This is a genomic window from Bradyrhizobium sp. WBAH42 (genome assembly GCF_024585265.1).
Classification (GTDB): domain Bacteria; phylum Pseudomonadota; class Alphaproteobacteria; order Rhizobiales; family Xanthobacteraceae; genus Bradyrhizobium.
In genome coordinates this window covers 8,042,347-8,100,017 of record NZ_CP036533.1, presented here as the reverse complement: position 1 = coordinate 8,100,017, position 57,671 = coordinate 8,042,347, and the positions used below count along the sequence as shown (strand labels likewise).

34 protein-coding genes, 12 pseudogenes and 3 riboswitches (1 of these 49 running past the window's edge) are annotated in these 57,671 nt (G+C 58.2%); of the genes and pseudogenes, 17 read left to right on the top strand and 29 right to left on the bottom strand.

The genetic code is table 11. The features are described 5' to 3' along the window. The 7 genes and pseudogenes from trbB to DCG74_RS37855 form a co-directional block, all read right to left on the bottom strand. Positions 1-491: pseudogene (trbB, locus tag DCG74_RS37885) on the bottom strand (P-type conjugative transfer ATPase TrbB) (it extends 425 nt beyond the left edge of the window). Between the two features lie 397 nt (positions 492-888). Then, positions 889-2,055, bottom strand: a pseudogene (locus tag DCG74_RS37880) (DUF932 domain-containing protein). A gap of 376 nt (positions 2,056-2,431) precedes the next feature. After that, a pseudogene (locus DCG74_RS37875) lies at positions 2,432-2,741 on the bottom strand (DUF736 domain-containing protein). 770 nt (positions 2,742-3,511) lie between these two features. Beyond that, positions 3,512-4,012, bottom strand: a complete 501-nt coding sequence (locus DCG74_RS37870) for a hypothetical protein (protein WP_172789586.1) — start codon at positions 4,010-4,012, stop codon at positions 3,512-3,514. A gap of 171 nt (positions 4,013-4,183) precedes the next feature. Then, entirely contained in the window at positions 4,184-5,353 is a 1,170-nt protein-coding gene (locus tag DCG74_RS37865; protein ID WP_172789587.1) for a M20 aminoacylase family protein, read from the bottom strand. A gap of 118 nt (positions 5,354-5,471) precedes the next feature. Further along, positions 5,472-6,128 (bottom strand): AraC family transcriptional regulator, encoded by a 657-nt coding sequence (locus DCG74_RS37860; RefSeq protein ID WP_210268589.1) that lies wholly within the window; start codon positions 6,126-6,128, stop codon positions 5,472-5,474. 250 nt (positions 6,129-6,378) lie between these two features. Then, a complete protein-coding gene (locus tag DCG74_RS37855) occupies positions 6,379-7,896 on the bottom strand; it encodes a DUF3100 domain-containing protein (RefSeq protein WP_246709115.1) in 1,518 nt (505 codons plus the stop codon). Positions 7,897-7,959: 63 nt separating this feature from the next. Here DCG74_RS37855 and DCG74_RS37850 point away from each other — a divergent pair, with 63 nt between their 5' ends. Continuing rightward, positions 7,960-8,460 carry a cupin domain-containing protein gene (locus DCG74_RS37850; protein WP_172789589.1) on the top strand — a complete coding sequence of 167 codons (501 nt, stop codon included), beginning with the start codon at positions 7,960-7,962 and terminating at the stop codon, positions 8,458-8,460. Positions 8,461-8,561: 101 nt separating this feature from the next. On the opposite strand, the gene DCG74_RS37845 is transcribed toward DCG74_RS37850, so the two are convergent. From DCG74_RS37845 to DCG74_RS37835, 3 genes are read right to left on the bottom strand one after another with little or no spacing between them, the layout of a single operon-like run. Then, complete coding sequence (locus DCG74_RS37845; RefSeq protein ID WP_172789590.1) at positions 8,562-9,692, bottom strand: aminotransferase class I/II-fold pyridoxal phosphate-dependent enzyme; 1,131 nt, start codon at positions 9,690-9,692, stop codon at positions 8,562-8,564. Then, positions 9,689-10,453 carry a M20/M25/M40 family metallo-hydrolase gene (locus tag DCG74_RS37840; RefSeq protein ID WP_257187519.1) on the bottom strand — a complete coding sequence of 255 codons (765 nt, stop codon included), beginning with the start codon at positions 10,451-10,453 and terminating at the stop codon, positions 9,689-9,691. Before DCG74_RS37840 ends, DCG74_RS37845 begins: the two co-directional genes overlap by 4 nt. Beyond that, positions 10,444-10,878, bottom strand: a complete 435-nt coding sequence (locus DCG74_RS37835; protein ID WP_257187518.1) for a M20/M25/M40 family metallo-hydrolase — start codon at positions 10,876-10,878, stop codon at positions 10,444-10,446. The genes DCG74_RS37840 and DCG74_RS37835 overlap by 10 nt, the downstream gene beginning before the upstream one ends. A 67-nt stretch (positions 10,879-10,945) precedes the next feature. On the opposite strand from DCG74_RS37835, the gene DCG74_RS37830 reads away from it, so the two are divergent. Continuing rightward, on the top strand, positions 10,946-11,794 hold the full coding sequence (locus DCG74_RS37830; RefSeq protein ID WP_246709116.1) for an AraC family transcriptional regulator: 849 nt from the start codon (positions 10,946-10,948) through the stop codon (positions 11,792-11,794). 241 nt (positions 11,795-12,035) lie between these two features. On the opposite strand, the gene DCG74_RS37825 is transcribed toward DCG74_RS37830, so the two are convergent. From DCG74_RS37825 to DCG74_RS37800, 6 genes and pseudogenes are all read right to left on the bottom strand, one after another. Further along, positions 12,036-13,337 (bottom strand): D-amino acid dehydrogenase, encoded by a 1,302-nt coding sequence (locus DCG74_RS37825; RefSeq protein ID WP_172789591.1) that lies wholly within the window; start codon positions 13,335-13,337, stop codon positions 12,036-12,038. Between the two features lie 68 nt (positions 13,338-13,405). After that, positions 13,406-13,521: riboswitch (glycine riboswitch) on the bottom strand. 3 nt (positions 13,522-13,524) lie between these two features. Beyond that, a riboswitch (glycine riboswitch) is annotated at positions 13,525-13,631 on the bottom strand. Between the two features lie 92 nt (positions 13,632-13,723). After that, positions 13,724-13,876, bottom strand: a pseudogene (locus tag DCG74_RS37820) (M20/M25/M40 family metallo-hydrolase); the annotation flags it as partial. Between the two features lie 190 nt (positions 13,877-14,066). Beyond that, positions 14,067-16,032 (bottom strand): annotated as a pseudogene (locus tag DCG74_RS37815) (ParB/RepB/Spo0J family partition protein). A gap of 715 nt (positions 16,033-16,747) precedes the next feature. Then, a protein-coding gene (locus DCG74_RS37810) for an IS3 family transposase (protein ID WP_257187517.1) occupies positions 16,748-17,937 on the bottom strand; the annotation gives its coding sequence in 2 pieces (ribosomal slippage) (positions 16,748-17,688 and positions 17,688-17,937; 1,191 coding nt in all). A 66-nt stretch (positions 17,938-18,003) separates the two neighbouring features. Further along, a pseudogene (locus DCG74_RS37805) lies at positions 18,004-18,498 on the bottom strand (transposase); the annotation flags it as partial. Positions 18,499-18,572: 74 nt separating this feature from the next. Beyond that, a complete protein-coding gene (locus tag DCG74_RS37800) occupies positions 18,573-18,767 on the bottom strand; it encodes an acetoacetate decarboxylase family protein (protein ID WP_246709124.1) in 195 nt (64 codons plus the stop codon). A gap of 894 nt (positions 18,768-19,661) precedes the next feature. Between DCG74_RS37800 and DCG74_RS37795 the strand changes: the two genes are divergently transcribed. Further along, positions 19,662-20,030: a hypothetical protein gene (locus tag DCG74_RS37795; RefSeq protein WP_172789664.1), complete on the top strand. Its 369-nt coding sequence runs from the start codon at positions 19,662-19,664 to the stop codon at positions 20,028-20,030. 377 nt (positions 20,031-20,407) lie between these two features. Here DCG74_RS37795 and DCG74_RS37790 read toward each other — a convergent pair. Continuing rightward, positions 20,408-20,582: pseudogene (locus DCG74_RS37790) on the bottom strand (PLP-dependent transferase); the annotation flags it as partial. 1,143 nt (positions 20,583-21,725) lie between these two features. Between DCG74_RS37790 and DCG74_RS39165 the strand changes: the two are divergent. The 3 genes from DCG74_RS39165 to DCG74_RS37785 are packed head-to-tail and all read left to right on the top strand — an operon-like array spanning position 21,726 to position 22,801. After that, positions 21,726-21,911: a hypothetical protein gene (locus tag DCG74_RS39165; RefSeq protein WP_172789665.1), complete on the top strand. Its 186-nt coding sequence runs from the start codon at positions 21,726-21,728 to the stop codon at positions 21,909-21,911. After that, the gene (locus tag DCG74_RS39160; RefSeq protein WP_373569506.1) at positions 21,844-22,497 is read left to right on the top strand and encodes a deaminase; all 654 of its coding nucleotides are present in this window, start codon (positions 21,844-21,846) and stop codon (positions 22,495-22,497) included. Before DCG74_RS39165 ends, DCG74_RS39160 begins: the two co-directional genes overlap by 68 nt. Next, complete coding sequence (locus DCG74_RS37785; RefSeq protein ID WP_172789667.1) at positions 22,445-22,801, top strand: SDR family NAD(P)-dependent oxidoreductase; 357 nt, start codon at positions 22,445-22,447, stop codon at positions 22,799-22,801. The genes DCG74_RS39160 and DCG74_RS37785 overlap by 53 nt, the downstream gene beginning before the upstream one ends. 685 nt (positions 22,802-23,486) lie before the next feature. Here the strand turns inward: DCG74_RS37785 and DCG74_RS37780 are convergent. Next, positions 23,487-23,752: pseudogene (locus DCG74_RS37780) on the bottom strand (transposase); the annotation flags it as partial. A gap of 1,126 nt (positions 23,753-24,878) precedes the next feature. On the opposite strand from DCG74_RS37780, the pseudogene DCG74_RS37775 reads away from it, so the two are divergent. Together DCG74_RS37775 and DCG74_RS37765 are read left to right on the top strand one after the other, a co-directional pair. Then, positions 24,879-25,941: pseudogene (locus DCG74_RS37775) on the top strand (IS3 family transposase). 1,087 nt (positions 25,942-27,028) lie between these two features. Continuing rightward, positions 27,029-27,758: pseudogene (locus DCG74_RS37765) on the top strand (DDE-type integrase/transposase/recombinase); the annotation flags it as partial. A gap of 220 nt (positions 27,759-27,978) precedes the next feature. Here DCG74_RS37765 and DCG74_RS37760 read toward each other — a convergent pair. Further along, the gene (locus DCG74_RS37760) at positions 27,979-28,302 is read right to left on the bottom strand and encodes an IS110 family transposase (RefSeq protein ID WP_246709126.1); all 324 of its coding nucleotides are present in this window, start codon (positions 28,300-28,302) and stop codon (positions 27,979-27,981) included. 150 nt (positions 28,303-28,452) lie between these two features. Here DCG74_RS37760 and DCG74_RS37755 point away from each other — a divergent pair, with 150 nt between their 5' ends. Beyond that, positions 28,453-28,839, top strand: a complete 387-nt coding sequence (locus tag DCG74_RS37755; protein WP_172789668.1) for a hypothetical protein — start codon at positions 28,453-28,455, stop codon at positions 28,837-28,839. 113 nt (positions 28,840-28,952) lie between these two features. Here DCG74_RS37755 and DCG74_RS37750 read toward each other — a convergent pair. From DCG74_RS37750 to DCG74_RS37715, 8 genes and pseudogenes are all read right to left on the bottom strand, one after another. After that, a pseudogene (locus DCG74_RS37750) lies at positions 28,953-29,212 on the bottom strand (IS66 family transposase); the annotation flags it as partial. Between the two features lie 71 nt (positions 29,213-29,283). Continuing rightward, positions 29,284-29,616 carry an IS66 family insertion sequence element accessory protein TnpB gene (gene tnpB, locus DCG74_RS37745; RefSeq protein ID WP_172789669.1) on the bottom strand — a complete coding sequence of 111 codons (333 nt, stop codon included), beginning with the start codon at positions 29,614-29,616 and terminating at the stop codon, positions 29,284-29,286. A gap of 971 nt (positions 29,617-30,587) precedes the next feature. Next, positions 30,588-30,893 carry a hypothetical protein gene (locus DCG74_RS37740; RefSeq protein WP_257187516.1) on the bottom strand — a complete coding sequence of 102 codons (306 nt, stop codon included), beginning with the start codon at positions 30,891-30,893 and terminating at the stop codon, positions 30,588-30,590. A gap of 1,105 nt (positions 30,894-31,998) precedes the next feature. After that, the gene (gene cysN, locus DCG74_RS37735; RefSeq protein WP_172789403.1) at positions 31,999-33,882 is read right to left on the bottom strand and encodes a sulfate adenylyltransferase subunit CysN; all 1,884 of its coding nucleotides are present in this window, start codon (positions 33,880-33,882) and stop codon (positions 31,999-32,001) included. Then, positions 33,882-34,880, bottom strand: a complete 999-nt coding sequence (cysD, locus tag DCG74_RS37730) for a sulfate adenylyltransferase subunit CysD (RefSeq protein WP_373569505.1) — start codon at positions 34,878-34,880, stop codon at positions 33,882-33,884. Before cysD ends, cysN begins: the two co-directional genes overlap by 1 nt. Before the next feature lie 174 nt (positions 34,881-35,054). Further along, the gene (locus tag DCG74_RS37725; protein WP_274069628.1) at positions 35,055-36,158 is read right to left on the bottom strand and encodes a sulfotransferase; all 1,104 of its coding nucleotides are present in this window, start codon (positions 36,156-36,158) and stop codon (positions 35,055-35,057) included. Between the two features lie 799 nt (positions 36,159-36,957). After that, positions 36,958-37,143 (bottom strand): hypothetical protein, encoded by a 186-nt coding sequence (locus DCG74_RS37720; protein ID WP_172789405.1) that lies wholly within the window; start codon positions 37,141-37,143, stop codon positions 36,958-36,960. Between the two features lie 2,525 nt (positions 37,144-39,668). Further along, on the bottom strand, positions 39,669-39,950 hold the full coding sequence (locus DCG74_RS37715) for a hypothetical protein (protein ID WP_246709089.1): 282 nt from the start codon (positions 39,948-39,950) through the stop codon (positions 39,669-39,671). 1,378 nt (positions 39,951-41,328) lie between these two features. Here DCG74_RS37715 and DCG74_RS37710 point away from each other — a divergent pair. Continuing rightward, a complete protein-coding gene (locus DCG74_RS37710; protein WP_246709090.1) occupies positions 41,329-41,490 on the top strand; it encodes a hypothetical protein in 162 nt (53 codons plus the stop codon). Between the two features lie 510 nt (positions 41,491-42,000). On the opposite strand, the gene metE is transcribed toward DCG74_RS37710, so the two are convergent. Then, entirely contained in the window at positions 42,001-44,346 is a 2,346-nt protein-coding gene (metE, locus tag DCG74_RS37705; RefSeq protein WP_172789414.1) for a 5-methyltetrahydropteroyltriglutamate--homocysteine S-methyltransferase, read from the bottom strand. A gap of 100 nt (positions 44,347-44,446) precedes the next feature. After that, positions 44,447-44,650, bottom strand: a riboswitch (cobalamin riboswitch). A gap of 683 nt (positions 44,651-45,333) precedes the next feature. On the opposite strand from metE, the gene DCG74_RS37700 reads away from it, so the two are divergent. From DCG74_RS37700 to DCG74_RS37685, 4 genes and pseudogenes are all read left to right on the top strand, one after another. Next, positions 45,334-46,056 (top strand): nodulate formation efficiency C protein, encoded by a 723-nt coding sequence (locus DCG74_RS37700; protein ID WP_246709091.1) that lies wholly within the window; start codon positions 45,334-45,336, stop codon positions 46,054-46,056. A 1,810-nt stretch (positions 46,057-47,866) separates the two neighbouring features. After that, positions 47,867-48,553 (top strand): thermonuclease family protein, encoded by a 687-nt coding sequence (locus DCG74_RS37695; protein WP_373569542.1) that lies wholly within the window; start codon positions 47,867-47,869, stop codon positions 48,551-48,553. An 8-nt stretch (positions 48,554-48,561) separates the two neighbouring features. Further along, positions 48,562-49,304 (top strand): annotated as a pseudogene (locus DCG74_RS37690) (carbonic anhydrase). A 1,567-nt stretch (positions 49,305-50,871) separates the two neighbouring features. Further along, positions 50,872-52,038, top strand: coding sequence for an acyl-CoA dehydrogenase family protein (locus tag DCG74_RS37685; protein WP_172789408.1), 1,167 nt, complete (start codon positions 50,872-50,874; stop codon positions 52,036-52,038). 651 nt (positions 52,039-52,689) lie between these two features. Here DCG74_RS37685 and DCG74_RS37680 read toward each other — a convergent pair. Beyond that, on the bottom strand, positions 52,690-53,337 hold the full coding sequence (locus DCG74_RS37680; RefSeq protein WP_172789416.1) for an FkbM family methyltransferase: 648 nt from the start codon (positions 53,335-53,337) through the stop codon (positions 52,690-52,692). Between the two features lie 1,016 nt (positions 53,338-54,353). Between DCG74_RS37680 and DCG74_RS37675 the strand changes: the two genes are divergently transcribed. The 3 genes from DCG74_RS37675 to DCG74_RS39155 all read left to right on the top strand — a co-directional run bounded on the left by DCG74_RS37675 (position 54,354) and on the right by DCG74_RS39155 (position 57,399). Further along, positions 54,354-54,668, top strand: coding sequence for a co-chaperone GroES (locus tag DCG74_RS37675; RefSeq protein WP_172789409.1), 315 nt, complete (start codon positions 54,354-54,356; stop codon positions 54,666-54,668). Between the two features lie 85 nt (positions 54,669-54,753). Continuing rightward, on the top strand, positions 54,754-56,394 hold the full coding sequence (gene groL, locus DCG74_RS37670) for a chaperonin GroEL (RefSeq protein ID WP_172789410.1): 1,641 nt from the start codon (positions 54,754-54,756) through the stop codon (positions 56,392-56,394). Between the two features lie 705 nt (positions 56,395-57,099). After that, positions 57,100-57,399: an acyl-CoA dehydrogenase family protein gene (locus tag DCG74_RS39155; protein ID WP_373569504.1), complete on the top strand. Its 300-nt coding sequence runs from the start codon at positions 57,100-57,102 to the stop codon at positions 57,397-57,399. The last annotated feature ends 272 nt before the right edge of the window (positions 57,400-57,671 follow it).

Genomic DNA, 57,671 nt, shown 5'->3' with positions numbered 1-57,671 from the left:
ACCCGATCGGAGGTCTTCGCCACCTCGGCCAAAAGCGCATTCGTCAACGTGGTCTTGCCCGTCGATGTCCCGCCAGCGACAAGGATGTTCTTCCGCGCGGCAACCGCGTTCTGCAGGATCCTGGCCTGCTCTGAGGTCATGATCTTCTTGGCGGTGTAGTCGTCGAGCGTAAACACGGCGACGGCGGGCTTGCGGATAGCAAAGGCCGGTGCTGCAACGACCAGAGGCAAGAGACCTTCGAAACGCTCGCCGGTCGAAGGCAATTCGGCCGAGACCCGTGGCGAACCGGCATGCACCTCGGCACCGACGTGATGCGCGACCAGGCGAACAATGCGCTCGCCATCGGCAGCGGACAGAGTTTCGCCTGTGTCCATGAGGCCATTCGACAGCCGGTCGATCCATAGCCTCCCATCCGGATTAAGCATCACCTCGATGATCGCTTCGTCTTCGAGGTAGCCTGCAATCGCGGAGCCGAGCGCGCTACGCAGCATTCGCGCACCACGCGAACTCGCTTCCGATTGAATGGAATGGATTGCCACCGTTCGCCCCACCGAATGAGGACGCTCAAAGAGCTCCCTCAGATGGGGATCACTAGAAAAGGCACTAATGCACTTGGCGCAACAAGCGCTTTCGCTGATCGTAGGCTGGCGTAGAAAAAGAAAGACTGAGAATCGATATTTGACGGCTAGCTCGTATCCGTTCGCCGCGAGTTACTGCTCACCACTCCGCGTCGTCATCCCCGGGCAGGAGGACGACCGAATCCTCATACACCCAACTGACTCGACAGCGCAGGAAACATCCGCCTGCTTGAAGACGAGGATTGAACTCGTCCACGAAGCAATGGATCGGCGCCGGGGCAGCGCGAACCACCAACGTCGCGATCTGCAGTCAGCGCTTTGCTTTTCCTTCCAGTTCAAGACGCGTATCTTGGTGAGCCTTCCACGAGCAAACGCGGTGATGCCCTGCACGAAATCAAAGATGCTTTCCGGCTTGCGGTTTTCCTCGCCCAGAACGGTCTCGATGATCTTGGACGCCTCGGATTTGGAAAACCCGCCTTTGCGGAGGAAGGTCTCCCGGTCCTCGTCCGTCCGTGCAACGATCCGCTGTCGCGCCGCCTTGACGCCGGCGACGAATAGCGCGGGCGAGGAATTGGCGAAGCTGGTCAATGTGGGGGCCGCTTCATGCGCAAAGCGTTGCGCCGCAAATTTTGAATGGCGAATGGTGATCTCTTCGAAATTCTCCACACCCCAAAGGTTACGGTTCATACACACGGCGCGGAGGTAGAAGCTGGCAATGCCCAGCGTCTTGCGCCGACTTCACTATTCCAGCAGTAAAATCCCCGGAAATACAAATCCGGCGAACCGCCCGGCAAACGCCCCGCCTCGATCGGATTGATATCGTCGACGAGAAACAGGAATACGTCCCGATCGCTGGCGCAGAAGTCGTGGTATCCTTCGTCACTTCCACGAAGGGATTGTGCGTCATGGTTGACCAATCCAAGACGCCCGGCACCTTCCAACGCGTGTCGCCGGTACCGTTACCCGCGATCTTCATGACCGCGGCGATCAGTTCATGATCCCAAATGCGGCCGTAGTCTGGCCCGGTGACGGCGCGAAGCTCAACGCGACCGTCATTGGTCTCCAGCATCTTCACGAGCTCGGCGCGATGTGACAGCAAGCCGTGTTGCAGGTTGATGGCCGATAGGGCCGCGGGAAGCTGCCGCCTAGGAAATCGGCGCGCCGACAAGCGTACACAACTGGCTAAAGCTCCAATGGCTCGGGGCCACCGGCTCGTCACGTCCCGGCACCGCCAGCGCCAACCGCTCGGAGTTTGCCGGCTCGCCTCCACTTGGATCGCCCGGCTTTCCACCGTTCGCGCTTGCGCGCGGTCCGCCCGTCCTCGCACTGCTTCATAAAGGTCCGGCAAGTTCAGAAACCGCTCGTCATCGGGTCGCGCAAACCACTCAGACGACACGCGGCCAATCCGCTGACCGCGCGATACCTCCACGCGAAAACCGCCGGAAGCAGGCTGTTGGCCTTGAGACAAAGTCATCATGTTCATGGTCATTTTCCTATTCTTATGGGCTGAGGTTGAAGCGGAGCGCTGCGCTGCAACCCTGCCCGTCGGCGAGACCTGGGGTAGCAAGGGCAAGGGCCGCCGGGGCGGAGGGGGGTCACCCGCCTGGCACGGGCGCGCTAACAGCGCGCGTCTGCACGCGCCTGACGACGACGTCATCATGAAAATCCTTTGCGCGGAAGACCGGGGATACCGCCCCGGCCGGCACGGCGAGCCGTGCTTCGCCCTTGCGTGCGCGAGGGCGGAGCCCTTAGCAATCTCATCAAAAGAAAAAATCTCTTCCGTTCCTTCGAAGCGGCGCAAGAAACGAAAACGGCCCCGCCTCCGAGGAGGCGGGGCCGTTAATCGCATGGGATCAATCGCTGCGGCGCGACCAGATCAGGGTGAAGCCCTCGTCACCTTCGACCTTGACTAGCGAGGCGTAGATCGGGGCCGGGAAGCTCGGATCGTCGAGCTTGACCGAGAGGTATTCGCGATCGCTCTCGCGGGCGGTCTTCTTCCAGGCTGCGCCGAACTCGGTCGTGCCGGCGAAGAGTGCGGAAGTCAGGCGCCTTGTCGTGATCCTTCTCGGATGCCGCGAACCTTGCCTTGATGTTCAGGGTCAGGGTCTTGATCGAGCCGGTGTAGCCGTTCTCCGACGCGGTGAAGGTGCCAATGATAGCCATGGTGGGTCTCCGTCTGTTGCTCGGGCCGCGTCCATCGCAGCCTCGATGGCGATTCTTGGCCCGGGGAGCGATCAGCCCGCAGCCTTCAGCCCGCAGCGCAGCGGAGAACGGCGAAAAGCCTGCTTTTTTGCCTTCCGCGAGGAATGCCGCCTCTTCGCGGCAGGGAAAAAAGTAGGCGCAGCCGTTGCGGGAAGGCGATCGAGGCCTCTTGCCGGCCCTCGGGCCTGATCAGCCCATTCGAGGTTGGGTTGGACGTGCGTCGTGAACGAACTGACAGAGAGAAGCATGCCGGCTGCAGCACCGCGGTACAAGAACGCAGCGGGATCGATCTGACGCATGCTGACGCCTTCGCATCAACGGCAAGAAAGACGCAGCTTCGACAGATTTAGCGGACCCAATCGTACTCTCGTGCGCCTGATGGAAACCACGGTCGGGCCGGATCATTTGGCGGACGATTGGAAGGCAAGCAATGGTGCCCATCCCCATTTCTTAACGTGAGCGACAGGGCAATCCCTTGGCCGCATAAGAAACTTTGACGGAGGGCTCGCGCCTTTGTCGGCGCACGCGCTTCGTGGAATTAAGAACTTATGTACCAGCCTTGGTCTGCTCTTGATTAAGGCGTGTACACACACACTCACAACTCGGAAACACAGCGGATCGACGTCCATTCTATATTTTATTAGCCCGTGACAGACGAAAGCGGACATCGCCGGACGTCTGTGCTTGGCAAGCCGACGACACTGCACCGGCCACCTCCGGGAAGTATCGGCTCAACGATCAAGAGGGCCATGGTTCCGTAGGGCCCTTTTCATGGGCGCCTGAAGTCGAACGACGATTTCTCCTGCTCGCTTACTGTCCTCAGCGATCATATTGAGGGTTCGCCGGACTTCCTCCAGATCTGGCCGTTGAGCGCTCAGCCAGGTTAAGCCGGCCTCTGCATTGATGATCGTCGCTGTGAGCGCGTTCACGATTGCACCATAGGTACTCACAAATTCCGCTGAGGCCAGCAATGGCGCTTCGTCCTTTCCGTCGCCCAGACCTGCTCCTAATTCGAAACAGGAGCGATGCAATGCCTTAGACGTTTGCCGGACGGCGTTTGTGGCCTTGCCATCGAGCACAACGTCGGCTTGTGACCCCATGGGCACGTGGCGGCCGACAGCCTTAAAGACAGCAGCGAACACGCGTTTTCCCACAACGAGCTGAAGCCCCGCTTGGATGGTACGGTGCTCGATGGCGCAGATGTACCAACTCGGCGTCCACTTCCACAACATAGCTCACTCCTCTGGTGGGCTGCGAGAAGGATGCGGATCGGCCGGAGGAACGCTCTAAACGTCGATGTGGCGCACTTTTCCGGCCTGTTCTTATGAGTTCTGAGGCTTCCATATTGGGCGAATTTAGACATCCGCGTCTTTTACGAGTACACGCCCCAATGGATGTGGTGTTCAATGTGCAGCTAGTTCTTCCTTGATTACTGCCACGTAATATGCTGCGCCGATGCCGAGGATTTGGTCATTGAAGTCGAAAGCCGACTGATGGAGGCCAGAGCCTGTCAGCAAAGGGCCTGCACCGATCCAGGCGTAGGCCCCCGGCCGATGTTGCAGCATAACGGAGAAATCTTCCGCACCCATCGACGGCCGAAAATCCGTGTCCACCGCGTCAGACCCGAGTACATTGCGTGCCGCTCGTTGCGCAACCAAGGCCTCGCGGTGTGAGTTCACCGTACTCGGCATCCGGCGCATATAGTTCAAAGCGATACTTACATCGAACGCTTGGCCGAGACCCGACGCGATTGCCTGCAATCGACTTTCGATACGATCTTGAACTTCATCCTTGAAAGTTCGAACGGTCCCACCGATCTTGATCTCGTCCGGGACAACATTGTGAACCTCGCCACCCTTAACAAACGTAATGGACGCGACTCCCTGCTCGAAGGGATCGATATTTCGCGCAACCACAGTCTGAATAGCCGAAATGAGTTTCCCCGTAACTACGGCTGGATCTCTCAAATAGTGGGGGAGCGCCGCATGCCCCCCTTGCCCCCTCACCAAAAAGTCGAATGTATCGAAGCGAGCCATCATCGGTCCTGGCTGCACTGCAATGCGTCCCTGATCCAAACCGGGCCAATTGTGTAGTGCATAGATTGATTGGACAGGGAATCGTTCGAAAAGTCCTTCTTCGACCATTCGGCGACCGCCGCCCTCGTTCTCCTCTGCTGGCTGAAACACAAACACGACCTTTCCCGCGAATTCACGGTTCTGCGCCAGATGTTTTGCCGCGCCTAGCAGCATTGCCATATGGCCATCGTGGCCGCAGGCGTGCATCATGCCTTGGTGCTTCGATGCATACTTGATGTTCGAGGTCTCCGTAATGGGCAACGCGTCGAGCTCAGCACGAAGGCCGATCGCTTGATCGGATTGGATGCTACCTTCCAACACTCCAACGACGCCGGTGCCCGCGAGGCCTCGCTCGACCCGCAAGCCAAACTTGTTAAGGCATGCAGCAACAAAGTCTGCTGTCTTCGTCTCGCGATAAGCAATCTCCGGCATCTGATGAAGCGCATGTCGCCATTCGCGCATACGTTGAACCGTCTCTTCTGATACGTGAAAATTCATGACTTTCTTTTGTCCGTCTGTCCTGTCACACAGCGAGCGAGAATTGAGACAAGCTCAACAACCATCGCACGAGGGTGGAGGCAGAAGACAAATAAGTCTTGGATGGATGAGACCTACGCTAAGCTGCAGCGCGCCAAGCAGACCGAAAGGTGCCAGGAGTCATACCAAATGTGCGCACGAATTCGCGTGTCAGGTGCGCTTGATCGTAAAATCCGGCGTCTAATGCGGCTTCTACTAGCGACGCTTGGCCCCGCAGCAGCGTTTTGGCACGATGGATTGCCAAGAGAGAATGAAAATTGTGGACGCTCGTACCGACCTCCTTGCGGAACCGCCGCGACAAATAGCGTGGCGAGATGGAGCAAGCGGCCGCAATCTCATCTAGATCGGATTGGAGCGTTTTTCGACGCGCGAGAATCGACGCAGCTTGCGCTGCAAGCGAGGAGCGGTCGTCTGGGAGATAGCCTAACCTTGGTGAAGGTGATTGCACTGCAAATTCCGATATGAACGACCAGCCCTCCTCATCGACTGGCGCAAATCGATGAACAAATCCGGCCGGAACCACAACGGTGTCGCCAGCTGACACTTCATAGAATTTGTCTCGCAGATACAGCCGCGCTCGTCCTGCTAGGAGATGCACGATCTCGTCGCCGGCATGGAAATGCGGCCGAAATCGCCAGCAATGCTGACCTCCTTTGATAAATTCAATGCGACCGACTTTCGACGGCAGTACGGACAGCGTCGTTCGCGGTTCTGATGCGGACTTGGGCGCTACCACGGTCGTGCTCCGAATTTGGATCCAAATCGATTGTCGTAGGAACTCCCCAGTCAAGAATTTTAGCATACCGCCACAAGAGTCCAAGAGACTAACTACGCGAGCCTCGATGCTCGCTCCGGAACGGTACCAACAAGTTGGTCCCATTCATCCAAGACAGCGTGAATCGTCGTCGAACACGAAAGTACCTCGTTGGTTGTCGCGCCTTCCCGCCGCTTGCAACGAGGGACAATGTTAGCGTGAGGCAACCTTTCTAGGGGTGGCCTCCCATGAAGATCTGCGCGACGAAGGCGCCGCCAACAAACGTGCCAGCGTTCGCCGCCAGCGAGACGACCACGATACGCCAGCCGAGCTTGCGGAATGCTGGAAGATCCTTTGAAATCGACAGGCCGGCGAGCGCGATAACGGGTGTCGCCAGTGCCAGAAAATTGATGCGATTGGTGACAGCGGCGACGTCGGCGGCGTAAGGCGTCGTCGGAAACGTCAATACCATTGCTAGGAGAGACACCGAGAGTACGGCAGGGAACACTCCCCCCGCGGCCCTGTACATTACGTATCCGACTGCGACACAGCTGAGAATAACCGCAAGACCTGCCACGGTGGAATAGTCGGGCAATGTCCTGAAAGCGAGGTAGTTCGCTGCAAGGGCGATCAAGCCAACTCCGACCCAAACCAGCACTATTTGAGCATTCGAAAGCTTTTGTTCGTCCTGCAAACGACCGACAGCGTCCGAGAGCCCATCCGAATAGGTTTCCACTACTGGCTTGCAAGCGCCGCGCCGGAAGATCGGCTCCAAGACCGCATAGGCCCAAACCGTGAAAGGAAGGGAAAGGAAGAGTGTGAAATAGGTCCCGATCGTGGTCGTGATTAGATTGCTGGCTGCCGCGAAGGCAGCCACTTCCTTGGCTATTTCGGGACTCTGCTGAGCCGAGATTGCGCTTGCTGCTGCTGCCATCAAGCTACCCGACCCCATACCGGCGCCCATTGCCAGAGCGCGAGGGTGAAAGATGCCTAAGCTAGTTACGAGCGAGGCAAATAGAGAGATGAAGATCGTTCCAAATACAGTGCCTGTGATATACTCGGCCAGCACTCCGCGGCCTTCGGGGCTGTCCATCCCGTAACGTTCGCCGATAATGGCTAAGCTCGGCTCGCGCCCGACCGAAAACGTTGCACCAATCGCTTCGCGTTTGATACCAAGCAGCAGCGCGATCGGCAGCCCGACCATTGCCGTACCGAAGAAATGGCCAAACTCCTGGAACATCAGCGCCCATCCTGCATCAAGGATTCTCGGCAATGAGCCACCGACTAGCAAACCGAGCTTCGCAATGAATAGCAATAGAGCAAGCTGAAGCCCGAGGCTCGCAAGCCGCTGCAAATTCATATCTAATCTCAGGGCACCCGGAAGTCGCGGCGATGCGATGCCCCAGACCACTCCGATCAGCATCGCCCACAGGAACGGCAACAATGTAATCCGGTACGCGCCGCCGAGCGGAATCGTCACCGGCCCCGCCAATTCAGCCATCGCGACGCAAATTGCTGCAAACACTAAGAGCTTGACCAGATCCAGCGATTGCGCAACACGCGGCAAAGCCGCGAGCTTCATCTCCATCACTCCCTCCTGTAGTTGGTGAGTGATTGCCTCCAGGCCAATCACCACAGTCGGGAAATAACTAGAGAAGTGGATCGCACCGTCTTGGATCGAACGGGCCTTTTTTGACGTCCGGCACAAAGTTGCAGATGGCGATTTGCCGTGCTGGTCCCAATCATCCAAGACGGCTCGGTAATAACGCTGCAAGCCTCCGGGAGGCTGCAAGGAACACTAGGATTTTCAACAATGAGCGATCACACGCCGCCGTTTACTCTCGTTAACTCGCATCAACGCCGGACGTTTTGGATCGGTGGCCAGCGGCAATCAATAATCGCGGGTGAGGCCGAAACCAACGGCCGCTACACATTGTCTCATTCCCTCATTGAAAAGGGAGCGGGTGCCTCCGAGCATGCTCATGGCGCTGAGGCGGAGGCCTTCTATATCCTCCGTGGCGAGTTGGAGTTCACGATAGCGGGACAGAAGAAGCAATTGCGCCGCGGCGATTTTCTGCATGTCGAGCCTGGGCTTGCCTATAGCTTTGATCCTGTAGGCGCTGAAAGTGCCGAAGTCTTGGTGATCTATGCGCCAGCCGGACTGGAACGTTTCATCGCGGAGGTTGGAATCGCTGATTCCAACGATGTATTGGCTTCCCGCGAGGCTGCTCTCCGTTCGGTTCAGGACGTGACCAGCATGAAGGAAGCCGCAACTTCGTACGGCCTTCGCTATCCGCCGAGGGCGGGCTCGTAGCCAATTGACAGCCATAGAGCATGCATCGACACTTCTGTCGTCGACTTGTCGAGTCTGTGTGACATTTGCACTTCGCCGCGCTGAATGAACTAAACAAGACGCTAGGCTGAACCGTTCAGCAGGTCGGCAATCAGAAGGGCGGCGTGATCAAGATCTGCTACAGCATGGGCGGCGCTCACCTGAATTCGAAGGCGAGCTCGACCTTCCGCGACTACGGGATATGTCATCGCCGGCGCATAGACGCCTTTGCCACTAAGTGTAGAGGAAATCCGCCGAGCTCGATCCTCGCCCCCGATCATTAAAGCGGTGATTGCGCTGTCGCTGTCCAGAAACGGCAGGTCATGAGAGTGGAAGCTGGCCCGCAGATAAGCGAGGTTGGCCGACAGGCGATCTAGGAGCGCGGGATCAGATTGGCAGATTTTGAGTGCGGCGAGTGCTGCTGCAGCATTTGCTGTCGTCATGCCCATGGTGAAGATAAAGCTTCGGCTATGAGCCCTGAGCCGAGAAACGACATCGTTCGAGCCGGCGACGAAGCCTCCGCTGGCGCCGCCCAGCGCCTTTGAGAATGAACCGGTCAACACGAGCCCCATAGAACCGTTGGGTAGGCCACGGAAGGGCGCCGTCCCCCGGCCATTCGGCCCGACAACACCTAGCGCATGTGCCTCGTCGACCATCAGTTGAGCATCGTATCGCAACGCGAGCGCATAGATCTCTTGCAGCGGAGCGGCGCCTCCTTCCATACTGAAAACGCCATCCGTGACGATAAGCCGGCGGCGCGCCTTGGTAGTCTTCCGCAACACGACCTCGAGGTCGTTAATGTCTCGATTCTTGTAGGGAAGCACGTCGGCGCGGCTGAGTCGGCACCCATCGATAATACTAGCGTGGTTCAATCGGTCGGAGATAATGACGTCGCCCGCTTCGGCGAGCGTGGTCAGGACGCCGGCGTTGGCGCAGCCGCCTGACGAAAATAGGAGAACATCTTCCACTTGGAGGAAGGACGCGAGAGTTTGGCGCAACTCCTCATGAAGGACCGTCGTCGCAAAAGCGGGATAGACTCCAGTCCCGGTCCCATAAAGCTTAATCGCCTCGCTCGTCGCAGCGAGGACTCGCTCATCAAGGGAAAGACCGAGATAGTCATTGGAACCGAGCATGACCGTGTCGGCGCCATTGACGATGATCCTACCGCCGCGACGTTCGCTGATGATCTTTCTGCCTGCTGCATCGATCATCATGAAAGGGCCTCATCTAGGGTACGAGGCAGCGCCCGAGCAACAAGTTCAGTCCAGTACCGCAATACGATCGGCACGATGCCGTCATTGAAGACGTATCGATCGCCATGAAGCCCTTCGCCGGGGCCAACCTCGCCCGAGCCGATCCACGCATAGGAGCCGCCGACCGCCCTAATCATGAAAGCGAAATTCTCGCAGCCGAGGCTGGGGCTGAAATCAATTAAGGTATTTTCTTGACCCACGACCCGAGCGGCGGTCGCTGTCGCTAGCGCTACGGCCTCTGCCGTGTTCACCACGGGAGGATAGCCCCTCCTATAGTCGAGCTTTCCATGGACGCCGTACGAAGCGGCGATGCCTAGAGCAATCTGATCCAACAACTTCTCGCAATGCGCCGAAAGGGTCGGGTCGAAGAAGCGGCATTTCCCTTGGAGCCTCATCTCGTTGGGAATGATGTTGCCGACATTCCCGCCGTGGACTTGGGTAAGGCTGACAACGAGGGGCATTTGCGGGTCGACCGAACGGCTGACAATGCGTTGCACCGCGTTGATAAATGCCCCGGCCGCAAGAATAGGATCATCGCCCAAATGCGGCATGGCCGCATCGGCGCCGAACCCCGAGAAAACCAAACCGAAATTGTCGACTGCCGCCATCTGGGGCCCGACGCGAGTGGCGATCGTGCCGAATTTTTGGCCTGGCCAGTTGTGTACGGCATACATGGCTTCGACTGGGAACCTTTCAAAGACGCCATCCTCGATCATACGCATGCTCCCGCCGTCGTTCTCTTCCGCAGGTTGGAAGACGAAGTAGACAGTGCCATCAAAAAATTGGGATTCTCACTCAGAAGCTTAGCGGAACCAAGTAGCATCGCCGTGTGGCCATCATGTCCACAGGCATGCATCAAACCCTGACGTTTGGAGGCGTAGGGGAGACCGGTTCGCTCGACGATGGGCAGCGCGTCCAGCTCGGCCCGCAGGCCGATGGCCCGCTTGCCACTCCCGTTCTTCAGCACGCCAACAACGCCGGTGCCGGCGATCCGTTCATGCACCTCAAGGCCAAAGCTTCGCAATTGATCAGCTACGAAGCGCGCCGTCTCATTCTCCTGGAAGCCAAGTTCTGGATTGGCATGGATCTGATGCCGCCAGGCGATCACCTCTGGTGATATCACCGCGATCGGGTCATTATGCAGCATTGGCTTGCTCCTGGTGTGCGATCATCTCAAATCTCAAGGAATGAGATGGCTTCGCGCCGCAGGAGTCTTGAACGAGATTGACCAGCCGATGAGCAAGGACTTGCAAGAAGAGCAAGAGTTCTGGCGCCACCCGCGCTTCCGTGACCTGGGTCTCTTGAAGGCAAAGTTCACGAAGCACCGGTATGACCGCCATACTCATCCAAACTACGTCATTGCGCTAATCACCGCAGGCGCTGAACGCGTCAAAATTGGTCGAGAAACCGTCGTTGCACCAACGGGTACACTGCTCGTGGTCAACCCCGAGGAATGGCACGATGGGGAGTCTGGATGCCCCGATGGCTGGTCCTATCGCACCTTCTATCCTCAAGTAGAGTTCCTGACACACGTCGCGGTGGAGCTCGGCCGCAGCGAATCTCCTATATTTCGGCAGTCGGCGATAGACGATCCGCAACTGAGGGATGCGATGGCACTGGCTCATCGGTTGTCGCGGAGCGATGACATACTGGCGGCCGAGACGGCGATGCTGGTCTCCTTGCGCCATCTCATCTTGCGGCATACGCATCCGCAAAGCCCTCCGGAATTCGTCGAGCATTCAAATGCCCGGCGTCGAATGGCTGTCTACCAAGAGTTAGTCGAAAAAAGATTGTGTTTCAGTATTGATCTGCAACAACTTGCGGCGGCTGCCGGTGTTACTCGTTTTCAGGTCATTCGCGACTTCAAGAAGGTGGCTGGCCTTACCCCAGCCGCTTTCATTCGTGATCGCCGACTTCGGCGCGCAAACGCCTTGATTGAGGCTGGAGCAAGTCTGGCCGATGCGGCCGTCGGAGCCGGCTTCGCGGATCAAAGCCATCTCTCCAGAATATTTCGCGCCGCTCACGGATTTACGCCCGGGATGCTTAAGAGAGCGGTGGCCTGAGTACGCATCAACATGCCAAACAGTGCAAACTGATCTTCAATCCCGTCTTTTAGCGGACTGCACTCATTGAGCACAGGCGGAGCGGGCTTACCTGCAACCGGCTCCGTTTGAGACAGCAATACTTGGAGCGGCGCGACACAACCATTTCTTGTCTGCGAAGCACTGGTACCCCGCGCACGTCGATCGCAACGGGCGAGATCAAGGGTCAGACCGATCATCTCGAGCCTTGGCGTGTTTGAGATCAGCAAGACGCCGAGATCGCCGTGCGCCCGGTGCCGGACGGGACCATTGAAGGCGCGTCGGGGTCGCGCCAGTCATCGACCGCTCCTGCCACCATCTGTGCGGTCGCGGCAGACAGGGTCCAGCCGAGATGACCATGGCCCGTATTGTAGAACACGCCGGGGATCCGGCCGGCACGCACCACCGGCATCATGTTCGGCATCATCGGACGCAAGCCCGCCCATGGCACGACCTTTGAGGTATCGATGCCGGGGAAATGCTGCCGCACCCAGTCGACCAGCGGCTGGATCCGGTCGGCGCGAATATCGCGGTTGAAGCCGTTGAACTCGGCGGTGCCCGCGACGCGGAAGCGGTCGGCGCCGAGCCGGCTGGTAACGATCTTCGCAGCTTCATCGAGCAGGCTGACGGTCGGTGCAGCGTCCCGGCCTTGCGGGGCATCGAGCTGCACGGTGATCGAATAGCCCTTTACCGGATAGACGTTGACGCGATCGTTGAGCATGCCGGCGAAGTGGCGGCTCGCCACGCCGGCGCAAATCACGATTCCATTCGCCTGTAACTCGTGCCGCCTCGCGATGTCAGCATCGGGCGAAGCGGCTTCTCTCCAGCCGATGCGGAAGCCGTCATCGCCGCGCGAGATCGCATCGACATCGGCTTCGTGGATGAAGGCCGCGCCGCGGCGGATGCAGGCGTCGGCGAGCCCGCGGGTGAACTTGTGGATATCGCCGGTCGCATCCGATGGCGTGAAGAAGCCGCCATAGCAGGCCGTCTGCAGCGCAGGCTCGAGGCTGCGGATTTCGTCCGTCGTCACCGGCCGGCGGTCGAGCCCGCCTTGTTGCAGCAGCGTGTTGACCCGCAGGCCCGTTTCGAAACCCGCCTTGTCGTGATAGACATGCAGGATGCCGCGGCGTTCGAGATCGAAGGCGATTTTCTCGCGCTCGGCGATCGAGAACAGATGCTTGCGCGCCTCGATGGCGAGCCGCGTGGTCTCGATGGTGTTGGCGCGATAGCGGCCGATGTTGCCGACGAATTCGCCGATCCAGGAATATTTGTGCCAGCTCGGCTTCGGATTCATCAGGAGCGGCGCGTCGCTTCGAAGCATCCAGCGCAACCCCTTGAGGATGGTCGCGGCGCTGTTCCAGACTTCCGCGTTGCTGGCGGAGAGCTGTCCGCCATTGGCGAACGAGGTTTCCATCGCGGCGTAGCGATGCCTGTCGAGTACAGTCACCCGGTAGCCACGTTCGAGCAGGGCATAGGCCGTCGTCACGCCGGTGATGCCGGCGCCAATGATCGCAATGTGAGGCATAATGGTCTTCAGGCTCCCGTGGGTTAGAGTCGCCGAACCGCCGGTGAAACCGGCTGCTTCAGCGCCCCATCTGTCACGGTACCTGAGAGCTTGATCCGCATCGGGCCTGGGCCCGCAAGCGAACTATCCCCTTCGGTGGACGTCACGGCCCTTGATCAGCGGCCATGTCCGTCTCTCTCCAGATCGTCCTGACGATACGGTCCTTTTGCCTGAGAGTTTCCGGGGCGGTTGCTCCGTCGGCGCCGAAGCCAACTGCACGAATGCAATTGCTTCGATCTCTCCCGCATCGTCGCCTTGGACGGCCGGACCGTAGGCGAAGCCTCAAAATTGGACAAGCCTAAAATTCGATCCGGCAATGCCATCGTGTTGTGCAGTGCAAATCGATGTCAGTCCAGCATCGCCAGCAGCGCAGCCATGAGGCGGCCGCGGTCGGCGAGGCAGTCGACCTCGATGTGTTCGTTGAGTGTATGCGCATCAGCGCCGCGAACGCCGGGGCCGCCGAGCGTAGGATTGCCCATCGCGCCGGTGAAGTTGCCGTCGTGCCGGCGTTTGGTTCCACGCCGGGCGTGAACTCGCTGGTCACCTTCATGGTCTCATTGACGACGCGGATTTCCTCTCTTGAAACGGTTGTTGCTTCGCCTAAAGCCGAAACGGCCGCGCGCCTGATCGGCGTGCGGCCGAAACTTTCTTGAACTGGCCGGGACCGCTCGCGCAGCCCCTCCTCTGGTGTCACTCCGCCGCCTCCGAATATGCTTCACCACCTTGCGGCCCATTTGGCGAAGCCGACCGAGTCTCTGGCTCGGCCGTTCTTAGCAGGGAGGGCAGCCAACCGGTCCCTGCCAGCAATTGTGCGGCGGCTTCCGCCATCTCGACCTTCTTCATATCCACCATACGTTCGGCCGCCTCGCCGCTCACGCCTTCGCAAACCGCCTCCAGAATGCGCGCTTTGGTGACGCGACCCAGATAGCTGCGCACCGTCGGCCGCCAGTATCCGGTCATGTCGAGAGACACAGCTTCCGCCAGCCGATCGGCCGTTGCCAATGCCTGCGGTCGCCGCTCCCACGGCAATCTGAGCGCGTTGACGGTCAATGCCGTGCAATGCGCAAACAAGGCCATGCGGCTATCGTGGTCGAGTTCCGCCACGAAGGTCCAAAGGCTGATGACGTCCCGGGGCATTTGCCTTGCCCAATTGGCATGGCGATCCGCCCAAGCCATGCCGGTCGGTGTATCCTCGATGCCGTCCGCGTGCCCAGCCAAATCTGTCTTGATCGGCTGGATGCCGACCACATGCGCATCCGCACCGAGATAGAAAATTTGGGCGGCGAGCGCATGCGTCACCGCCACGATGGCAGTTGCGGGTTGTTCGCTCAAATTGACGCAGTCCCAAGGTGCGATGTGCGGTGAGGTCCCGAACGAGAACGTCAGATAGCGGTCGGTCGTCGTCCTCTTTCTCGGCAACGACTTCTTCTCCATCATCGCCCTGCGACGTTGGGCCATCTGTCTCGCCGCCCTCGTTCGGCGTCTGCGCGTCGATCCCCTCCTCGGTGTCGGCCTGGGGCTTCTCGTCTGCCGGGCGGATGAACCCGCGCTCGATCCGAATGGTCCCGTCGTGATTGAGGATCACGAACGCGCCACCACGCGCGATGTCATCAGGATCGTAGGCCTGCCGCTTCGCTTCCAGCCGCTCGATTTCGGCCTCAAGTTCGCCGAACCGCGCATCCACGTCGTCAGCAAGTTCTTCGGCCCCCTGATGCTCTTCCGTCAACCGGTCGAATGCCGTCTGCACCGTTGTAAGAGCGGCCTGATCTTCCGCCGAAAGCTCAACCTGATGCGGGTAGGTCGGCCGCATGCCGTGCGCATGCGGGAAATCAAGCTGGACCTCCGTCCATTTCCAGCCCTCGGCTGCCCGCACGGCATCGGCCTCACGGCCGAGCTTTGCAGTCACCAGCAAATCGAGCAGCGCTACGTCTTCCAGATACCCGCCGCGATCTTCGGTGAAGAGGTCGCGAAGGATCGAGCCGCCTGCTTCCGTGTAGGCCTCCATCCCGACAAAGCGCGCGCGGCGATCGATTGCGGCGACGTGGGTTTCGGTGAGCATGCGGCGGATGGTGCTGGCGTCGCGGTTATAAGACAGCCGCTCGTAGACGCCTTCCTGCCGGGCATGATCGTCGGTGATGGCGAAGGCCATCAACTGTTCAAGGGTCAGATCGCCATCGCGATAGACCTGCATCAGTTTCGGGGAGACCGCGCCGATCCGCAGGCGTTGACGCACAACATGCGGCGTCACGCCGAAACGGGCGGCAATTTCCTCTGCGCCGAAGCCCCGCTCTTCCGCCAGCTTCTTGAAGGCTTCGAACTGATCGGCGGGATGCATGTTTTCGCGAGTGACGTTTTCGTCCAGGCTGATTTCGTGCGGATCGTTCGCGGTATCGACGATGCAGCGGATGGGTTCGGTCTTCTTAATCTCCTTCCGCTTCACTCGCAGAAGCTGGGCAAGCCGCCTGCCCTCGCCGATGGTCACGAAATAGAACCCCGTGGGCGCTCCTTCTCCGTTCAACTCGGGCTCAACCACCAGATTTTGCAAGATACCCTTGGCGGCGATGCTAGCCGCATAGGCCTCAATCGCTGCTTCACTGTGCGGCATCTTGCGCGCGTTCTTCGGCGACTTTTTGAGTTTGTTGAGTGGAGCGAAAATTTCCGTCCCGCTCTCAGGATGGTTTCAACGTGCTTGGCCGACATGATCAATCTCCCTTTTCGGCTTTCATGGGTGCAAGGCGCACTCCGCGCCTGCGCCCCTGCCCGTCGGCTAGACCGGGGGTAGCAAGTGCCAGGGCGAACCGAGCGGAGGGGGATCACCCGCACGAAGGGCCGCTCGCAAGAGCGGGTCTGCACGGGCGCATGCCAGGCGTTCAGGAGAGTGAGTGATCAGAAAATAGCGCGGAAGACCGGGGAGACCGCTCGGGGCGGCGCCGGTTTTGGCCGGCGCTTTACCCTGACGCGCGAGGGGCGGAGCCCCTTAGGCGGCTTGCCTCAAGGAGCGCTTTACCGCCTTCCAATCACGTTCAAGACACAGGACCACCTGCGAGAGCAGCCCACGAAGTAAGAACCAGAAATAGATTCGAAGCTAGGAATTGAGTAGGATGCGCAACATCTTCATTCTCCATCTCTTTGAGAGGCTAGAGCTAGCGTAGACGCCATGTAGGGTGGAGCGAAGACGGCATCATCCCACTGTGGAGGCTTCCACTTTTTGAGATGCTCAACCGAGCGGTAGTCAGCGGGAAGCACTAACCGAACGAACGTGGCGGCGCGATCGGGCGCTTTGAGCCAGCGCGAACGCCTGGGCGAGGTTACCTGCGATACGTTCATCAAGTGTCGTGGAAACGGCAGCCAATTGACCTTGCCCCCAGATTTTATCCAGTTCTGAGTTCGCTCAAGCCATTGGATTTGCCCAGTTGGGCGGTGGTAGCGACGGGAGCTGGCGCGGAGCCATCGGCATAGCGCAGCGCCAGATCCCGGCGCGGGTGGCAGGTGAAGGCGAACTCGGAGGGTGTCTTCCATCCGAGCTGTGAGTGCGGTCGTGTGTAGTTATAATCGGCGCGCCAGAATCCGAGCGCGACGCGGGTCTGAGCCAGCGACGTGAACAGCGTCTCGTTCAGCAATTCATCCCGGAGCCGACCGTTGAAGCTTTCGATGAAGCCATGCTGCATGGGCTTGCCCGGAGCGATATAATGCCAGGCGACGCGGCTCCGATCGGCCCAGGTCAGGATGGCGTTGCTGGTAAGTTCGGTGCCGTTGTCGCTGACCACCATCTTTGGCTTGCCGCGCTCCATGACCAGCCGATCCAACTCCCGCGCCACCCGGGCCCCGGAGAGCGAGGTATCGGCCACCAGCGCCAAGCACTCGCGGGTACAGTCATCGACCACGGTCAAGATGCGGAAGCGGCGGCCATCCGTGAGCTGATCGGAGACGAAGTCCAGTGACCAGCGGTCGTTCGGTGCCATCGGCACCGTCATCGGCGCCCGGGTCCCGATCGCCCGCTTGCGGCCGCCACGGCGGCGCACCACCAACTTCTCTTCCCGGTACAGCCGGAATACCTTCTTGTGGTTGATCGCAAAGCCCTCCCGCCTGAGCAGAACATGCAGGCGCCGATAGCCGAAGCGGCGGCGCTCCTGGGCGATCGCCTTCATGCGCTGGCGAACGCCGGCATCATCCTCTCGGGTCGTCCGATATCTCATGGTCATGCGGCAGCAGCCGATGGCTTTACACGCCCGCCGTTCGCTCATCCCGTGGGCATCCACGAGATGCGCGACAGCCTTCCGCTTGGCCGCGGGCGTCACCACTTCTTTCCCAAAAGGTCCTTCAACGCCGCATTGTCCAGCATGGCGTCAGCCAGGAGCCGCTTCAGCTTCGTGTTCTCGTCCTCCAGCGTCCTCAGCCGCTTGGCCTCGGAGACGTCCATCCCGCCGTACTTGGCCTTCCATTTGTAGATGCTGGCGTCGCTCACGCCGTGCTTGCGGCATAGATCGGCGACCGACACCCCGACCTCGTGCTCCTTCAAGATCCCGATAATCTGCTCTTCCGTAAAGCGGCTACGCTTCATGCTCTGGTCCTCGTCGTGGGCCAGAACGAACTTCAAACTGGATTAAGCCCCGGGGGCAAGGTCATTCTGCCACGCGGCGTGCTCGTCGATCCAACCGTCCTTCAGTCGGCCGATGGCGGATGCTGACAACCCGGCAGTCATCCTTGCCAAGCAGCGCCGCCAGCGCCTCGGAGAAGTCAGCCAGTCGAAATCCCCTCCAGATAAAGGATTGGCAACAGCGTCTCGATCGACTTCGAGCGGCGCATGTAGGGCGGCAGGATCGACGGCGAGAACCGGATGCGGCCAGGATCGGCAGCGGCGGCCTCGCGATCGCGTACACGCGGCTGGCGGACGGCGACCGGACGATACCGGTATCACCTCGCGCTCCGGCAGGTGACCGTGGCGGACGACGCGCTGGTGGCCATCCTGGGCCTTCAAATCGGCATGCTGGCCGAGAAAGTCTGCGACCTCGGCCTCGACCGCCTTCGCGAGCAGGGCACGGGCCCCGTTGCGCAGGACTTCTGTGAGTTGATCGTCGAAGATTCCTGACTGAATCAGCTGAATGACGTTATCGCGGGACACGGCATATCGCTCCTTGGTGGAGAAGTGGAGGCGTCAAGCACCCCCACGATATGCCGCCTTCCCGATTCCCGCCGTCACCAACTGTGGGCGATAGCTCCATTCGTTGTCACGTACATGTAAGGAATGTAAAAGCCAATCTGACCGGCAGATTTACTAACTTGAATTCCTGAATAGCACTCCACGTATGACCCCACTGTGCTTGAGGGATAGCTCGCGACGCCAACAATGGCGATTCCTGGGTTTGCTGACGGTACTAACCCGTTCGGCAATAGATGGCGAACCTGCCCACGCTAAATATAAGGTTTATGGCTCGCCAGCGCAGGAACGTGCTGCCACGGTCTTTGCTCCCATGGTAGAGGGGCGCATCAAACGCAATACCTTCAACGTCGGGCATCGCACCCCTCCTCGCTCTTGAGATCGGACATGCAGCTGACTCATCTCACCAAGGCATCTGATTGTGGACGCATCATGAAGAGAGTGCAATGTGCGGCCTCGCATCGGGCTTACGCGTCCGTCGTCTTATAGTGAAGTCGGAGGCCGCCTTGCACCTCAGTTTTGTGCTGCTTGCAAAGTCGATGCCATCTTCCCTTTATGGGTGCTAGACGGACTGCTCGGCTGCAGATGTCGAACTGGAGTACAAGAGCCCGCCGACAACTTCGCTTGTCTTCTTGCCTTCCGCTTGTTTGTTTGATGACATAGAATATTGAAAGTCCCACATGACGAAACGCGGAGACAGCGGGATGAGGATGCTCGCAAAGCTATCGAATTCGTGTCCGGCTTGACTAAACTAATGCTCCCAGTCGTTGTTCGTGAAGGCGAGCGCCATACGGCGCGCCATCCACCTTGAACTGAATGCGGAGCAGTTTGGCGATGTAGTGTGCAGAAATTGCAGTCTCATCTAGGTGAAAGACCTCGGGCACCATCGCCCGGGGCCAATTCGTTGGTGTGATTTGAAGGTGCCTAATTAGGACACCACCCCGGTTGATCGCTGCATTGCCTCGCCCCCGCCGCACATCGATCCATGCCGATGATGGTCGCCCCTCAAGATTACGCAACATCAACTCCTTTTTCTGAGGAGTTGCCTTTGCGCGTCGAGCCTCGCTAATCTGCAGCACCGGCGCGAGCTACTGCGGCTTCCAATCCAGCAACAAAGGAAACCTGATATGATCCCTATTGAAGAGGCATTTATTCGAGCGATAACGTTGCTTGACGGTCCAAAACCGACCGAGCAACGGGCTCAAATCGTCGCCCACCTGGATACTATTATAGACTATGCACGCGACGATGCCGAGGAGCGCCTAGCCCATAGCTTCAAAGCGGTGGCCCTGAACCATCTCGACAGTATCGGTCGAGATACGTCGACTATTGTTAAGGAAAAAATGGAGCTGGCTCTGATCGCCACCGAAGAATTGATTCTAGCTATCGTCGAGCGCAACCGGCGGGAATTAAGATCCGAGCGATGTCCATGCAGGAACTTTGCAACTGGGCAATACGCCGGCCGGTTGTCGCGATCAGCTAAGCATGAGCGATGACTACCTCCACCAAAGGCATGCACGCAGCGCCATCGGACCAAGCAATAACCTTCAAAGTCACGGCCGGCGCGTGACTGGAAGCCCTTCGATCGAGGAGTTCATGGTCTACTTGTTCGAGCCCGACGGGAATGTAGTGCACTGCGTAAGGCTGATTTGCGCTGATGAGGAAGCGGCTAAGCAGCGAGCACAGCAGTTAGCCGACACCAATAGGGTCGAGCTTTGGCAGCTCACTCGCAAGATTGCGAGCTATCCGTCACACGCGAACTGAGGCGCTTGGTTTGCGCAGTCCTCGCTCTTACCCTTTACCACGGCGTGTGTTCCTCACACACACGATCGGCGCGGGTCGACTTTCTCGTTCGACATCGTCGGCGGCAATCATTCGCATCGGCTTTCTCCATCCGCAGGCTGAGCGTCTCGAGCGAGCGGTTGATCATCCAGCAGGAATGCGGATCGAGCTGGGTGCCGATGGCGTCGCGCAGCGCCTTGACCTTCCTTGCGGGCCTCGGCACCTAATTCTCGCTTGGCATCCTCGACGAGATCAGAATCAGCTCCACTCAAGCCTCTGTCGGCGAGCTGTTGCTCCAGTCTGTTGTCGAACTCTCCGCCCATTGCATCAATGAGCTGGTCCTGCATCGCAGCATGGTCGTCAGGGCGATGCGAGAAACCACATCGTCCCAAGGTTGTCAGTCCGTCGCCACATAGTCAGCAAATTCCGCCGCCTCCTTACTCCGCACAGTTTCTCTGCACTGTCAGCGTCGGTGACGCCGGAAACTTAAAATAAGCGCATAAGTGCTGCTGGATAGTTCAGATCTCAGGAAGGATCAACCGATTGTGACGCCGAGCTTTCCCGCCGAGCGCGCAATGCTTTCGCCAACGAAGTTACTGACATCCCGCGAGGTCAGGCCCACGGTCCAATAAGCTGCCACAAGGGCGATCAGGGCCAAATGTTACGGGGTGGTGGTCGATGAGAAAGGTCGACAGACCAAGTGACCTGAAACCCCCTTTCCGCTTACGCTACCACTCCGCATGGCGGCCTAGCACCGGCAGAGGCTCCACCTATCGATGCGGAAATTCGGTTTAGACAATCAGGGCAGCTCTGAACCACCGTTTCTGGTAGTAGTTGTAAGTCACGCGATGCGGTCTAATGCGGGTGCGAGTTGCCCGACGTCGGAGACGGATGGCACGAAGAATGGCGTTGAACACTCTACGATAGGGCCGATCGCTGAACCAGACTCTAAATTGATCGCGGGGATGGTCTCAATATCGCCACGGCCGGCGAAAGCTACCAAGAAAGGATGACGCTATCCATGCCACTAGGCTCGTCCAAGCCACGACTGACAAGACCCCGATCCGGATATCCGCGGCCTAACGTCGGCGGAAGCGGACCAAACGCGTCCTTGCTCTCGTTCATGAGCACTTCGTTTGGCTCGGCGGTTAGCGATGTGACGATTTGATCAGACTAGTTCTCTCGCGATCCGTGGCAATGAGTGCAACGCCCTGTTTGCTCTCTCCACATGCCAACTTTCATCTGTCGCTATATCTCCCGCACTCCATCTGGGGCTATTTACAATGAATCTCCGTTGCGATGCATGAAGACCGCCTCTCACGAACATCAACCCTATAAGCGAGTCCATACTCTCATCATCGCAGTTGGGGAAATATCCGGTCCGGCCTGTGGTTGTGGTTCCTTTATCGATGCTGACGCTCATGAGTATGCCGGAAGCTTACGCTCAAGATCTGGCAATGATGGAGCGGTGCCTAGAGCTCGCTCGGCGCGGTGCGGAGCACGGAGAGCTGCCGTTCGGGGCTGTCATTGTTTCTAAAGGAGAGATCGTTGCCGAGGCGGCAAATTGCGTTTTCGTCGGAAGGCGGCGTAACTAGACACGCGGAGCTAGTCGCGCTTTCTCGTGCACAAAAGGGTCTGAAGCGAAAACGTCTGCCAGATTGTACTTTGTATTCGATCGTCGAATCGTGCCCGATGTGTTCGTTTCCTACCGGAGAGGCGCGACTAAGTCGGGTGGTCTTCGCGCTTTCCTCTCCGGTGATGGGCGGATACTCGAAATGGACCGTACTGAAGGACGAGCATCTATCCAGTAAACTGCCTGAGGTTTTTGGAAGTCCGCCGGAAATCGTATCCGGATTGTTGTCCGCGCGAGCCGAGCAGGTCTGGCGTGACTGGAACCCGATTGCTTGGCGATGCATGAAACGAAGAGGTTGCTTTGGACCGGCAGCGGAGTTGCCTGAACGCCATGCGTCCGCACCGCGGCCCATCGTATCCTCGAGCGGCTTGACCGCCTTTTTCGCTGCGCCGGCCCTTTCGATTAGCAAGGCCTTTTGCGCTCTCGTCCGAGTTCAAAGTCAATCCTTCCCGAATAACCGACGCAACAATCGCCTTCCAAGACAAAGGAAATTGAATGACAAAAACGCTTGCTCTTGTAACCGGCGGATCATCCCGCATCGGGCTTGAACTGGCCCTACTTCTGGCTAAGGACGGTCACGATCTGGTAATCTCAGGCTTCAGTGATCGTGTTCAGCACGCGGCTAGTGAACTCCGGTCGCTCGGCGCTGAGGTGATTGTTTTCAGCTCCGATCTGACTACGGCGGAGGAAGATCCGGCCCTTGTAGCACGCCAAGGCTATCACGCCCTCCTTACTGGCGAAACCTGCGTGATAGGAGGCGATGAAGCCACCCGAGAGGCTGCACGTCTGAACAAGGTGCTGCCTGAGGAAGAAAAGGCTCATCGTCATGCGATGATGGCTCGACCGCACTAAGGAGTAATGCCATTAAGTTCGATAGCCTGAAGCTCTGAGGTAATCGGCACATTCTCGCAGGTGAAGGCGTCGGGTGGGTGTGCGATTGCGGCCCAGACCGCAACGGTGCGCGGGGCAGCTTTGCGGAGCGCAGGTGCTTGAGCTTGCCGACCAGCCGAACGAGTTGACGCCATGGAGCAGGCCGCTGGGAAAGGTTGTAATCTTTGAGGCTATCAGCACCAACATGAGTGACGTGCGGATTGACACTTCGCGGTGGGAGCGCGAGTACGGGAAGAAGCCAAGGGGGCGCCGCTATTGGCGCTTCCGGATCATATCGCCCAGTATTTCGGCGAAAGACTATGAGTTCAGGACGGAGATTCCATTGATGTTCCCCAGGGCGCGCAGGGCGGCAGTAGAGAGGGCCCGGCAACGCGGTTCGGATCAAGTCGTGGTGCTACCGTGAGGAACGATGGCGAGTCGGACAATCGAACGCATAGTTTACCGAAAGACGCGCTGCTACGTAATCGCCGGCCATGGCAAGAGTATGAACTCGGTCAGTCGTGGACGAACAAGGCGCGCGTCAAGCCAGCTTTGAAGAGTCGTTGTTCTCACAGTAGCGCGCGAGGTGGAATCGCGCGGTGCCGCTGCGCGCAAAATGTCATTCATGCGCCATCCCATCTTCACCTTCGATCACAAAGCGGTGCCCTGGCAGCTGCTGTAAGGCTATCGCATATTCAGTTTTATGCACCCAGCACGGCTGATGTCGCGTCGCGGGGAAGACCTCTCGAGCGTCTTCCAAAGGCCTAGCGCACCGTCACCAACGGCGATTTTCGGGGCGATCTTTAGCCCACCGGTTTTCGCCTCGACGAGCAGCTCGTGCCAGCTCGCGCGCTGTCGCGCACGCCGACCTGGAAGCCAGTGAGTTCCTTCTGGCCCCGGCGTCGCGCCGATCAGCAACGGCATGCATTCGCTGTGGTATGCGTGCAAGGACAAAATAGGCGCGGTTAACCACGGTATGGCTGCACGGTGGATGGATTGTACGGGCCTCAGAACTTCTTGGCGCGCTCGACGCCCGCTCTAGGAACAAAATGGCGCGGCGACCCCGATATCGGCGGACCAGGCTTCGGAGATCGCCCGTCTGCGCCAGGAGAACGAACGCTGCGCATGGAGCGCGACATCTTAAAAAAGTCGATCGCGATCTTCGCCGGAACCCGGACATGAGCTTCCGCTTCCAATTCGGCACAGGCTTTGCTCCCTTTCGGGGCACGATCACCTATTGCTCCAGATGCGGTGATGTTAGGGCGGGCTCGGCCCCGCGCGTCTGGTCCGCCCCCGATTCTCCTGTGGCTTGCGACTCCGGCGTAATCGCCCATGCCATAGGATCGATACACGTTGGATCAAAGATGCAGACTGGAACGGTAGTGTCGTACAGCCTTGAGAAGGGTTAGGGCTTCATCAGACCGGACAACTACGAAGGCGCGGGTTTGTTCGTGCACATTTCTGGCCTTCGCGACTGCACAGGGGCTGACCTGGCGCCGGGAACGCGCATATCTTTCGATCGTCGCTTCAACAAGCGACGCTCAAAGTACAGAGCCGAACAGGTCAGACTGACCGATTGACGTGCGGCGTATTCTGCAGCGCTGTTCAGGATCAGTTCGAGAAGTGCCCGGATGTGGCGGCGTTTTGGTGATGAAGTGCGGCGGATATTTCCGAAACTTAGCTCGAGTGGTCGCTGGAGGGCGTTAGCATCTCCCTTAGTATTTGTCGCGGGAGAGCATTCCGCAGCATTTCGTCAGAAGTGCACACGTCTGCTGCCAACCTCGATCGAGAGCAGCGAGCGCTTTCGTACGAAAGCGCGCTCTGCATCGAACGTGGCGCTTGGCGTGCCAAGATGGCTGGAGTTCTCCCCTCGACACAGCTTTCGGCCGAGCTTGTTTGGCTTTCTGGTTCTGCCAAAAAGGTTAAGGCAGGGCTGGATTGTGAGGACGAAACTGTTCGTCAGCTTGCCGTTGGGGCAGACCAAAGCAGCGCGCGGCCATGTGCCCTGTGTCATGATAAATGCTGACTATCTTCTCCGGCATTCAAGGCGAAGGTTGCTTTGGCTGCGGTCAAAGGCGACAAGACGCTGGCGGAGCTGGCGCAACTGTTTGATGTTCATCCGAACCAGATCACGCTCTGGAAAAACCAGCTCCTGGAAGGTGGGCATGACAAGGCATCGGCCGAGACGCCGGTCGATTTGAAGGCGTTACATGCCAAGCTCGGCGAGCTTGCCTTGGAAAACGATTTTTTGTCCGGCGCGCTCACCAAGGCGGGCCTGCTGAGCGCAAAGCGATGATCGACCGTGGTCATGATCCTTCTATCGTGCGCCAGGCGAAGGTCCTGAAGCTGGCTCGCAGCACGGTCTACTATGAACCTCGGCCGGTTTCGGCCGAGGACCTTGCCCTGATGCGTCGGCTCGATGAGCTGCATCTCGATTATCCCTTCGCGGGAGCGCGTATGCTGCGATCATTGTTGCGGCGGGCAGGGCGTATACGCCGGTCGCCGCCACATCGCGACGCTGATGAAGCGCATGGGGATCGAGGCGGTCTATCGTCGCCCGAACACGAGCAAGCCGTCACCGGGTCACAAGATCTACCGGTGCCTGTTGCGCGCATTGAAGATCGAGCGGCCCGACCATGCGTGGGCAATGGACATCACCTACATTCCGATGCGGCGTGGCTTCGTCTATCTCGCGGCGGTCGTCGATGTGTTCAGCCGACGGGGTCCTGGCCCATCGCGTCTCGATCACAATGGAGGCGGCCTTCTGCGTCGAAGCGGTCCAGGAGGCGTTGGCGAAGCACGGCAGGCCCGAGATTTTCAACACGGACCAGGGCAGCCAGTTCACCAGCCTCGAGTTCACCGATGTGCTGCTGGACGCGAAGATCGCCATCAGCATGGACGGCAAGGGCGCCCGGCGCGACAACGTGTTTGTTGAGCGGCTCTGGCGCACGGTCAAATACGAAGAAGTTTATCTCCGCGCCTACGACGGCGTGTCCGAGGCGCGAGCATCAATTGCCAAGTATCTGGCCTTCTACAATCAGGGACGCCCTCACTCGAGTCTTGACGGGCGCACGCCCGACGAGGTTTACTTCGGCACGCAAGCTATGGTGATGGCGGCATGACTGTCGCCGACGATATTGTCGTCGCTCTGGTCGGGCTACGCCCTCCCGACGCAACGACAACATCGTAAAGCCCCGCGTTCAGCATAACCCGGCAGGAATCCACTTAATTCCAACGGGGCGCTGTCCAAACCACCGGAGCCAGCTCTGGATGAGCACTAAGTGGCCCCGCCTGGGCAGCGGCGCAAGCTTGTCAAGAATGTGCTGCCGGGCGCCTTCTTTGATCTGTACGCCGTATGCGTAAACGAAGCCGTCGTCGTTGACGACCTCGTGTATGTATACTCGATTTCATTTAATTCATCGGGCGTGAGGTCAAGGGCCGCGGCAATCGCCTCGACTTCCTCGCTGTCGTACCCATCGTCAACCGTCTGCTGCTCATTGTGCACCGCGCATCATCCCTGCCGCATCCTAAAGATCAACTTTATCTGCACCGGTCTCAGCATGTGCTCCAACACGTTTACGAAAGTGTGAGCGACGAGATTCGATCGAGTATTCTTTCCGGCGCTCGGAGCCATTGCGGCATTTGGCGAGGCTGCAAAGTTCAGACTCCATATTTCGATGTCTTCGACGGCGCATTGGAATTGCAGGGGCATCAGGCTCCATTCGCCTGGTCGAACCGAGAACGAAATGCTTCGCTTGAACGACATGACGGATCGATACACCGCAGCTCTCGCCGGCAAATCGCCTTTCCTCGTCAAGCCATGGCATAGATGTGGAATCCTAGCAGTTCGACTTGTCCGGTCCTGCCACCTGCCTCGATCCCGCACTTGAAAACTAGGAGGTGTGAAGGTGTTCAGCGAAACGCAGGAACGCGTTCCTTAGCATTGAGTTGTCCTATGTTTGTCGTCTCGATCAATTGCCTAAGCCTGTGGTTGACGGTGAAACGAGGCATCGCTTCACAAAGGCTGGCCGCAAATATCGATGATTGCGGCTTCATAGCGAACAGCCAAAACAGCAACGGCTCAAGCTGTTCGGCCAAGAGACGACGATGCCGCTAGTTGATCCGGCCGCGGGCGCACCAAGACCGGTGAGCTCTGGACCTATGCGGCGGACGACCGGCCATGGGGCGGCGGCGATCCGCCCCGAGTCGCTGAAGCGGCTCTCGGTAAACGCTATGCTGGGCAGAGCGGCCTTGAAGGACCTGTTGGGGAAGAAATGGTGATGCCCGCAGCCAAGCGGAAAGCGGTCGTCCATCGTCGAGACGTTCGGCATGAGCGAACGGCGCGCGCGTATAGCCATCGGCTGCTGCCGCATGACCATGAGATACTCGAACGACCCGGGCAGACGTAGCCGGCCTTCGCCAGCGCACGAGGCGATTGCCCAGGAACGTCGCCGCTTCTGTTATCGATGCCTGCAGGTGCTGCTCAAGCGCGAGGGCTATGTGGTCGACCACAAGAAGCTGTTCGGGCTCTACCGGGAAGAGAAGCTCGCAGTACGCCGCCGTGGTGGCCGCAAACGGGCAATTGGGGCCAGGGCCCAGACGATGGCGCGACGCCCCCCCAAAAATCGTCTCGCGCGACTTCGTGTCAGATCAGATCACCGACGGCCGTCGCTCCGCATTCTGACCGTGGTCGACCATAGCACCCGCGAGTGTCTGGCGCTGGTGGCCGATACCTCGCTCTCGGACACCCGCGTGACACGGGAACTGGAGCCGCCTGATCACCGAGCGCGGCAAGCCTAACACGGTGGTCAGCAAAAACGGCACTCAACTCGCCCGCGATGCCGTTCTGACGTGGGCGGATCAGAGCCGCGTCGCTTGGCACTACCTCGCGCGAGGCAAGCCCTTGCAGAACGCGTTCATCGAGAGCTTTAGGTATAGGCAGCCCTCGCTAATGCAAGGGATTTCAGCAGCACTTTGGATATTGGCCGGGTGCGTTCATGGATATAGCGTGTTAGTGCGACCGATGCGATGGCCGCTGGCCCTGGATGGAGATTCGCGGATCGAGGTCTCATCAACGGGTCGCGCTTGTTGCGCCTAAAGCTCTTCGGGCTTGCTCGATGTCCAGCTCCGCCGGTGTCACATCATGCTGTCATTTGCGCTCACACCATCCGTGGCCAACCGGCAACGACCATGGGCCGATACAGTTCAAGCAGGGCTTCGATACAGCCACCTCCGGCCCAGGACCAGCCCTTTGGATGCCGAACGACCTTGCGTGTTCCGATGTCTAGCAAGTACCTGAGATAGGAATCGCCCTGTTTCGTAACCCGATCTAGCCCGTCCGTTCCGGCGGTGGAATTCCGCTTAGGCCTCAGGCCAAGCCAGGCCACGAACTCCCGCGCGGAGCGCAAGATGGTCGCGTCCGGCACGGTCGCGGCGAGAGCCGGGGCCGTTATGAGACCAATCCCGAGAATCGGATCGATCAAGCGCCGTGAGCGAGAACGTCAGAAGTAGGTGAATGGAATTGGCGAGTAAGCGCTCCAACTACTAGACATGATAGTAACTCACGGACCAGTGCGGAGGCTAATTTCGCAAGGACGCTTCGCGGCCGTTCAGAAAGTAGAGGAGCTTTCAACATGCTCACAGCAGCTGAAATTGCCAACGCAAAAACTCGCGTCAACTATCAAGATGACAATTTTCTCCACGAGGATGATGATAGCGTCCGGATTGCCTATCAATGGCTGGACGCGCAAATAACAAGAAAGAAGAAGTTGAGAGCGGGACACCCTTTAAAGGAGATCATTGAAATTTGGGGCGGTAGGTTCGTTGCATCGTCTGATGTACGCGTTGCAGCCGAATTGCACCCACGAATTCGAGGGATGTACCCGCAGCTCAACATTAGCTCTCGCTTAACGCTTCCTTCATGCCGTCGTCTGTTGGGTATTGCTGGGGCCAGAACGCAAGACTACTCGCTTACTGCTAACCACATCATCCAAACGTATGCTCGAATCGAAGGACCATAAATCAGCCGTTTGCCTGCAGACCCGCACCTAAAAACCTATTGTAGCTCGAAACAGGCTTTGCCTCAAAAAAAGCTCCGACCATAACTCCAGGGCGCATCGAGGGGCCGTTCAGGGATCTCCTCGAAGGCAAAAGCCTGCTGTTCGTCATCGATACTCGCCCAGCCGAGCTTTTCCGATCGTCGGTCGAACCGGGCGCGGTCAAAGGCCTTTAGGATCTGCGTCAGCCGCGCGATGCTCGCATCGGCGTTGCGGGCCTTGAGATCGTCGATCTCGCTCTCCAGCGCATCGCAGGTGCCGCTTTTTTGGCCATGGCAAGCACCATGGCCTTTAGCATCTCTACGTCATTCGGGAGGTCGAGATCGGGCGGGAGCATTGCCCCGACCAGCGCACATTTTGCTCCGGTTCTCTCGTCCTTTCAGGCGTTGATTTCCTTCGTCGCAGCGCTTACCGGCGGCGTGACCGCACAGCCCGGACCCGCTTCCCATCCATCCCGTCCACCAGGGCCATCAACTGCGCGGATTCATCTGTATCCGATGATGCCCGATTCCGCGGCCAGCAGAACTTCGCTTTTTCAAGGCGTTTCAAATAGAGGCACACGCCAGAGCTATGCCACCATACGATCTTGATTCGGTCAGCCCTTTTCGCCCGGAACACATAAAGCGCCCCGCCGAACGGATCTGAGCCGGCATCGCGCAGTAGCGCAACAACGCCAGCGATACCCTTGCGGAAGTCAACTGGATGGCTGGCCAGGAACACCTTCACGCCGGAGGGGATCATGCCGAACGGACCGCCCGGATCACCCGCTGCAGCTGCGCCTCGTCGACGTCACGCCGGCGCGCGCGATCACCTCGCCAATGGAGGCAATCTCGATCACTGCCTCTGACATGCACGCCACCGCGACTTCGCGACTCGAAGGTAGGTTCGTTCGCCCGAGCATCGCGACGCCAGACGAAGAGCTGCGAGGGGTGAGTGCCGATCTGATGGGCGATCCCCCGATACACTCGCGCCAGGCTCCTGCGCCTCTGCCACAACTTGCCATGAACTCGTCCGACCAGCGTCGGCGAAGCTGTCGCGGCGCCCCCTCAAGACGCTCGGCGACAGCTTTAATCATATGGAACGCGGACGATTACATGAAACCGGAGGCGTTCTTTGCTCTGCAAAATGCCAGGCCGGTACGACACGGTCTTTGGTAAAGCGCTGAATCGCAGCGCGGACCGAAACGTCGAGAAGGGTGGCCGGCAAGCTGGCTGGTTTAGCATAGCGTTTGCTCCTGTAGCCCAGCACTCGGATCGGTCAGTCATGTGGCCGGCCCTGTGCGGGGTCTCACGCCAGGACCGATTTGTCGCGTAATTGACGCATGTAGGCGAAGGCGACGAGTCGGATATTGTAGGCATAAGCGCGCTTGAACTGGTAGCGCTGAAAGTTGCAACTCATTCTCGTCGCAATTCTCGTCGGATGGTTGTGGGCATCTCGCTTCCTCCGCGATCTCTAGGCCAGTGACGCTGCTTTTGTTCTTCGGGTGTCGGGCGGCACGCGTTGAAAATGGGCTCTCTATTGCAAAGCTCAACACCAACAGGTCTCTGAAGTCATGCCTTCATACCGCACGCTGCATGTAGTCTCTTGGCGATGGTGGCACCGGAGAATTGGGATTAGTGCAGAAAACAGCGTCTGCGCCGTTAGCATTGCGTGACATGCGCGCACCCGCGTCGGCAGGCGCTCAAGGCCAACGCTAGCATGAATCAAATGGGCTAGATACGGCCGAAAGTCGCCCACACCCCGTCTTCGCCGTCCCAGCTGCCGCGGCTCGCCGCCTTGGAGTACTCCGTGGCGCGCTGCTCGAAGAAATTGGCGTGCTCGACGCCATTGAGAATCTCGACGAGCCACGGCAGCGGATGCGCCTTGAGCTGGGTGAACCCGCCCTCCTTCGCCTCGAAGAAGCCGAAGACCGGGGCAATCCGGAGTAGGGCCCGACCCGACCACAGCCCCTCTCGTCGAGCAAGCCGGGAAAGCCATCTGGCGCGACCGATTAATCGACATCGGATCGTCATCGGCAATGGCGCCATCACGGTAACATTCGCAGATGCGGCAATACGGGGGGTCAATATTGCAGGCCGAATGACACTCATTCGCTTAGCCACTCTTCACGGACGACAAGGTACGGTGATTTACGGCGGCTAAAACGCCTGAGCCGGCGAGCCACGCATCACCAGCAATCGGGGTGCGCAAGTACCTCGCCCATGAGGCACTCTGGTTCGACGATAGTCACTTCCGAGCCGCTCTGCTCGCTTTTGATTCCTTCGCAGGCCCGCTCGTTGATATGCACTCGCGTTCTACGCGATCTACAGTGCGGTCGAGCACGTCGATGGCTGACCAGAGCGGCTCATCGAGAGATCATTCTTTGTCGCTTGGCCAGCGATGAGCTCCCTTTCCTTTTCGGCCGCGTCAATGGCCGCCTTCATGGCAAGGAACGATGGAAGGCGGACTGGAGCATGACGCGAACGCGCAATGGAGTTTCGTGGCGCAGGATGGCTAATGTTCGCGGCAGCGTTGCCTCGACAAGGTGCTGGGCGGAGGCCGACGGTGTTCGCCTACGAACGGCGGCCACAATGAAGCAAGCTTGCCGGACGTTACCATAGGCCACGACAGGATGGATCGCGACCGATTGCTCGCTTCAGATTGGTCCATATACCTGGAGTAGGTCCAGGCTGGCCGGATAGCCACTCCGGAAAACCGCGGCCCGCTCTTCGTACTGTGTGGGGAAGTAAAGCCGGCCTTGTCCGCGGCCCCGGCGCGGCTTTAAAGGCAGACCGGCGTGTCCTTGGCCGCACGCGCAGCAAGAAGCGCCAAGCCACCTCAACCTAGTGGAAGTAGGACTTCCTCTCTGGCCTTTCTCGCCGCATGCTAGATTCTGATCTGCAGCATGGGACGGCCTCTCTTCAGCTCCACCGCTCCTGACCATGCTCCATCTTTGCTCGCGTACTCGGTTTTGAACTGACCATCCACGTCGAGCACATATCCGGAAGCTGGCAGTACACGAGTTGGGTGCGACCAGTCTGTTCCTTTCGAGCGAAAAGTTTGAGCGCAGGCCCCGCCAGAGCCAGATCGCCTGAGCCGCGCCGGCAGGATATTACGCGAATTGATGACGTGACGCGAGCACATCTAGCCTTCAAGAATTGAGCGCGCGATCAAGACATCCACTACCGCTTTCGCTGACTGCTCTAGGTTCTGCTCCATGGTCCTGAGATGAATATCCGGTGTTTCTGGTGCTTCGTAGCACGCGTCGAGGCCGGTGAAGTTCTTGATGTTGCCTGATTTCGCCTTTGAGTACAGCCCTTTCGGGTCTCGCCGCGCGCATTCCTCGATCGGCGTATCGACAAATACTTCTATGAACTCTTCGTTACCAACGAGGATGCGCACCCTGTCCCGTTCCGCTCTCGTGGGCGAGATCAACGAGCAGATCACGATCAAGCCGCTGTCCACCATCAACTTGGCAACTTCACCGACACGCCGAATGTTCTCCACGCGGTCCGCCTCCGAGAAGCCCAGATCGGCGGTTAATCCGTGTCGGAGGTTGTCGCCATCCAGCAGCATTGTATGCCGCGACATCGCAAACAGCTTTTGATCAACCAGATTCGCAATCGCCGACTTTCCCGCGCCAGACAGGCCGGTGAACCAAATGACGCAAGGCTTCTGATTCTTGAGTGCGGCACGCTCCTTCCTATCCACGGATAGGGCTTGTCTAGAAATATTGGCGGTCTGCCGTAGCGGAACGGCAATCATGCCTGCCCCCGCCGTACGATTGGTGTAACGATCGATGAAGATGAATGATCCGGTCTTCCGATTGACGTCATAAGCATCGAATACTGCGGGCATTGTGGTCGCAACATTACAGAAGGCGATCTCGTTCAACGAAACCATCCCGGCGGCCAGATGCTCACAAGTGTTGACGTCGATCCGATGCCGAATTTCGGTAATGCTGCCGGAAATCGTCTGCGATCCGATCCGCAGGATGTAATTGCGTCCGGGAGTGAGCGGCTCCTCGTCCATCCAAATCACATAAGCAGCGAATTGGTCGGCGACCTTTGGTTGATCGTCCGGTCGGGACAAAATGTCGCCACGGCCGATATCAATTTCGTCTTCCAGCGTAATGGTCACCGCATCCCCGGCTTTGGCGCCGACAAGGTCGCCACCGTGGGTCACGATCCGCTTGACGCGCGTGGTCCGTCCCGACGTGGCGACAATGATCTCATCCCCCGCCGAGATCGTCCCGGAAGCCACCGTCCCGGCATAGCCCCGAAAATCCGGATTTGGCCGGTTCACCCATTGTACCGTAAAGCGGAAGGCCTGGCTTGCGGTGCCGGACTGGATGTCAATGCTCTCCAAATATTCAAGCAGGCAGGGACCACGATACCAGTTGGCACGCGCGGAGCGGTCTACGACGTTATCGCCGTAGCGGGCCGAGATCGGGATGGGAACGATCGAGGTGAAGCCGAGACCGGCGGCAAAGGCCATATAGTCGCGCGCGATCCGATCGAAGCACTCCTTGTCGTATGCGACAAGATCGATCTTGTTCACTGCCAGCACGATATGACGAATACCGAGCAGCGCACAGATAAAGGAGTGGCGGCGCGTCTGAACCATCACGCCTTTGCGGGCATCGATCAGGATAATGGCGAGCTGAGCCTGCGACGCACCGGTAGCCATATTGCGGGTATACTGCTCATGGCCGGGAGTGTCGGCCACCATGAAGGAGCGCCGCGGCGTAGTGAAGAAACGGTAGGCAACATCGATTGTGATGCCCTGCTCCCGTTCGGCCTCGAGGCCGTCCACAAGCAGCGCGAAGTCGATGTTATCCCCGGTGCTACCGTACTTGATGCTGTCGCGTTCCAGCGCCGTGATCTGATCGTGGTAGATCATCTTGCTGTCGTGCAGTAATCGGCCGATCAGCGTCGATTTGCCGTCGTCCACCGAGCCACATGTGATGAATCGCAGCTGATCCTTCGTCCGGACCGGAACCGGTTCCGTTGTCTGCTTTGTAAACATCAAAAGTAGCCTTCTCGCTTCTTCTTCTCCATTGAAGCGGCTTCATCGGTGTCAATTAGGCGCCCCTGGCGCTCAGACATAGTCGCGGTCTGCATTTCTGCGACGATACCTTCGATCGTCGTCGCATCGGATTCGATAGCCCCGCTCAAGGGATAACATCCAAGGGTGCGAAAGCGGATCATCCGCATTTCCGGCGTCTCATCGCAGTTAAGCGGCAATCGCTCGTCGTCAACCATGATCATCGCACCATTTCGATGCACTGTCGGTCTTCGTTTTGCGAAGTAGAGCGGAACGACCGGAATTTTCTCGATCATGATGTATTCCCACACATCGAGCTCGGTCCAGTTTGACATCGCAAACACGCGCATAGTTTCGCCCTGGCGAATCCGTGTGTTGAACAGGCTCCAGAGCTCCGGCCGTTGGTTACGGGGGTCCCATACATGTCCAGCCGAACGGAAGGAGAGTATCCGTTCTTTTGCGCGACTCCTTTCCTCATCGCGCCGGGCTCCGCCAAAGGCGGCATCGAATCCGTGGAGGTCGAGCGCCTGTTTCAGCGCGTCCGTTTTCATGACCTGGGTATGGAGGGCGGAGCCGGAATCGATCGGATTGATCCCACGCGCGCTGCCGTCCTTGTTGACATGGACAATCAGGTCGAGACCGAGCCGCCTGGCTGTCGCGTCTCGGAAGCTGATCATCTCGCGGAACTTCCAGGTCGTATCGACGTGAAGCAGGGGGAAAGGTAGTTTTGCCGGGTAGAACGCCTTGATCGCAAGGTGTAGCAAAACGCTTGAATCTTTTCCGATCGAGTAAAGCATGACGGGCCTTTTGAACTCGGCGACCACATCACGCATGATTTCAATCGATTCAGCTTCGAGAAGGTGCAGATGTTTTGGCAGCATATATCTTGTTTTCGGTGCAGGATCTCTGTTCTTCGCCGCTCTATGGCGCCAGCCCAGAGGGGGGAATATCCGTGGCAGAAATGGCCGGCCAAGGCGCATGGCTCGTCAATGAGGTCAAGCTCCGTTCGACAGCACACTTCGACGCGGCAGCATATCGCATTCTGCCGCTCGCACTGCCGGCGCGTGCGGCACACCTGATCGGGAGATCAGCGTGCCGGTTAAGGATCTTGGCTAAATCAACCAGCGTTGCTTGACCACAAGCATTCAGAATCCTTAGGAGCTCCCGACGATCCGCTCAAGCCGCGCGACCTCGCCTCGCAACATCTCGATAGCCACGTCCCGATTCTCCGAAACGTTCCAACTAGTGTGGGCCGACTCTCCAGCATGAGATAAGCCGGACAGCCCTCCCGCCTTGGCACTTCGCAAATCCCACCATGTTCGGAATATCCGACGATAAAGTTCGGTTACTTCCCGTCCCCTGTCCAGAACTCCGGCTTTCTGGGCATGCAGCAGTTCCTGCTCATATCCAAGTTCTACGAAAAGCTCGGCACCGACCAGATCGGTCACGGTTTGCATCTCTTCGACGCTCAATTGAGATTGCCACGATTTGACAGAGCTTTCGTCGATGGTGTTTCGTTCCAGGATTTTTCGGTCTCCAAAGCTGCTGGACTGAAGATAATCTGCTCGTCCCATGCTCACCGATGCCACGCCTCCTGGATCACAGCCGAGCGCTGTCAGTAGACGCTGGATTTCCTCGTCCGGGTGCGCCACGAGCAGTTCGTATTGCACCAAATGAGTCTGCGGGCGAATACGTTGCGCGGCGAGTCTAGGAAGACCCAAAACCAAATCGGCCAGTGAAGATATTATGCCATCGGGCAGTCGAAGCATGAGGTCAGCGAGACTGGATACGCTGACCGGCTGCGCGCTTTCTGCCCGCAGTGGGATGCCCCACGTCGATTTCAGTGAAGCGGCGATCGCGTAAGGATTGCGCATCAGAAGGATGTGTAGCGCTTCCGGATAGACGGATTCAACAAATTCAAGTGTCGTCCAATAGCGTGGTGTCTTATCTATGATGATGCGCTTGCCCGCTTTTGCCAGATATTGATCGTATGCTGCATCTGCAAAAGCGCGGCTGACGATCGTGCGATCTATCCGTCCCAAGAATTCGGAGGTGGCGGCCTCAATTAGAGAGCTGCCGGCCGGATGACGCCGATCCACCTTGCCAATTGCTTCAAGCGCCAGCATTAACCAGGGTTCAGGCGGAGCCGCAATGTCTGGATGGAGCTGCAGCAAATGTGCAAGGAGTGTGGTCCCGGATCGTGGAAGACCAAGGAGAAAACACACCTCAGGTGAACGACCAACAAGTCCGCTCATCATTCAGACACTCGTGCTTGGCAAGCGCCATCTGTCGACGCTAGCTCGATTGGGCGAAACAATCCGGCCGCCGGATCACATGAGGGCAACCGCTTGCGTACAAGGAAAGGACAAGAATTTTGTCTGCCACTCATGGCTTGAGACCCGTTCAGTCCGATCAGCCGGGATCACAGAACGATAACTGAAATCTCTTCCCCGATTGCTCGATCGATAAAACGAAATCAAGCAACAGCTCAATTGCACGAAGATTGACCGCGAATATGGCAAGGTTGAAAAGAACTATACGGACGTTTACCAAGACCGCGCGCGGCACATGGAAGGTTGCTACGTATAGAAGATGGGTGCGCTGGGGCATTGAATAGGTAACTGCGACATGCACCTTGCTGAAGCTCGGCAGACACAAACAATTTCGGAATATGAGCGGAGCGCTGCAAAGAAGCAGACCATATCGCGGACATCACAGCAGAAATCTTCTCAGCGCGGGAGCGATCCAGACGCTACTTCCAGTGAGCGCCGCCGTTGGTCGGTCAACACACTGGATCGGCCCTTCATGTGAGAGATCCATGACGGCGCCATCAGCAAGGCAATGTCTTCACTGCCGATCGGTCACACCCGTTGAGACCACGTCTAAGATAGTCCGTCAATAATGAGAGATGCTGGAGCTCCCACCGCGACAGTGAAACACCATCCAAACACTCTCTCAGCGCGGATCCGTAAAGCTAAATTTCCGACAAAATTTCTATGGGTACTGAGGGCGGCCCAGCGAGCCGCCCTATCGCGCCAGTACCAGCGCTGCTCAAAACTACCGCTGATGTCCGAGTCCGATTCCAAGATGCAAGGCCTTCTGGCGGAGCGCACCGACGCTGCGTTTGGTCATCTTTGCTATTTTTATGACCGGGGTTCGGGCCTTCGAATGGACTTTGAGCTCCTTGATATCTGCCCTCGTCCATTCGCGCCGCGTAACGCGTTTCTTGGTTGCTTTCTTCACGATGAATGCTCCTTTTGAGAGGAGCGGCTTGTAGCATAGTTTTCACGGCACGACGACCGCAAAAAGCAGACGATATATAAGAGTGGCGTCAGGTATAACTTGGTCATGCGTTCCAAACGCGAGACGTCTGGGCTAGTACAGCTGTGGAACTGCAAACCTCATATACACCTCGCCCTCAGAGAACGTTCCCATCGACGCCCTTCTATTCGCAGCTAAGCAACTGACACTCTCTGGAATGAGTAAGCCAACGCGAGATCAGTTTAGCCGACCGTCTCGACCACGCTGATGTGCATGAGGAGGCCAGAAGCCTCATCCCTCAGGTTTGAATCACAATATCCCTAGCCGCGTTGAACGACTTCCTAATACCAATTGCAACGCCACTGTTTCAAGATGTGACTTCGAGATCTAGTTGAGTACATCACGATCAGCAAGGGGTTGAGCGGCTGGCGGTCACCCCGGTAGCGGTTTACGTGGGCTCAATCGCTGCCGTGGGGCGCTTTCTGCCCGCGTTCCTTCCCAGCTGCGAAGTCAAAGGCGCAGTTGCTCAGCTTTCGGCTGTTGCGCGATCTCTCGCTCAACCTACGCCTGCGTAGTTCACTGATCTAAGTGTTCGAGCCTCTCAAGATATTCCCTTCCCTCCTCGGCGAGGATCCCGCACCCGGCCTCCCGCATCAGCTTTGCGCCGAAAATTCCGAGTTGGGGCGCGTGGCCTGCGATGCGCTTCATATGAGACGGCCACTCCGGGCCGCTGCTATACAAGTAGCCAATGCTGCTTAACGACTTCGATGCTCGACCGGCCCGTGCGGTTAGCCGGTAGGTATCTTCAGTATAGACGTGAAAACTCACGCGCACGCCATTGACCCAAGAAAAAGCCTCATAACACCTATTTTGAGGTAAGCTCCAGAGGCGCGCCCCGCTTTCAAAAGAAAAGCTTACTCGCTAAGCCCAATACGCGATGCCCCCTGGTCTGGTCGCTTTAAGCAACTTTTTCGACGCATCGGCCACATCCTGCCCGAAGCTTCCGAAGAACGGTTCAGCATAAGATAGCGGCGTCGACTAGGAGTGTGAGGAGATCTCAACCGCCTTGGACAAGTACGAGATCAAACGACGTCGGTGGTAACCACGCTGTTGTACATCTTGACGAATGACGTCGCTCACGGAACGAACCGCCCGCCTCTTTCTCTTCCAATTGCCGTCCAATCCCGGCGGGATCCCAAAGCCTGTCGGGACGACCAAAAGATCGTGTCTTCGGTTCAAATAGATATCGAACATGTGGTATCTCTTGTCGCGCGAGCGTAGATCGGCCGTTCATCGGTCTGGTGACATTGAAGCAACAGTCTCCCTTAAAGTCACTGGACGATCAAATGACATTCGAAAGCTCCATCCTGATACGTCAAGACCATCACGGGCACGATGGTGCAAGATCTGAGCGTGTTCACGTCCCAACTTACGTCCGCTGAGAGGCGCGCTCGACGAGCGTCGACCTGAAACGTGCGAGAGTACATCTAATTTTACTCAGCTACTTTGCGGCTCTGCGGCGCTTACGCTACAGTTTTTGGTTCTGGCAACTAGTTGATGCAGTATAACTTTGACAAGTTCTAACGAGCACACCTTCGCCAGCTATCAGGCTCCCAAAGCAATGGCTTTACGAGCCGCCGCCTCCGGTACTAGTCGAAGTAATCCTTGGACCCGTCTTCGCGGACCGCATCGACAGTAAAGCAATCCCCCCGGCAAAGATCCACCTATGGCGCTGCCGAGCCGGGATGACCGGAAAGCGATTGTGTTCAAGGATCCTGGCCAGTTCGGGGCCCGCGTCTTTGACTAAAACGAACGTCAGGAGGGACCGAAAGGACGTTGATATCTATGTAGAGGCCGGACAACAGCAGGTCGTCATCGTCGCAAGCTGGGGAATTAGTTTTGAATGGTTCGGGCGCGACTATCACTTGCGCATTGCTTCTGGCAAATAGTCGGTCATCGCTCGAGACCGCACCAACAGAAGGCTCATCGGTCGATGCACGATCACGTTAAGCTCCCGCAACGTGTCCCCAATTGCTTCGACGTGCTCATTCAGTTCGTCGACATAGCGGTCCTCGATCCCGTGGCGGACCGGTGCGCGAGCTCACGCACCTGCTGCCGCCGACGAGAGAACGCGGATAATACCAGTCCGAGCGAAGCTCAAGATTGTTATAAAGGAATAAGTCGCAAGAGAGTTCGCGATCATGAGCCGCATGATTAGTGGCCGTACCCACCACAACTTCCTTCAATCTCGACCACTCGTCGTACGAATCTAAAGTCACGCTTACCCGTATCGGCCGTGCGTTCAGGCTTCATAGACCGACTGCCGAGTCCGATCAAGACGCGAGCGTAGGATACAGTCTCATAGGCACGCTCGCCGAATACGTTATCGCGGGCAAGCAAGCCGTCCATGCTAATGGCGATGCTATGGACTGGCGAGCACGCCGGTGAACGTCGCGGCCGTGAATAGCCTTGGTCGGTGCTGAAGATGTCGCGCTTCCGTGGAAAACTCAGGAAGTGCGAAACCCTTGCTTACTCAGGCCGTCCTTGCGGGATGCTCGAAAGGCTGATGTGGACGGATTAGCTAAGGCAGGTGGGGTTCGAAGCTCCAATACATCGGCGAATATTGTCCAATCGCGGACACTCTTTTGCTTGCAAAATTCAGCCTCCGCCTGCTGAGCAGCAGCACTCAGGGAGGCGGCATCGACCTTGAATGCTGCCTGGCACGCACGATGCTCGCCGCCGGTATCGTCACAAACGGTCTTAATAAACCGAACATTAAATGAAGGCATGCCCCTCGCTTCCCGTGGTTCGCTTATCAACTATTCTGCCATTCGCATCGCGAGTATTTGATCTGCCTCAAGTAGCCCCCCAAGAGGTCTGTCCGCCCATCCAAAGATCGATCAGATGTAACGGCGCGGCACGAGCCGCTTGCGCGCGCAGATTTCTTATATACGCCGGCGAGGGACTATGCGCGCAGGCGATCGTGCGGCAATCAGGCCAGGAACCCCGTCTTCCATCCGACGGTCCACCAGCCGCCCCCACGGTAAGCCGATCATAAGGATTGTCGCAGCCCACGTTTCGATGAGCCCAGGTCCAGGACTCCAGTGCCGAGACCTAAAGGTGGGATCAGCCCCGACAAGGCTACCGACGATGAAGGCGAACAATCGTTTGACCATCCGTGTGCACGGAGCAATGAGGAACAATGCTGCCGTAGCCCATGGAGCGTGAGTTGCGCCTCAAATCAACACGCTGGCGTGCTGCAGAGAGTGCGATGGATTCGCGCATGCCCGAGTTCGGACATGTGCACTGCCACGCGGGGGTTTGCGGCACGTTGCGGCCGCTCGAGGTCAACCACTCCCGGACGAACGAGGCTTTTGACCCGCATCAATGCTACGACGGCTGTGTCCTGATAGAGTTGATCTTCTAGTAAGGTCAGACGCATGGCAGAAAGAACGACTTGAGCCCATGATGCTCTCATGTCCAAGCACCAGCCATCACTTTTTAGGACTCCTTTCGGGCGCAGCCGAGCCGCGGGTTGATGACCTACACATGATAAGTTGCGCCGCTTGCGATGGCGTCTACTTTATCGACCTGCGGACAGGCCCGATTATGGGCTCCGAGCAACGCTACGTCCCTCCTATTGGTGTCAACCGAATCCAGCGTCTTCGCGCTCTCGCTGGAGCACGTGCTACGCGCGCGAGAGCGCGGCTGAAGTCGCCCGCACTCCACGGGATGACGCCGCAGAACACGGAGCTATCTCACCAACAAGGGACCTGACATGACAGAAACCCGGGCCATTTACCCCGCCACAAGCCAGATTGCTGGAGCTGCAGACCAGTTTAGTTCGTGCAGAACAGTTACAAATAGCAACAGCCGAGGCCTTGAGCTGCCCCAGATCCATTCGACGGAGCTCAGGCCTTGTTTCCCGGCGAAAATCCAAATATTCGCGAGCGGACAGTGTTCCGGACCAACGATGCCACCGACTGCCCTCTGCCGCGGCTCACGCCATCAAGACCGCGCGCCGTCCGGTCGAATCGCGCAGAGCCTGCTCGCGCGGACGCCAAGCGATGTTCGTAATGTTCACAAGGTTGTCTGAATTTGTCAGCTCGCAGCGATGAACTTTGTTCAGGATCAAATGGCGATTTGATCTGGGAGCGGCTCGAAATCATGCCGCCCTTCGATCAGGATCTGGAGATTGCCGTGATCGAGGGGAATTCAATTCACCGGGTGGTCTTTCCCTGCCGCCGGGCGTTCGGCGGATGGATCAACGCGAATACCGGAGAGCACGTCGCCGTGCAGCCGACGCATTGGCGTATCTGGCTCGGATAGCGACGGCGATCCTGCACAATAGATTGGTGTGAGTTGAAGCAGGAATTGGCTTCGGCGCCCTCTCGTCGGGCACTATGTGGGGTCCATCGAATGAGAGCGCCTGACGGGGAAACATGTGCGAGCGGACCGATGAGAAGCCCCTTGCGGTGACGTCCGGCATCACCCCTCTCATTGTTGTCGCAACCGTTCCCACTCTTCTTATGAGCGACACCACGGCGTAGATTTTGTCTCTCAGACCAAGCGATCGCTTAGCACGGCATAAGGAGCTACGATAAACGTATCGATGTGTGTTCATATTCTCGGCCAATGCTCTCGCCTTGGTGAACCGTCGGCTATTCTCTTTTGGCCAAGTAACGCGAGCCGTCAGCGTCGTTTCTCCGGGTGCACATCCGTTCCAACCATCAACTGGGGCCAAGCACTTTTTGTTGGCCCCAAGTCTTGCCGCGAGATTATGGAGCGCGGTATTGACCACAAGCGAGTAGCTTGGTCGAGAACAGACCGAGCGCCGGATCAATGATTTTGCGGGGACGATGCAGCGCGCAGTTCGCGGGCGGCAGCGACCATGTTGGTTATCGCAGGCCGCACCTCCTCCCATTTGCGCGTTTTTAAGCCGCAGTCCGGATTGACCCAGAGCTGTGATTCTTGCAAACGCGTCCGAGCCAGCACCATCAGCTCCTTCATTTCGCTCACCTCGGGAACGCGTGGAGAGTGGATGTCGTACACGCCAGGTCCGATTTGATTTGGGTATTCGTACTTGCTGAATGCGCCCAGTAGTTCCATTTTCGATCGCGACGTCTCGATCGAAATGACATCCGCATCCATTGCAGCGATCGCACCGATGATGTCGTTGAACTCGGAGTAGCACATATGTGTATGGATTTGCGTCTGATCGGTAACGCCTGATGAGCAGATGCGGAAGCACTCTCCGGCCCAATCGAGATAGGCCTTCCACTCCGATCGGCGCAAGGGCAATCCTTCGCGAAGTGCAGCTTCGTCGATCTGTATCATGCCCGCACCGGCATTCTCGAGGTCGCGCACTTCGTCGCGGATCGCAAGCGCAAGCTGACGGCAGACCTCGCTCCTAGGAATATCATCGCGAACAAACGACCAGTTCAGGATCGTCACCGGTCCGGTCAACATCGCCTTCATTGGCTTGCTAGTTAGTGATTGCGCGTAACGCCACCAGTCCACAGTGATCGGCTTCGACCGCACTACATCGCCAAACAGGATCGGGGGCCGGACGCAGCGCGAACCATAAGACTGTACCCATCCCTTCCTGGTAAATAGGAAGCCGGCGAGTTGCTCGCCAAAGTACTGCACCATGTCATTGCGCTCAAACTCGCCGTGCACGAGGACGTCAAGACCGATGTCCTCCTGCCAACGTACGGCGCGGGCTATCTCCTCCTTGATGAACCTATCGTATTGCTCGTCGCTCAGCGCGCCTCGCGCATGCGCCGCCCGAGCATTTCTGACTTCTGTGGTCTGAGGAAACGATCCGATCGTGGTGGTGGGAAAAGCTGGTAGTCCAAAGCGTGCCCTTTGGATCTCGGAACGACGTGCAAACGGACTTGCGCGCCGGCGCATCGTCTGGTCGATTGCGCTCATCCGGGCAGCGACATTGGCATCATGGATCTTCGGCGAAGTCCGGCGGGCAGTCGCAGCGCATTCCGAATCGGCAAGAGCGAGCCCGACATTTTGGTCGCCAGCGAGTGCTCGCGCCAGGATCGCAAGCTCACGCATCTTCTGAACAGAGAAAGCAAGCCAGCTCTTGACGTCGGACGTGAGCCCGGTCTCGAGTTCAACATCGACCGGCACATGAAGCAGCGAGCAGGATGGAGCGAGCTGTACACGGTGCTTGCCGAGCTTCGCAATCGCGGGCTCCAACCGCCGACGGAGCGACGACAGGTTCGATCGCCACACATTCCGGCCGTCGATGACACCGAGCGACGTGACGAGATCTCTTCGACCGACAGCAATGATCTGATCCAACAACTCTGGCGCTCGAACCAGGTCAACGTGCAGACCCGAGACTGGGAGCCTCAAGGCGGTATCCAAATTGTCGCCTAGGCCGCCGAAATAGCTGGCAACCATGATCTTGATAGCCGGTCCCTCTTTTGCGAAACGGTTATAAGCATGTAGCAGTGCTTTTGGTACCGCTTCGTTCAGATCAAGGACCAGGCAGGGCTCGTCAAACTGAACCCAACTTGCCCCTCGTTCGGCCAATTCATGCAGAACCTCAATATAGATCGGCATCAAATCATCTAGTAGGGATAGGGGCTGGAACGCGCCATCGGCACTCTTGCCGAGTTTTAGGAATGTGACGGGCCCGATCAGGACAGGGCGGGTCTGAAAGCCGAGAGCCTTTGCTTCCTCATACTCTTCGATGGGTTTGCGAGAGCAAAGTCTGAACGCCTGTCCCTTGTAAAACTCGGGAACCATGTAGTGGTAGTTGGTATCAAACCACTTAGTCATTTCCTGCGCGGGTGCGCCAGACCCCCGCTGGCGGAGACCGCAACTCGTATCCTGGTCGTCGCATTGTGATCCGCGAGCCATGGCGAAGTACGTCTTGAGGGAAACGTAGTCTCCTTTCGAGGCGTAGATCTCCGGGATAGCACCAACCATGACACTTGTATCGAGCACCTGATCATACAGCGAGAAGTCATTCGACGGAATGATCGTGACGCCGAGAGATTTCTGACGAGCCCAGTTCGCTGCGCGCAGCCCGGATGCGTCCTCGAGCAATTGCTGTTCGCTGATCTTTCCCGCCCAGTAGCTTTCGAGAGCGAATTTGAGCTCACGCCTTGGACCGATGCGTGGCGTCCCGAGCGTAGCAACCGGAAGAGAGAGAAGAGACATAGTGTTAACCCCTGTTGGGGACAAAGGCCATGGCGGACGCAGGCAGAGGAAGTCGCGCATGCGACGGCTGCTTGGCGCACCACCGAGACACCCCGCCCGTGGACCAATACATCGTCGGGGCAGGTCTCCTGGCTTGCTGGTCATCGCTGCTGTCCGGCCTTCCCGAAGCCGTGCTGGCTTCAGTGACATCGTTGGACAGTAGCTCGCCGCTCACAGTTGCGGGGGCAGCGCCGGCATTTGCACCGGCTTCCCTCTTAGCTCCGGATCAAGTGGGATTCGGAGAACCTCGACGACTTGGATTATCGACAGGAGGACTCTTCCGTCAACCTCTCAGATCATGTGCCAAGCTAATCTGCGACATCTAGGCGAATAACCGTGCCTTTCTATGAGCAGCGCAATCTAGCAACATACGGGACGAGCAGGTTGATTTGCGTGCTAACCAGACTTCAAAGTTCATCGATTAAGCCGGCTTCCTGTCGCCAGCCATCATGTAGGCCGCACGCCGACGCCAACGATCGCGTACCAGACGGTTCAATGACGGCAAACGCACTTGAAAGGATCCACAAACTGCGGCCGATACACTGAATGGAAACATCGAAGCGTGCGCAGGTTGGAAAGTCGACAAGAGGGACATAAAACCCGTGCAACTCTCCGCCCTCTCCCTGGCACAAAGAATGCAAGCCGCTCGACATACCCAGTCTCTCTTGCTGGGTATGTCCAGCTCAGCCAATTGAAGCTGTCGCGGGCTAGGGAAGTTAGCGGCGCGTGACATAGAGGGGAGCGGCTGCCCGCGCGGGATAGCCACGGGTGCCCCGTCGCCTCTCCGTAAACTTCTTGCGCCCGCTCATAGCAGCTTCAAGGTTGCCCGCTTTGAAAGATGTACGGATGAAACGCGATAGGCCGAGAGTTATGAAGAGAATGTCGGGAAGACCCGCGCTATGGCTTGCCCTGGGCGGACTTCTAATGTGCCTAGCCTGGCCGGCTGCCATGAGCAACACCATTGGCGCCAGCGACAACCCACTTGTCGAAAGACTCAAGTCAACGTGGCGAGCGCAAGATGGTGAGACGATAGAACAAATCCTCTCCAATGTCTCGAAGGTGGCACAGTTCGTCCCTCAGATGTGGGGGGTCGTTGAACTTGGCGAAAACGACTATGTTTTCGTTTCGTGGACCCGGCACCGAAACAACAAATCAGACGAACAGTACGCTATCACCTGGAAAGTCGCGCTCGACGGTACGATTGAGCTTGCGTCAACCTATGCGAAGCCGATGGAATTGGGCTGGCGTGCCCTAGCGCTCTCGTTGATCGCCAAAGAAGTCGCAGATGGTGAAAGGGACGCAAACCTTAGCTTTCTGCATGATCCAAGTAACTTCAACTTTGTGACTACGCCGCAAGGCCGGCTCGGCGATCTTCTGCGGCAGGGCCGATGCACTATCATTGAACCTGTTGGGGTAGACTACTTACCCAAGCAGAATGACAAGCCGAACGAGAAAGGCGATCTATGGCGCATTCTGCTCTTGGTGAATTGCGATATCCAAGGACCACGTTATTTTACACACAACGGGGTCATCACTTTCGAGAAGAGCGAAGGCCAAGATTGGGAGCCACAATCCTCTTTTGCCAAGCGCATCGCGAAATTTCCTCCGGGCTCCTGGTTTCAACGGACCGAGCCAAAGGAAGAGGAAGACTTAGGGGACCGAAGGCCTTAGTAGACGGCCGGGCAGAGCAACATCGCACCGCAGCTGCCGTACGGTCGAAAGCCTCGTACCAACTGCAAGACATACCCGCTCCGCAGTTGCGTTGCTTACGGCTCCGCAATAGTCCGGCTGCCCTTCTCGCAGCAGTTCGGCCTGCCCTACGAAAGGTCAAGCAGCATGATACTTTTCCGCCAGGTGTCGAGCTCAGCGGCGCGTACTAGTTTGCGACTGGTTTGCCCGCCTGCACTCCACCCAGTGAGAGCAACCAGGTTGCGGGGGACTAGCTCTCCTGCATTCTTCGCTAGAGCGCTTGGGGATGCGTCCGACCCGAGCCGATGAGGCGTGCGCTCCGCACATCGCGTAGCTGCGTGACATACGCAGGAGCGTGAACGTAGCGACGCCCGGCACTAGGGACCGACGCTGAAACGAAACGGGCTAGGAAGTTACACTGGTAGCAAGCCCGGCACACCCGCTGAGCGCCTACTCACCGCAGGGCGAAAGCTCCGGAGATGTACAGAATGTCGAGCGCCAAACTGACTCGGCCTAGATTTCCTCGCGCTCATTCGTCTGCACGTCATAGACCCGGATCGTAAGCTTGGGAAACCGCTTCTTTAATTCTGCTCCACCTGCCGTGGCACCGTCTTTGGTTGCGAATTCGGCTCTGAGTTGGCCATCTACTTCAAGCGCGTAAGATGAGACTGTTACTTCCCGAACGACTGCCACCATGTCATTCCCATTATGTAGTGAGGTACTTAAGAATGATGTGTAGCTTGAGTCGGCTAACCGCACCAGAGCTATTCGCCACGAGTGCGCGATGGGCAATCGCGTATCGTGGACTGTATCCTCACACTGAATTGCATCAGGATGGCGCTCGCGATTGTCCGAACACGTGGGCAGCTTGCGCACGTCCGGAGCGCACACGGCAAAGCGCGGCTCCATATCGCAACCGTTCCAAGTCCTGGAGCAAACGGGCGCTGATGCCGGCCTTCCTGGGTAGGCCACTCGAGATCGTGGGGAACCGTCACGACCGAAGAGCGGCCGCCCGTAGCGCCGACGAGTCATAAACAATTCAGTTCTTGTAAAAGCGTATGGGCGGTAGCAGCAACGACCTACGGTGCAGCGCGGAGGACCAAATGCCACAATGCGATTGATAGCAACGATCATCTGGCTCGGTGTAAGAAGGCGTCGGATTTCCGCGCTTTGCTCGAACAAGAACGCTTGATTTACGCAGCGAGCATCGAGGCTGAACTCCGCCACGTAATTGTCTACACGGACAGAGCGAGCCAGACCAGATCATTTTGCAGATCTTTGTCGTGACAATACTTTGGGGCGAACTCGTCGTGCTCGTCGGCACGGTCTAGTTTGCCAATAGGAGTCGTAAGTAACAATAGCAAGGTTGCTCGTCCACCCCCAACGCCGCCGCGAGCGCCGACGCTTCATTAGTCGCTCACTTTTTGCAAAGGGTGCGCACAGCGTTTCGAGGCTCCGGGTTTGTCCAGCGCCGCGAGTACGGCGCAAAGCCGACGAGACTCTCCTCCCAGGTTCAGAGGGTCACAGTACGCTCCCAGTGAGAAGAACCGCCGATGCTCGAGTGATACCGCCGCACGCACCAGAAGAAATCTCTTGATCCTTACGCAGCGTCAGGTCGTAGGTTTGAACTCACGCCAAGCTCTCATAAAGCACACATCGAAATACGCCGGCTGGACGGACCTCTGCCATCGAGCAGTCGGATCGCACCGTATCGTGCGTGAACATGGATCAGGAGCGAAAGGTTATTGTCGGGATGACGCACCGCGGAATCATGTTCGCATTGTTCGTTCTCATCACATCTCCGGTCTACGCCGCGACACTCAGCGGTGTTCCGCGCATCCTCGACGCCAATACGATCGAGATCGAAAGAACGAACGTTCGGCTCCTAGGCATCGAAGCTCCTGAGACGGATCACATTTGTCTCGACGCACAAGGCCGGAAATGGGCCTGCGGCCTAGCTGCTCGCGACGAGCTTATCAAGCATTCGAATGGGCGCACGTGGGTTTGTCATACCCAAAGAGTCGATGAGTATCGGCGAGCCCTCGGTAGCTGCTTCATCGAAGGCGAGGATGTGAACGTCTGGATGGTACGTGCGGGCTGGGCACTCTCCGCCGGTGCATCTCACCATACCTACGCTGTCTATGAGTTGGTGGCGAGCACAGCTAACACGGGGCTGTGGTCGGGGGCGTTCATCGCCCCCTGGGACTGGCCTCACCGCAATAGGAGCACGATTGTCGTTGGCGCGACCTTGGTCCCGATCGACGCTCAGGAAGTCCTGCTTGGATCGCTCCTGCTGGCGGAACCACCGTCGTCCGAGTGCCTGATAAAAGGGACTCTCGAGCGCAACGGCGAGCGGACTTATCGCGTGCCAGGGCAGCGCGGTTACGAACAAATCGACATGACGAAGAAGGGCGGCGAACGCTGGCTCTGCAGCGAAGCGGAAGCCAAAGCGACTGGGTGGCGTAAAGCCGTGCCATGAGGCGACACATGCAAGCAGCCCATTCTCATCGCATGTACCATTTAACCAAGCACGCGCGCTCGCGCCGGTCACTGTTGCTGTTCGCAGCTTCGACAGTTTTCCTGCGGTTCGGCGATAAGATTGCCGAGGCGAAGGAAGCAAAGGGCCTGCCCAAACCAAACAACCTGCTCTCGCCAAATGCTGCCCTGGATCGGCTGCTGAAGGGGAACGATCGCTATTTCCAAGGCGCATCGCGAATCGACGATTTCAGGCGCGAGCGGCCAGTCTTGGTTGAGGGACAAAATCCATATGCAGCGGTTCTGAGCTGCGCCGACTCCCGCGTGGTCCCCGAACTTATCTTCGACAGCGGACTAGGTGATCTGTTTGTCTGCCGCGTCGCCGGCAACTTCGCTAACGAGGATACGCTAGCCAGTATGGATACGCGGTTGCCATACTCAACACGCCGCTGATCCTCGTCCTTGGCCACGATCATTGCGGTGCGATAAAGGCTACGATCAAGTCGCTCTATGAAGATAAGCGGCCGCCGGGGCACATCTCGTCCCTGGTCACTGCACTTTCTCCTGCAGTGAAAGCATCTTGCGACCAAGCCGGCGACGCGTTCGCCCAAGCAACCCGACAAAATGTGGTCGATAACGTCAACAAAATCAAATCTACGGGGCCAATTCTGAACGCTGCAGTCGAGCAGAACCGACTGAAGGTCATCGGGGGGCTGTATCGGATCGACACCGGCAAGGTCGATATTGTGAGCTGATGCTAGCGCCTTCACGCTCCCGGCAATCGTACGCCGCCTGATACATCGGTTCAGTTCCGCGCGATATTATTGGTCCAACGTCCACCACAAATACGCCCGGACACTATCCGCTCCACAATTGTCATCGCTTCAGGAATCATTAGATATGCGTGGCCTCATAATTCTTCTCGTGTTTTACGCACTCATGTTGGCAACGCGGGGCCAGCAACAAGATACGCACATAGCGCGTCCAACAGCATTCATGGCTCCTGATTGAGCCGACAACCCAATGGAGGTGGTTCAGGCAGCAGATCGCCATGCGAAGCATTGCAGGGTCTGAACTCCGGAGCACGCGACGATCCCGGGAGCTTCTCAGCTTCGACCGGAGCAAGGCATTCAGGGTCCTACCTTGATAACCGAGCTCAGCCTGGGCTGAGGATCACATAGAACAACCAGCATGACTGCCCGGCCCGGGGCTTTTAAGGCAGCATGCTACCCGCATCAGTACCGGAGAGCCTCCTGCATCGGCCGTTTGTGAGACCGCGACCATCGGAAAACCAGCCGCGCATCAATCATTCGTTAGACCGTCTCGTTCGCCGTCCTCCATGAGGAGATCGAAGAACCTCGAAGTTTACAAAATTCGCAACGTTCGTGGTGTACGCATAGTTGTCGCACGAATTTGGCAAGCTCGGCCAAGGCCGCAAGCATAGATAGGAGGCGCCACCGGCCGCAAGAGAATCGGTCAGTCGAGAATGCGCACGAACTTGCGTTCGGTATGCCAGAACGTGGACAGACTCGTCTGTCGCTGGCAACCCAAAACCTGTTCGAAATGCCTCGTCTTCGCTTGGATGAGCGGGACACTCTTGCGGTCACCTCGAACCGGAGTTCGATCGTGCAACTACAGCGTCTGGAGCCGCCGTGAGTTTCATGAACACCTGCGTACTTGAGCCGCTTCTAAGCAAGCGCTTACCAGCAGTCGCACGATCAGCACATTTGGGCTGTTGGTAGCGTCAGGAGACCGAAGCCGGACTTAGGCTTAAGCAGGAAGGTTGAACCCGGTTGGTGGCGGTCGCGGTCCGCCCCTGGGGTTTTCTTCTCCGCTTGTTGAGTTAAGGACATCTTGTGCCTGAAAGCAAACACGGAGACACGAGCATTGCGCTGGCACGGCACGGCGGAGTGATCTCGCGCGATTCAGACAAAGCCCGCAGCCATGCTTGATGGCACGTCAATTGCTGGGAAGACGGGCAAGAGGCCGCAAGCTTGGGCGCTCTCCCAAGCACAACTCAGGAATTCCAAACGTGGTTCCCAAGTGTGACCACACGTTCATGTTGAAAGACATGCACCGCATGCCCCGATCGACCGCCGGAGATTCAGTGCGGCAAACGCGGATCGATGCCGCCGCAGCCTATCGGCTGCTTTGCCGGCCACTCAAGTTTGGGAAGCTACCGTGTCCACTCTCATGGACTGATATCAACTGAGACAGCTTTGAGAACGCCGTCCAGCGGGGGCCAAATCACCTGGCCTCGCCATGCGGGCTCCAAATGAATGACACGCGGCGATGACCGGCTCAAGACACGGAGGATGATCTATGAACGCTCCACCAGAAAAGGGGACTTCCAGAACCCACGCCGCGCCTGCGACCTGGGCTAATCTGTCGCCGCTACTCGTCGAGATCCGTGCGCGTCGCAACGAGTTTAGCCGCACGCAGAAGATTCCAAAGGAAATCATCGACGGCTTCAGACGCGTCGGCGTCTATCGGGCTATGACTGCCAAGCGATTCGGCGGTGAGGAGCGAACGCCAGCCGATTTTTGTCGGCTGGTGGAGCGCATTTCCGAGGCCGACGGCTCCGCCGGTTGGGTCGCCAGCTTCGGGGATGGAGCTCGCTACCTCGCTGCTCTTCCGGACGGCACGCTTCGCAAAGTGTACGCCAATGGACCTGACGTGGTGTTGGCGGGTGCGCTTTTCCCACTCCAACCCGCTAAGCGATGCGCCGAGGGACTTATCGTGAACGGCGTGTGGCCATTCGCTAGCGGCTCACCAGAGGCGGATTTGATAGGAGTTGGTATCACGTTGGAAGACGATCCGAGCGGTGACCTTCCGCGTGTAGCGGTGATGCCAGCCGAGAAGGTGACAATTCGGCCGAATTGGGACGTCATCGGACTGCAAGGCACCGGAAGCCACGATGTCGTCGTCAACGACGTCATTGTGCCAGAGGAATGGACCTTGATCCGCGGCGGTCCGCCGACACTTGACGGGCCGATCTATCGTTACCCAGCCGTCGCCTTCGCTGCGCAGGCGCATGCTATTGTTGGCATCGGGATTGCGCGTTCCGCAATAGAAGAGGTGATCGCCATGGCCCAAACTCGTGCCTCGATCACTGGAGCGCCCGTGTTGGCTGAGCGCGGCTATGTCCAGCTTGAAATCGCCAAAGCCGAAGCGTTGCTACGTTCCGCTCGTTCTTTCTTTTACGACGCCACCGAGGAGCTGTGGAAGGAAGCGCTCAAGGGTGAGGTAACTCTTGGCACCACGATGCTAATGCGGCTCGCGGCAACGAACGCCGCGCGGCAGGGCGCTGAGGTCTGCAGGGTTGCCAGCGGTCTGGCTGGAACGGAGGCGCTCTATAGCACCAGCAATCTGGCGCGGGCCATGTGCGATAGCTTCGTGGTTGCCCAGCACGCAGCTTTAAACGAGGGAACGCTCCAGAGCGCTGGCCGCGCCCTTCTGGGAAGTGTAATACAGCCGGGCTTTCCATAAAGTGGGGCACGCACGGCAGGCCACACGCCACGCCAACGGATTACCGCAGTTGCGTGGTGAGTGGGTCCGCCGATGAGGACGTGGCCCTTGTTTCGATGTGAACAAAGACACCGCTGTGCAAAGGGTCCCGCTACATATCCTGGGCTACCATCGTTGTCCGAATATACGAGCCCTCGTAAGCCTCTTAGCCCCTGCGCCCATCATTGACGTTGCCGAGCAGGATACACCTGAACTTCTGCGAAACGGCTCGTTCAACTCACGAACTCTCCAAATCACGCGCGAGCGGGACTCTCGCACCGGTTGCCTACGCGCTTTGCCCGGCCGGCTATCTTGCGGATCCATGGCGGCAGCAATACAGCCAGCCCTATGCGGTCAGGATGGAGTGATATCGGCAAGCCGGACGTGGTTCTGGCTGCGTCGGTGAAGCCGCGTGATCAGATTGGGCGTGATCGGCATTAGATCCTGGCGAGTGTCGGTGGAGCGGATCCGACGTTGCGGCGCCAAGAGCGCGCGAGCGCAGCGCTGCTACGGTTCGATCGTAACGGTAGCCCCACGCCCCCGCCTTCCTCAGGGCCGCGTGGAGCCCACGACCGCCGTGGCGCTGGCCGCTCCCAATGGACCGGCCGACATGCACGCTAGCCCGGGGATCCGCTAGGCGCGCGAATTTTTGAGCAATACATCACCTTCCACTGCGCGCGGATAGTGAGCCGCCACTTCAAAGGATGGCAATAAGTCAAGAATGGCTTGCAAGGACAACTGCCCTTCGTAGAGCTCGCGGTCACTATACTCGGTGTAGATGAAACGTGTGTTGCTCAAGGTCCGCATACCGCCGGCGATAACGTCGGCTTCGGCTCCCTGAACGTCCATCCAAATAAAATCGACTCCGTCCAGCTTGGCCTCGCTGCACCAGTCGTCCAGCCGCCGTGTTTCAACCGAGACAGGATGATCAAACCGAACCCAATCGTACTCGGTAAGATGGTTCTTTGGACGGCGTATTGAACCGGATAGGTCCCAATCCTTCGCATCGCCATCTGCATTGCTGGGGTGGAAGTCGATCCTTCCGTTTCGATCACTGATGGCTATTTCAAACAGCTTCACCCTATTGAGGGATGAGCCGAGCTTCTTCTTGAAGCGCGCGATCGCTCGGGGGTCCGGCTCAAAGCAGTAGAGCTGGGGCTGCGGGCACAGTTCGAGGAACTTTTGCGTATCAGTCCCGTCATTGCAGCCGATATCCAGGATGACTGGATTCGGCTTCTGAAGAAGTGAGATGATGTGCTGATGTACTTCTACGGACGACACAGCTGCTTTTCCATGGTGCGCGGAGATCTGGTGAATTTCCACATCACACGCCAGAAGCCGCTGCACAACGTATATCAAGGTATAAGATTCATTTGTCAGTCAGTCCTCTTGATCCACGACAGCTGTTTGGATGCCATCGACATGAAATGGAGAGGCTATCCCTGGCGATGCAAGTCTCGAACCTATCGTCGGAAAGCGCGGCCTCAGTGCGCCAGATGGTCTTATTGGCTCTTTCGAGTTGCCGAAAGATCGCCTTCGTTTGAGCGTCACCTGTCGGATATGGAAGACAATTGCGCCGAATGTGCTCTGCCGAGTGATGGCCGCCATCTCAGATTCGCTGCCAGTAGCTCGCGACGGTCTTTCCCTCGGCAGCGGGCGCGAGGAACGAGGTCGGCGAAAGCCCCGATGCACGCGTTGCTCGGCGCAATCAAGCTTTCGCGGGCTCGCAACTTTCTTCAAATGCTGCCGGCTTACGAATGACCAGAGTCAATTCGGTAGGCCATAAGTGCCGTGCCACGGCTGGACACCGGCAATCGGTTACAATTCGGTGGTGACCTGCTAGCAGGCCGCCTCTTACAAGCAGAACCTGCTTTTTCGATATCGTCGCATACTGTTCGCATGCACGACTCCGGCAGATTTGACGATCCGCTCTTCGATAACGCTCGTGGCCCGCACGCTTCGCCGGCCACGACTGCTAGATTGTACCGCCAGGTAATCATGCGCAATCCCCACGTCGTCGAAACACTCTCCGATCAGTGCAACCGCCGTCCGAGCAAGGTTGAAGTGTCCTGGGGCTCAATGCCGTGCTTCGAAGAAGCGCAATGTCATTTTCACAACAGCCGGGGGGCTGTGCACCTCAGCGCGTATGCTTCCGGACAAGCGCACACGCTGCCAGGCAATGCTTTTGCAAAACTGTACGGATAGATCGCTCAGCGCATTTGTGGCCTGACTCTTGCTATAGTTTACTGGCCACACTGTGCCTAATCCCAACTTGTTCAAACGCTCAGGAGACCTCTATGAATTTCCGACCGCTTCACGACCGCGTCGTGGTCAAGCGCATCGACGCAGAAGAGAAGACCGCTGGTGGCATCATCATTCCGGACACAGCGAAGGAAAAACCATCGCAGGGCGAAGTCATTGCAGTTGGGCCGGGCGGCCGCGATGAGAGCGGCAAGCTAATTCCGATCGACATCGAAGTCGGTGAGCGGGTGCTTTTTGGCAAATGGTCCGGCACCGAGGTCAAGATCGATGGGCAAGACCTGTTGATCATGAAGGAGAGCGACGTGATGGGCGTTCTCACCGATGTGTTCTCAAAGAAGAAGGTCGCCTAATCCTCGGCTCGCACAGCTCACCTTCCTGAGGAGAGCCTACCGGGCGCGCTGAAGGATCATTTAATTGGAACTGAGGGAATTCTCTATGTCAGCTAAAGAAGTCAAGTTCGGAGTAGATGCGAGGGATCGTATGCTGCGCGGCGTCGACATTCTCGCCAATGCCGTGCAGGTCACTCTTGGTCCGAAGGGCCGCAACGTCGTGCTCGACAAGTCGTTCGGCGCGCCACGTATTACCAAGGACGGCGTTGCCGTTGCCAAGGACATCGAACTCGACGACAAGTTCGAGAACATGGGTGCTCAAATGGTGCGCGAAGTGGCTTCGAAAGCTGCGGATGCTGCCGGCGACGGCACCACCACCGCGACCATCTTGGCCGCCGCAATCGTGCGTGAAGGCGCCAAGTCGGTTGCCGCTGGCATGAACCCGATGGACCTCAAGCGAGGTATTGACCTCGCGGTCGAAGCCGTCGTGGCCGACCTCGAGAAGAACTCGAAGAAGGTCACCTCGAACGACGAGATCGCCCAGGTCGGCACCATCTCGGCCAACGGCGATGCCGAGATCGGCAAGTTCCTCGCCGACGCCATGAAGAAGGTCGGCAACGAGGGTGTCATCACCGTCGAGGAAGCCAAGTCGCTCCAGACCGAGCTCGACGTGGTCGAGGGCATGCAGTTCGACCGTGGCTACATCTCGCCCTACTTCGTCACCAACGCCGACAAGATGCGCGTCGAAATGGACGACGCCTACATCCTCATCAACGAGAAGAAGCTCTCCTCGCTGAACGAGCTGCTGCCGCTGCTCGAGGCCGTGGTGCAGACCGGCAAGCCGCTGGTCATCGTCGCCGAGGACGTCGAAGGCGAGGCGCTTGCGACCCTGGTCGTGAACCGCCTGCGCGGCGGCCTCAAGGTCGCGGCCGTCAAGGCTCCGGGCTTCGGCGATCGCCGCAAGGCCATGCTGCAGGACATCGCGATCCTGACCGGCGGCCAGGCGATCTCGGAAGATCTCGGCATCAAGCTCGATAACGTCACGCTCAACATGCTCGGTCGCGCTAAGAAGGTGATGATCGACAAGGAGAACACCACGATCGTCAACGGCGCCGGCAAGAAGGCCGACATCGAGGCGCGCGTGGCCCAGATCAAGGCGCAGATCGAGGAGACCACCTCGGACTACGACCGTGAGAAGCTCCAGGAGCGTCTCGCCAAGCTCGCAGGCGGCGTCGCGGTGATCCGCGTCGGCGGCGCGACCGAGGTCGAGGTGAAGGAGCGCAAGGATCGCGTTGATGACGCGATGCATGCGACCCGCGCGGCCGTGGAAGAAGGCATCGTTCCGGGCGGCGGCGTCGCCCTGCTCCGTGCTTCCGAGCAGCTCAAGGGCCTGCGCACCAAGAATGACGACCAGAAGACCGGCGTCGAGATCGTGCGCAGAGCACTGTCTTGGCCGGCCCGCCAGATCGCGATCAATGCCGGCGAAGACGGTTCGATCGTGGTCGGCAAGGTGCTCGATAACGAGCAGTACTCTTTTGGCTTCGATGCGCAGACAGGCGAGTACAGCAACCTCCTCTCCAAGGGCATCATTGATCCGGCCAAGGTCGTGCGCATCGCGGTCCAGAACGCCTCCTCGGTGGCCGGGCTGCTGATCACGACGGAAGCGATGGTTGCCGAGCTGCCGAAGAAGGCTACGGCTGGTCCAGCAATGCCTGGCGGCTCCGGCATGGGCGGTATGGACTTCTGATCCACTTCTTAAATTCTCGATGACATGCGAAACCCTGGCAATAATGTCAGGGTTTTTGCATCGAGCGGCCGGTAGCCCGTTGCCAGCCCGCCGAAGGTCCGGCCCATCGGTCTATCCGCGGCGGCAGCACCCCAACTCAATTTTCTTGACCGTTCCTTCCGCGACGACAGGACCGCGTCCGGTAGGACGATGAGTCGGTCTATGGCGAAATGACTCACGAAGCTGCCTCTTCTCATCCAAATGTTCGACCCCTTGGGGTGCGGTAGACTCGGCGCCGCCTGTCCGCTTTCCACCTCCTTGCTTTTGCTGTAGCGTAGCTGGAGGCTTGTGACCTAAGGGCTTGTTTGAACCCGGAGTACATTCTCAAAAACCACAGTCTTTGCGGAAAGTGCGATGATTATTCTGCGCCTCGTTTGGTCCTCGCGGACGGGGCTCCCCTCAACTCCCCTGCTGCGGACGTCGGGGCAGGACATGCTTAAGAGTGATCACACACTACAATCGCAAGGCTTGCTTTGCGTCCAATATATACGGTATCCGATAGCAACGGCGGTGCTTTGCAAAAGAGCTCGCCGGGGGGGCGGCTGCACGACAGTCCGGCCCCGGCACGGCCCCACATTGCGCCTGCATCCACACTATACCAATATCTGGCCAACGTAGCCTCTTGGATGAATTGGCACGAAACGCGTTCAGGATCATTGTGATCTTATGGTCATGTACACCCAAGTTTACGCTCACCGGGAGACACAGGAACGCTTAGCTGAAGGGCACGCAATTGCACGATACTCCAGTTTCATCCCTGGGCTCAGTCAGCTGACTTTCGCAGACGCGGATGACCGCCGAGCCTTCCCTCCGACCGTACACAGGGTTTTGGCAAGGCAGGGACTGTTCCGGCTCACCGCACCAGGAGAGCACGGCGGATTAGCTCTCTCTTTGCAAGAGGCTATCGACCTCATCTCCGCCACGGCATCGTTGGCTGCATCGATCTCATTATCCGTAACTTCCTAGCCTTACCCTGCATGGAAGCAACCCCGTAGGCACGGTGTGCTTTAAGCGTCCTGCTGCCGCCTTCTCGCTGGCACATGGTATATGCGAATTTTCACGACCTCTTTAAGGAAGAGCTTGTGTCTGTACTCAACGATACTTTTAAGCGGCTCTTCCGTTAGGCGGGTGGCGGGGTTCACCAGGAGGGCCTCCCCCGCACGGTCCGTTTTCGCCTGACGCATCGCGCCGGTTTCGTCAGCTTTCGGAAAGCTCCCCCGTCTACATTGATGTTGAAG

What these genes read in the sequence shown, in the direction of transcription:
- DCG74_RS37725 (WP_274069628.1), bottom strand. Translation starts at nt 36,158, where the DNA reads ATGATGAGCGGACTTGTTGGTCGTTCACCTGAGGTGTGTTTTCTCCTT.
- DCG74_RS37825 (WP_172789591.1), bottom strand. Translation starts at nt 13,337, where the DNA reads ATGCCTCACATTGCGATCATTGGCGCCGGCATCACCGGCGTGACGACG.
- DCG74_RS37865 (WP_172789587.1), bottom strand. Translation starts at nt 5,353, where the DNA reads ATGAATTTTCACGTATCAGAAGAGACGGTTCAACGTATGCGCGAATGG.
- DCG74_RS37685 (WP_172789408.1), top strand. Translation starts at nt 50,872, where the DNA reads ATGAACGCTCCACCAGAAAAGGGGACTTCCAGAACCCACGCCGCGCCT.
- DCG74_RS37710 (WP_246709090.1), top strand. Translation starts at nt 41,329, where the DNA reads ATGCCGCCCTTCGATCAGGATCTGGAGATTGCCGTGATCGAGGGGAAT.
- cysN (WP_172789403.1), bottom strand. Translation starts at nt 33,882, where the DNA reads ATGTTTACAAAGCAGACAACGGAACCGGTTCCGGTCCGGACGAAGGAT.
- DCG74_RS39155 (WP_373569504.1), top strand. Translation starts at nt 57,100, where the DNA reads ATGGTCATGTACACCCAAGTTTACGCTCACCGGGAGACACAGGAACGC.
- groL (WP_172789410.1), top strand. Translation starts at nt 54,754, where the DNA reads ATGTCAGCTAAAGAAGTCAAGTTCGGAGTAGATGCGAGGGATCGTATG.
- DCG74_RS37700 (WP_246709091.1), top strand. Translation starts at nt 45,334, where the DNA reads ATGAGCAACACCATTGGCGCCAGCGACAACCCACTTGTCGAAAGACTC.
- tnpB (WP_172789669.1), bottom strand. Translation starts at nt 29,616, where the DNA reads ATGATCCCCTCCGGCGTGAAGGTGTTCCTGGCCAGCCATCCAGTTGAC.
- DCG74_RS39165 (WP_172789665.1), top strand. Translation starts at nt 21,726, where the DNA reads ATGCTGACGCTCATGAGTATGCCGGAAGCTTACGCTCAAGATCTGGCA.
- cysD (WP_373569505.1), bottom strand. Translation starts at nt 34,880, where the DNA reads ATGCGCCTTGGCCGGCCATTTCTGCCACGGATATTCCCCCCTCTGGGC.
- DCG74_RS37850 (WP_172789589.1), top strand. Translation starts at nt 7,960, where the DNA reads ATGAGCGATCACACGCCGCCGTTTACTCTCGTTAACTCGCATCAACGC.
- DCG74_RS37675 (WP_172789409.1), top strand. Translation starts at nt 54,354, where the DNA reads ATGAATTTCCGACCGCTTCACGACCGCGTCGTGGTCAAGCGCATCGAC.
- DCG74_RS37840 (WP_257187519.1), bottom strand. Translation starts at nt 10,453, where the DNA reads ATGCGTATGATCGAGGATGGCGTCTTTGAAAGGTTCCCAGTCGAAGCC.
- DCG74_RS37845 (WP_172789590.1), bottom strand. Translation starts at nt 9,692, where the DNA reads ATGATGATCGATGCAGCAGGCAGAAAGATCATCAGCGAACGTCGCGGC.
- metE (WP_172789414.1), bottom strand. Translation starts at nt 44,346, where the DNA reads ATGTCTCTTCTCTCTCTTCCGGTTGCTACGCTCGGGACGCCACGCATC.
- DCG74_RS37715 (WP_246709089.1), bottom strand. Translation starts at nt 39,950, where the DNA reads ATGCCTTCATTTAATGTTCGGTTTATTAAGACCGTTTGTGACGATACC.
- DCG74_RS37785 (WP_172789667.1), top strand. Translation starts at nt 22,445, where the DNA reads ATGACAAAAACGCTTGCTCTTGTAACCGGCGGATCATCCCGCATCGGG.
- DCG74_RS37755 (WP_172789668.1), top strand. Translation starts at nt 28,453, where the DNA reads ATGCTCACAGCAGCTGAAATTGCCAACGCAAAAACTCGCGTCAACTAT.
- DCG74_RS37795 (WP_172789664.1), top strand. Translation starts at nt 19,662, where the DNA reads ATGATCCCTATTGAAGAGGCATTTATTCGAGCGATAACGTTGCTTGAC.
- DCG74_RS37870 (WP_172789586.1), bottom strand. Translation starts at nt 4,012, where the DNA reads ATGTTGTGGAAGTGGACGCCGAGTTGGTACATCTGCGCCATCGAGCAC.
- DCG74_RS37835 (WP_257187518.1), bottom strand. Translation starts at nt 10,878, where the DNA reads ATGCTGCATAATGACCCGATCGCGGTGATATCACCAGAGGTGATCGCC.